This is a genomic window from Chryseobacterium sp. L12, from assembly GCF_056133985.1.
Window position 1 is genome coordinate 1 of sequence record NZ_JBVYOF010000039.1, and the last position, 43,885, is coordinate 43,885.

The 43,885-nt window shown below is 33.9% G+C and carries 43 protein-coding genes; 27 read left to right on the forward strand and 16 right to left on the reverse strand.

Features of this window, described 5'->3' with window-relative positions; genetic code table 11:
- Nucleotides 1-112: 112 nt before the first annotated feature.
- From udk to AC0NBN_RS16995, 23 genes are all read left to right on the forward strand, one after another.
- The gene (gene udk, locus AC0NBN_RS16885) at nt 113-727 is read left to right on the forward strand and encodes a uridine kinase (RefSeq protein WP_130913579.1); all 615 of its coding nucleotides are present in this window, start codon (nt 113-115) and stop codon (nt 725-727) included.
- Nucleotides 728-730: 3 nt separating this feature from the next.
- Nucleotides 731-1,087, forward strand: a complete 357-nt coding sequence (locus AC0NBN_RS16890; protein WP_160814138.1) for a septum formation initiator family protein — start codon at nt 731-733, stop codon at nt 1,085-1,087.
- A 146-nt stretch (nt 1,088-1,233) separates the two neighbouring features.
- Nucleotides 1,234-2,397: a methylmalonyl-CoA mutase family protein gene (locus AC0NBN_RS16895; RefSeq protein WP_160814139.1), complete on the forward strand. Its 1,164-nt coding sequence runs from the start codon at nt 1,234-1,236 to the stop codon at nt 2,395-2,397.
- On the forward strand, nt 2,397-2,837 hold the full coding sequence (locus AC0NBN_RS16900; RefSeq protein WP_160814140.1) for a DinB family protein: 441 nt from the start codon (nt 2,397-2,399) through the stop codon (nt 2,835-2,837). Before AC0NBN_RS16895 ends, AC0NBN_RS16900 begins: the two co-directional genes overlap by 1 nt.
- 2 nt (nt 2,838-2,839) lie before the next feature.
- A complete protein-coding gene (locus AC0NBN_RS16905; protein WP_474468896.1) occupies nt 2,840-3,988 on the forward strand; it encodes a class I SAM-dependent methyltransferase in 1,149 nt (382 codons plus the stop codon).
- Between the two features lie 101 nt (nt 3,989-4,089).
- Nucleotides 4,090-4,374 carry a hypothetical protein gene (locus tag AC0NBN_RS16910; protein WP_130913575.1) on the forward strand — a complete coding sequence of 95 codons (285 nt, stop codon included), beginning with the start codon at nt 4,090-4,092 and terminating at the stop codon, nt 4,372-4,374.
- Between the two features lie 152 nt (nt 4,375-4,526).
- Nucleotides 4,527-5,906: a dipeptidase gene (locus AC0NBN_RS16915; RefSeq protein WP_160814141.1), complete on the forward strand. Its 1,380-nt coding sequence runs from the start codon at nt 4,527-4,529 to the stop codon at nt 5,904-5,906.
- Nucleotides 5,907-6,036: 130 nt separating this feature from the next.
- Nucleotides 6,037-7,083 carry a T9SS type A sorting domain-containing protein gene (locus AC0NBN_RS16920; protein ID WP_160814142.1) on the forward strand — a complete coding sequence of 349 codons (1,047 nt, stop codon included), beginning with the start codon at nt 6,037-6,039 and terminating at the stop codon, nt 7,081-7,083.
- Between the two features lie 78 nt (nt 7,084-7,161).
- Nucleotides 7,162-7,869, forward strand: a complete 708-nt coding sequence (locus AC0NBN_RS16925) for an SDR family oxidoreductase (RefSeq protein ID WP_160814143.1) — start codon at nt 7,162-7,164, stop codon at nt 7,867-7,869.
- A gap of 228 nt (nt 7,870-8,097) precedes the next feature.
- Nucleotides 8,098-8,844, forward strand: a complete 747-nt coding sequence (locus tag AC0NBN_RS16930; protein ID WP_160814144.1) for an electron transfer flavoprotein subunit beta/FixA family protein — start codon at nt 8,098-8,100, stop codon at nt 8,842-8,844.
- A 114-nt stretch (nt 8,845-8,958) separates the two neighbouring features.
- Nucleotides 8,959-9,906, forward strand: coding sequence for an electron transfer flavoprotein subunit alpha/FixB family protein (locus AC0NBN_RS16935; protein ID WP_160814145.1), 948 nt, complete (start codon nt 8,959-8,961; stop codon nt 9,904-9,906).
- Nucleotides 9,907-10,184: 278 nt separating this feature from the next.
- Complete coding sequence (locus AC0NBN_RS16940) at nt 10,185-10,784, forward strand: bifunctional nuclease family protein (RefSeq protein WP_160814146.1); 600 nt, start codon at nt 10,185-10,187, stop codon at nt 10,782-10,784.
- A 16-nt stretch (nt 10,785-10,800) separates the two neighbouring features.
- The gene (locus AC0NBN_RS16945) at nt 10,801-12,060 is read left to right on the forward strand and encodes a nucleoside permease (protein ID WP_160814147.1); all 1,260 of its coding nucleotides are present in this window, start codon (nt 10,801-10,803) and stop codon (nt 12,058-12,060) included.
- 179 nt (nt 12,061-12,239) lie between these two features.
- Nucleotides 12,240-13,214: a zinc metalloprotease gene (locus AC0NBN_RS16950; protein ID WP_160814148.1), complete on the forward strand. Its 975-nt coding sequence runs from the start codon at nt 12,240-12,242 to the stop codon at nt 13,212-13,214.
- Between the two features lie 110 nt (nt 13,215-13,324).
- Nucleotides 13,325-13,879 (forward strand): RNA polymerase sigma factor, encoded by a 555-nt coding sequence (locus AC0NBN_RS16955; RefSeq protein ID WP_143884330.1) that lies wholly within the window; start codon nt 13,325-13,327, stop codon nt 13,877-13,879.
- The gene (locus AC0NBN_RS16960; protein WP_143884329.1) at nt 13,845-14,519 is read left to right on the forward strand and encodes a hypothetical protein; all 675 of its coding nucleotides are present in this window, start codon (nt 13,845-13,847) and stop codon (nt 14,517-14,519) included. Before AC0NBN_RS16955 ends, AC0NBN_RS16960 begins: the two co-directional genes overlap by 35 nt.
- A 96-nt stretch (nt 14,520-14,615) precedes the next feature.
- The gene (locus tag AC0NBN_RS16965) at nt 14,616-15,698 is read left to right on the forward strand and encodes a hypothetical protein (protein ID WP_143884328.1); all 1,083 of its coding nucleotides are present in this window, start codon (nt 14,616-14,618) and stop codon (nt 15,696-15,698) included.
- Between the two features lie 148 nt (nt 15,699-15,846).
- The gene (locus AC0NBN_RS16970) at nt 15,847-16,236 is read left to right on the forward strand and encodes a hypothetical protein (RefSeq protein ID WP_160814149.1); all 390 of its coding nucleotides are present in this window, start codon (nt 15,847-15,849) and stop codon (nt 16,234-16,236) included.
- A gap of 23 nt (nt 16,237-16,259) precedes the next feature.
- The gene (locus tag AC0NBN_RS16975; protein ID WP_160814150.1) at nt 16,260-17,438 is read left to right on the forward strand and encodes an acetyl-CoA C-acyltransferase; all 1,179 of its coding nucleotides are present in this window, start codon (nt 16,260-16,262) and stop codon (nt 17,436-17,438) included.
- Between the two features lie 378 nt (nt 17,439-17,816).
- On the forward strand, nt 17,817-19,358 hold the full coding sequence (locus AC0NBN_RS16980; RefSeq protein ID WP_160814151.1) for an MFS transporter: 1,542 nt from the start codon (nt 17,817-17,819) through the stop codon (nt 19,356-19,358).
- 65 nt (nt 19,359-19,423) lie between these two features.
- Nucleotides 19,424-20,356, forward strand: coding sequence for a mevalonate kinase family protein (locus AC0NBN_RS16985; protein WP_143884325.1), 933 nt, complete (start codon nt 19,424-19,426; stop codon nt 20,354-20,356).
- Between the two features lie 10 nt (nt 20,357-20,366).
- Nucleotides 20,367-21,296 carry a UbiA family prenyltransferase gene (locus AC0NBN_RS16990; RefSeq protein ID WP_474468906.1) on the forward strand — a complete coding sequence of 310 codons (930 nt, stop codon included), beginning with the start codon at nt 20,367-20,369 and terminating at the stop codon, nt 21,294-21,296.
- Between the two features lie 64 nt (nt 21,297-21,360).
- Nucleotides 21,361-22,527: a proline dehydrogenase family protein gene (locus tag AC0NBN_RS16995; RefSeq protein ID WP_160814050.1), complete on the forward strand. Its 1,167-nt coding sequence runs from the start codon at nt 21,361-21,363 to the stop codon at nt 22,525-22,527.
- Between the two features lie 57 nt (nt 22,528-22,584).
- Here AC0NBN_RS16995 and AC0NBN_RS17000 read toward each other — a convergent pair whose 3' ends face one another.
- Nucleotides 22,585-23,133, reverse strand: coding sequence for a helix-turn-helix domain-containing protein (locus AC0NBN_RS17000; protein WP_474468908.1), 549 nt, complete (start codon nt 23,131-23,133; stop codon nt 22,585-22,587).
- Nucleotides 23,134-23,913: 780 nt separating this feature from the next.
- On the opposite strand from AC0NBN_RS17000, the gene AC0NBN_RS17005 reads away from it, so the two are divergent.
- Nucleotides 23,914-25,023, forward strand: a complete 1,110-nt coding sequence (locus tag AC0NBN_RS17005) for a M14 family zinc carboxypeptidase (protein WP_160814049.1) — start codon at nt 23,914-23,916, stop codon at nt 25,021-25,023.
- A gap of 38 nt (nt 25,024-25,061) precedes the next feature.
- Here AC0NBN_RS17005 and AC0NBN_RS17010 read toward each other — a convergent pair whose 3' ends face one another.
- A complete protein-coding gene (locus AC0NBN_RS17010; protein ID WP_143884320.1) occupies nt 25,062-25,571 on the reverse strand; it encodes a DUF4920 domain-containing protein in 510 nt (169 codons plus the stop codon).
- 143 nt (nt 25,572-25,714) lie between these two features.
- On the opposite strand from AC0NBN_RS17010, the gene AC0NBN_RS17015 reads away from it, so the two are divergent.
- Nucleotides 25,715-27,136, forward strand: coding sequence for an APC family permease (locus tag AC0NBN_RS17015; protein WP_160814048.1), 1,422 nt, complete (start codon nt 25,715-25,717; stop codon nt 27,134-27,136).
- An 18-nt stretch (nt 27,137-27,154) separates the two neighbouring features.
- Here the strand turns inward: AC0NBN_RS17015 and AC0NBN_RS17020 are convergent, their stop codons facing one another.
- The 4 genes from AC0NBN_RS17020 to uvrA all read right to left on the reverse strand — a co-directional run bounded on the left by AC0NBN_RS17020 (nt 27,155) and on the right by uvrA (nt 31,334).
- Nucleotides 27,155-27,352: an HpaII family restriction endonuclease gene (locus AC0NBN_RS17020; RefSeq protein ID WP_474468917.1), complete on the reverse strand. Its 198-nt coding sequence runs from the start codon at nt 27,350-27,352 to the stop codon at nt 27,155-27,157.
- A gap of 62 nt (nt 27,353-27,414) precedes the next feature.
- Nucleotides 27,415-28,182 carry an HNH endonuclease gene (locus AC0NBN_RS17025; protein ID WP_160814047.1) on the reverse strand — a complete coding sequence of 256 codons (768 nt, stop codon included), beginning with the start codon at nt 28,180-28,182 and terminating at the stop codon, nt 27,415-27,417.
- Nucleotides 28,183-28,257: 75 nt separating this feature from the next.
- Complete coding sequence (locus AC0NBN_RS17030) at nt 28,258-28,527, reverse strand: hypothetical protein (protein ID WP_160814046.1); 270 nt, start codon at nt 28,525-28,527, stop codon at nt 28,258-28,260.
- A gap of 17 nt (nt 28,528-28,544) precedes the next feature.
- Nucleotides 28,545-31,334, reverse strand: coding sequence for an excinuclease ABC subunit UvrA (gene uvrA, locus AC0NBN_RS17035; RefSeq protein ID WP_160814045.1), 2,790 nt, complete (start codon nt 31,332-31,334; stop codon nt 28,545-28,547).
- A gap of 371 nt (nt 31,335-31,705) precedes the next feature.
- On the opposite strand from uvrA, the gene AC0NBN_RS17040 reads away from it, so the two are divergent.
- The gene (locus AC0NBN_RS17040; protein ID WP_160814044.1) at nt 31,706-33,517 is read left to right on the forward strand and encodes a TonB-dependent receptor domain-containing protein; all 1,812 of its coding nucleotides are present in this window, start codon (nt 31,706-31,708) and stop codon (nt 33,515-33,517) included.
- A 51-nt stretch (nt 33,518-33,568) separates the two neighbouring features.
- Nucleotides 33,569-34,285 carry a DUF2490 domain-containing protein gene (locus AC0NBN_RS17045; RefSeq protein WP_160814043.1) on the forward strand — a complete coding sequence of 239 codons (717 nt, stop codon included), beginning with the start codon at nt 33,569-33,571 and terminating at the stop codon, nt 34,283-34,285.
- Between the two features lie 84 nt (nt 34,286-34,369).
- On the opposite strand, the gene AC0NBN_RS17050 is transcribed toward AC0NBN_RS17045, so the two are convergent.
- The 10 genes from AC0NBN_RS17050 to AC0NBN_RS17095 form a co-directional block, all read right to left on the reverse strand.
- Entirely contained in the window at nt 34,370-35,062 is a 693-nt protein-coding gene (locus AC0NBN_RS17050) for a DUF2490 domain-containing protein (protein WP_160814042.1), read from the reverse strand.
- Nucleotides 35,052-35,627 (reverse strand): hypothetical protein, encoded by a 576-nt coding sequence (locus tag AC0NBN_RS17055; protein ID WP_160814041.1) that lies wholly within the window; start codon nt 35,625-35,627, stop codon nt 35,052-35,054. The genes AC0NBN_RS17050 and AC0NBN_RS17055 overlap by 11 nt, the downstream gene beginning before the upstream one ends.
- Nucleotides 35,628-35,664: 37 nt before the next feature.
- A complete protein-coding gene (locus AC0NBN_RS17060) occupies nt 35,665-36,111 on the reverse strand; it encodes a phosphohydrolase (RefSeq protein WP_160814040.1) in 447 nt (148 codons plus the stop codon).
- A gap of 100 nt (nt 36,112-36,211) precedes the next feature.
- Nucleotides 36,212-36,511 carry a hypothetical protein gene (locus AC0NBN_RS17065; protein WP_160814039.1) on the reverse strand — a complete coding sequence of 100 codons (300 nt, stop codon included), beginning with the start codon at nt 36,509-36,511 and terminating at the stop codon, nt 36,212-36,214.
- Nucleotides 36,512-36,792: 281 nt separating this feature from the next.
- Nucleotides 36,793-38,157, reverse strand: a complete 1,365-nt coding sequence (locus tag AC0NBN_RS17070; protein WP_143884314.1) for an MATE family efflux transporter — start codon at nt 38,155-38,157, stop codon at nt 36,793-36,795.
- Nucleotides 38,158-38,228: 71 nt separating this feature from the next.
- Nucleotides 38,229-39,413, reverse strand: a complete 1,185-nt coding sequence (locus AC0NBN_RS17075; RefSeq protein WP_089744428.1) for a sigma-54-dependent transcriptional regulator — start codon at nt 39,411-39,413, stop codon at nt 38,229-38,231.
- 56 nt (nt 39,414-39,469) lie between these two features.
- Nucleotides 39,470-40,129: a YggS family pyridoxal phosphate-dependent enzyme gene (locus AC0NBN_RS17080; protein WP_160814038.1), complete on the reverse strand. Its 660-nt coding sequence runs from the start codon at nt 40,127-40,129 to the stop codon at nt 39,470-39,472.
- 215 nt (nt 40,130-40,344) lie between these two features.
- A complete protein-coding gene (locus AC0NBN_RS17085) occupies nt 40,345-41,211 on the reverse strand; it encodes a polysaccharide deacetylase family protein (protein WP_160814037.1) in 867 nt (288 codons plus the stop codon).
- A gap of 115 nt (nt 41,212-41,326) precedes the next feature.
- Complete coding sequence (locus AC0NBN_RS17090; RefSeq protein ID WP_160814036.1) at nt 41,327-42,058, reverse strand: DUF72 domain-containing protein; 732 nt, start codon at nt 42,056-42,058, stop codon at nt 41,327-41,329.
- Nucleotides 42,059-42,081: 23 nt separating this feature from the next.
- Nucleotides 42,082-43,885, reverse strand: a 1,804-nt coding sequence (locus tag AC0NBN_RS17095) for a copper-translocating P-type ATPase (RefSeq protein ID WP_160814035.1), incomplete at its 5' end; no start/stop codon positions are given.

A 43,885-nucleotide genomic window follows, 5' to 3' on the forward strand; every position in this document is an offset into this window, starting at 1 on the left:
ATCCCGAACTCACGTTAAATTAAATCTTTACTGCTTAAAAAACATAGCTTAATTCCCATTTTCAGCTTTTAAATAAAATACTATATTTGTAAATTAAAAACAGACTAGAAAAATGCTTGTAATAGGAATTGCTGGTGGAACTGGATCCGGCAAAACTACCGTTGTTGATAAAATTATACAACAGCTTGATATTGAAGGAATGAACATCCTTTCTCAGGATAATTATTATCATGATAATCATAATCTGACTTTGGCAGAAAGAGAAGCTCTTAATTATGATCATCCTAAATCAATAGATTTTGACTTGCTGATCAAGCATGTAAAAGCCTTAAAGAACAATCAGCCTATTGAGCAGCCTATTTACAGTTTTGTAACTCATTCAAGAACAGGAGATCATGTAACTGTAGAACCTAAAAATGTCTTGGTAGTTGAAGGAATCTTAGTTTTAACCAACAAAGAACTTCTTAAAGAATTTGATCTGAAGGTATTTGTACATGCAGATTCAGATGAAAGATTAATCCGGAGAATAAGAAGAGATACACAGGAAAGAGGAAGAGATCTGAACGAGGTTCTGCATCGTTATCAGACAACCTTAAAGCCTATGCATCAGGAGTTTATTGAGCCTTCAAAAAATGAAGCGGATTTGATTATTCCTAATATGAGACAAAATTCTGTAGCCATTGATTTTTTGACTACTGTTATTAAAAATTCACTCAGAAAACACTAAAAAATGCCAGAAAAAGAGCTCATTAAAGACATAAAGCCAAAATCTGATACTTTAAAGTTTATCCAGAATTATATTCTGAATAAATATGTTATTACCATTGTTCTGTTTTTGGTTTGGATGATTTTCTTTGATAAAACTTCTTTTCTGGTAATTCATGAACTGAATGGCGAAATCAATAAATATGAAGAGCAGCTGGAATATTACAAATCAGAATATGAAAAGAATGATAAATTCTATAAAAAACTGATGAATAATAAGTCTGAAAAAGAAAAATATGCCAGAGAAAATTACTTTATGAAAAAGCCGAATGAAGAGATTTTCATTCTCGTGGCAGATAGTGCAAACGTTGCTAAAAAATGATATTAAGGTAAATTAATTGTCAATAGTCAATTAGCTTCGCTGTGAAATTTTAATTTAAATGTAAATATAGTTGTCAAATTTTCGTCGATTCAAGATTCACTTGTGAAAAAAATTTACGATTGACAATTCACAAATATCCATATTCCATGTCTAATACTGAAACCTTCTCAAACTGGGAAAATCTTGTTAAGAAACAACTTAAAGCAGAAGATATCTACACTATTCTAAAAAAAGAAAATCTTGAAGGAATTGAAGTTAAGCCTTTTTATCATTCGGTTGAAAAGCAGCTTCCCAATCTCCCGAAGATAGAAGAAAGTACACATTTAGTTGCTCTCTATCAGGAAAATCTGGAAGATGATGTTTTTGCTTTTTTGCTGAACGAAAATGTTGAAAGTTTGGTTGGGAAAACCATTTTTATCAATAACAAAGATTTAGCGGAACATATCAGTCCACAGGATGAAGATCAGTATTTTTCACTTATCGACGTTTTTGATGAAACAAATGCTGAAATCAACGATCAGCTGGTTAAAGAGCTTCTGGCAAAAGATTTTAAAAGAAACATCTGTGTTGATATATCTCTTCATCAGAATGCAGGTGCAGCCATTTTTCAGCAGTTAGGAATTGCTTTAGCCAAAACAAAAGAGCTAGTTGAAGTATACGGAGCCGAAATTTTAAGCAAAATAATATTCAGATTGGCTGTAGGAGGAAATTATTTCTTTGAAATGGCAAAAATCCGTGCCTTTAAGCTGGTTTTTAATCAGTTTTCAAAAGAATATGATTTAGATGATATTCCGTACATCTTTGCAGAAACTTCTTTGAGAAATAAAGCGGTTTCAGATAATGAAAATAATCTTATTCGGTCAACTTTAGAGCTTGCCTCTGCGATGATCGGTGGTGCAGATGCAGTGTACAGCAACAATTATCTTATCAATCAGTCAACAGAAAATTCGCAGGAAATTTCTTTTAAACAGCAGATTGTTTTGGCTTATGAAAGTATCATCAATGTCTTTGAAGATGCTTCCAATGGCAGCTACTATATTGAAGACCTTACTCAGCAGATTGCTGAAAAATCGTGGAAATATTTTGTTGAAATTGAAGAAAAAGGAGGTTATCTTGCTCTTTTGAAGCAGAGTTATATTCAAAAAGAAATTTATAATCATGCCATTGAAGAGCAGAAATGGGTAGAAGAAGGAAAAATCAAGCTGATTGGTGTTAATTTATACCCTAAACTGGATGTTAAAAAATCGGTTGATGATTTATACAACGAGAAAGAAATAAAAGCAGTTCGTTGGGCAGAAATGTATGAGTAATGAAAGAAAAGATGATTGATTTATTTGATTATACTTATCATTTTAACAAAGAAATGATACGTGTGATTTCAGAAAATATTTCTAAGGTAGGTGAAAAAACCATCAGTTTAATCAACCATACTCTCAATGCACAACAAATTTGGAATTCAAGAATATTGGGAGAGGAATCATGTGAAGTTTGGCAAATAAATCCTTTTGAAAATCTTAGTGAGATTAATCTGCAAAATTATCTGAAAAGTGTTGATATTATCCGAAATTCTGATCTGGATGAAACAATCGAATACCAAAATTCAAAAGGAATAAAATTTCAGAACAGCATTTTTGAAATACTTTTTCAGGCAATTAATCACTCAACATATCATAGAGGGCAAATAAACTTTTTGTTCACACAAAGCGGTATTGAACCAATACTGACAGATTATATTTTTTATAAAAGATAATTTTGAAAAAAGAAATATTAAGTTCTGAGATTCAAAAATTTATCAATACAAATCTGAAAACAGATTTGCATTCTTTGTTATTAAAAAAATCTCCATTTCCCGAAGTTTCCATGCAGGAAATCGTGCAGCAGATCAAAGGAAAACTGGTGGCACAGAAGAAGTTTCCGTTTTTACTCAAAGAAGGGATTATTTTTCCGCCTCAGCTTAATATTGAGCAGTCTTCCTCTGAAATTACCGCAAAATATAAATCTGATAATCTTAAAGGAGACCGTTTTATTGATCTGACAAGCGGATTTGGAATTGATGCCTACTATTTATCAGAAAATTTTAAAGAAATAACTCTTATAGAGCAAAATGCTGAACTTTTGGCAATTGTACGGAATAATTGGGGAATTCTAAAGAAAAAAGCAAAGTTTATCAGCAAAAAGCTTGAGGATTTTTTAGAAGAAAATAATGAAAATTTTGATGTGATATATCTTGATCCTGCAAGAAGAGATCAAAATAAAAATAAAGTTTTTCTGCTTGAGGATTTATCCCCCAATGTTTTAAAAATTCAGGATAAACTTCTTTCAATATCACGAAAAGTCCTAATAAAACTATCTCCGCTTATTGATTTGAAATATCTTGTTTCTGTATTAAAAAATGTTTCCCAAATTGATATTATCGCCGTCAAAAATGATGTGAAAGAAATTGTGATGACCCAGACTAAAGATTTTTCAGGTAAAATAATCTGTTATTGTGTAAATCTGGAGTCACAAGAAGCGTCTTTCAGCTTTTATTTTGACGATGAAAAAAATGCTGCAGCAGAATACGGTGAACCTCAGAAATTTATTTACATACCTAATAATGCTGTGCTGAAAGCAGGAATTTTCAATTTGATTTTAAATAAATTTGAACTAAGGAAACTGCATCCAAACACTCACATTTATACATCGGATGCTAAAACTGAAAATTTTCCGGGACGAATTTTGGAAATGGAAACTATTGATTCAAAACAAATTAAGAAAAAAGAACAGTATAATATTATTTCCAAAAATTATCCTTTAAAACCTGAAGAAATAAAGAAAAAATATCAACTGAAAGACGGAGGTAATAGCTATCTTATTTTTACACAGTCAAAAAAAGGTAAAATAATATTAAAATCAGTATAAAAATGTTGCCGAAAAATGCAATATTTCTTACTTTTGGGCAATTAAAAATTAAGGAATCTTATAATTCCTGCTGATCTTAAAAAAAAAATAAATATCTGCATATGAAAAAATTAGTTCTATGTTTAGCTCTTGCAACAGTAGCGGTAAGCTGCAAAAAAATTCAGGCTGGAGGAAATAAAAGTATCATTAAGCTTGAAGAAGGTGTAGAAAGATATTCTGATGCCGAGCAAACAAGTGGTCATCAAGAAGATCTTGCGGTAGAACACAAAGATGCAGGTCATGGTAATCATGAAACTGCAGCTCCTAAAAGAGATAGTGCTTCTACAGAGAAATCTTCTGATAAACACAACAAAGGTCTGCAAAAACCTTCGGTTGAACAGCATTAATATAAAACTATATTACATAAAATAATCCTGCACATTAGTGTGGGATTTGCTTTTATTATCAAGTTTATAACGAATTTATTCTAATAAATAACTGTCTTTTTTGTTTGTGATGACGGTACAATTTTTTAATTTTAACAAAATTTAAAATTATAATGCAAGAAACATTAAAGTATATCAGCGAAAACAAAAACCGTTTTGTTGATGAATTGTTTGAATTACTCAGAATACCTTCTATTTCAGCCGATCCGGCTTACAAAAATGATGTTTTGAAATGTGCAGAAGTTTGCGCAGAACATCTAAAGAATGCAGGAGCAGACAATGTTGAAATCTGCGAAACCAAAGGTTATCCTATTGTTTTTGGTGAAAAGCTGATTGATGAAAAACTCCCTACTGTTTTGGTTTACGGTCATTACGATGTACAGCCTGCAGATCCTTTAGAATTATGGAAAAAACCGCCTTTCGAACCCTATATTGAAAAAACCGATCTTCATCCTGAAGGAGCTATTTTTGCAAGAGGTTCAGCAGATGATAAAGGTCAGTTTTTTATGCAGGTAAAAGCTTTTGAAGCAATGATGAAAACCGATTCTCTTCCGTGTAATGTGAAATTTATACTGGAAGGTGAAGAAGAGGTAGGATCAGTAAGTTTAGGAAGTTGGGTAGAAGAAAATAAAGAAAAACTATCTTGCGACTGTATTTTGATTTCAGACACCCATATCTACAGCAACGAACAACCTACGGTAACCACCGGTTTGAGAGGTTTAAGCTACGTGGAAGTTGAAGTTGAAGGTCCCAACAGAGATTTGCACTCCGGATTATATGGCGGAGCAGTTCCCAACCCGATTCACGTCCTTTCAAGAATGATTGCCAAAATGATTGATGATGACGGGCATATTCTTATTGATGGCTTTTATGATAATGTGGAAACTGTTTCTGATGCCGAAAGAGCAGAAATGAATAAGCTGAAAGACAATCCTGAAGAATTTAAAAAATCAATCGGCTTAAATGGTGTAGAAGGAGAGAAGGGATATACAACTTTAGAAAGAACTTCAATTCGACCTACTTTAGACTGTAACGGGATTTGGGGCGGATATACAGGAGAAGGAGCAAAAACAGTGATTCCATCCAAAGCTTTTGCTAAAATTTCCATGCGTTTGGTTCCTTACCAGACTCCTGAAGAAATTACCGAAAAGTTTACTAAATATTTTGAAAAAATAGCTCCTGAAAATGTAAAAGTAAAAGTAACACCGCATCATGGCGGAATGCCTTATGTTTTACCGACAGACACAAAAGAATTTTTAGCGGCTAAAAATGCGATGCAGACTGCTTTTGGAAAAGAAGTTTTACCATACAGAGGCGGAGGAAGCATTCCTATTACAGCTATGTTTGAGCAGGTTTTGGGAGCAAAATCAGTATTGATGGGATTTGGTCTTGATTCTGATGCCATTCATTCACCAAACGAACATTACGGCTTATTTAATTTCTATAAAGGCATTGAAAGCATCCCTTTATTTTTTGAGAATTATTCTAAGTAATTTGCTTATAATATTACAATAAAATAATCCTCAGGATTTTTTTCTTGAGGATTATTTTAATTTTAACAAAAAATATTATCATTGATACGTGATGTTTTTTTATATTTACGCTATTAAAATTAAAATAATTATGAAAAAAGTTTTATCTTCTTTATTGTTGACTACTGCAACAGTGATGATGTTTGGACAAACAATTGTAAGTGAAAATTTTGAGTCTCTAGTATTAGGGAATCTAGGTACAAGTACAGCAGGAAATGTTGCTGGACAAAACAATTGGTACACTCTTAATGGAGCAAATACAGACTACCAAGTTGCAAATATTGATGTCGCTCATGGAAAGTCTTTAACAATTGATAGCTATGATAGTTTTGATACTACACCAAATTCTACTCTTAATGGTAGAATTGCTGCAAGACTTACATCTGTTGTTGCATCACCTGCTAATAATATTTTGCAGGTTAAGTTTGATTTTTATACAGGTTCTTCTTTAGGAGCTGGATCTGTGCAGATGAGAGTATGGGGAGTAGACGGTACTACAAGTAGAACCTTAGGAGGCTTTCAGTATAACGTTGCAACGAAAGTGCTTTCTGGGTTAGGGACAGTTAATAATTTAGTAGCAGGTACTACACCTGTTGGTCCTGCCACTTATAGTTGGGCATTTTCAGCGGCTCCGGGGTTGGTTTTAACGCCTAACACTTGGTACAGTTTAACATATGAATATAATAAAACAACAGGAAATCATACCTGGAGATATCCTGGTGGAATGGGTTCATTATCAAGCACTAGTACCAGTTACTCTTTGATTTCTGGCATGGCTGCAGAAGATATATATTTATACAATAATGCTTCTGCGGGTAATTTCATTACTAATCAAGTGGGATTTGATAACATTTTAGCACAATTTGGTAATGCTGCAACACTTGGAACTAATGATGTGAAGAATATTGCTGAAGTTTCAAGTTATATTTCAATTTCTCCAAACCCTACCTCAGATATCCTAAACATCAAAACAGATTCAACAATTAATGCAGTATCTGTAGTTGATATGACAGGAAGAAAAGTTCATGTAAAATTAAATGGTACTCAGGTAGATGTAAGAAGTCTTCCGGCTGGGACATACTTAATTAATATTGAAACTAAAGATGGTATTTCTACAGAGAAATTCATCAAAAAATAATAACTGATAAATGTTATCTTATAAAAACGCTCCAATTGGAGCGTTTTTGCTATTTTAGAAGTATTAAATTTATTAATTATGATAGAAAATAAAGTTGCATATATAACAGGAGGAACTAAAGGCATAGGTTTAGGAATCTCAGAAATTTTGTTACAAAACGGAATCAAAGTTGCTTTTTCAGGAAGAAATAAAAAAGATGTTGAGAAGATCGAAGCTAAACTAAAGGAAAATTATGGTGATGTTTTAGGATTGGTATCGGATGTAAGAAATTTGGATGATGAAGCTAATGCTGTTTCAGAAATAATCAAAAAGTTTGGCAGGCTTGATTTTGTTATTGCCAATGCAGGGCTTGGTGTTTTCAAACCAGTTGATGAACTTACTTCCGAAGAATGGAATTCTATGATTGATACCAATCTCACAGGAGTATTTCATACACTGAAAGCTTCAGTTGTTGAACTGAAAAAAACAGAAGGTTATTATATAACGATTTCAAGTCTTGCCGGAGCCAATTTTTTTGAAAACGGCACAGGTTATAATGCTTCAAAATTTGGTGTAGTTGGTTTTACCCAGGCAGCAATGATTGATCTGAGAAAATACAATATCAAATCAACCGTCATCATGCCTGGTTCAGTTGCCACTCATTTCAACGGAAATATTCCTTCAGAAAAAGATGCATGGAAGATCCAGCCACAAGATATGGGGAATCTGGTTTTGGATATTTTGAAAATGAATCCGGGAGTTTTGCCAAGCAAAATTGAGTTTAGAGCTGCAAATCCAAAGTCTTAATAACTTATAATGCACTGAATAATAATTAAATAACTGTTATGCATGCATAATATTTTTTTTAATTATATTTACAGAATTGAACTAAATAAAAAAAATACTTCATCAATCATCAGATTTAAGAAGTAAATGAAGAAATAACCAATATAAGATCGCATCAATTGGTAAAATAAAAAGACCATTAGTAGAATGTGTTTCTATATAATTTAAAAAAACAATAAATATCTACATATGAAAATATTAGTTTGTATCAGTAGTGTTCCCGATACTACTTCAAAAATTAATTTCACAGCAGATAAATCTGCGTTCGACAAAAACGGTATTCAGTGGGTAATCAACCCTCTAGACGAATTTGCTTTGACAAAAGCCATCAAATTGCAGGAATCTCAGGGCGCAACTGTTACAGTTGTAAATGTAGGAGACGCCGCTACAGAGCCTGTGGTAAGAAAGGCTTTGGCAATTGGAGCTAACGATGCGGTAAGAGTAAATCTAGATCCTAAAGACAGTTTTTCTACAGCAAAAGAAATTGCTTCAGTTGCTCAGAACGGAGGTTATGACTTAATTCTTTGTGGTAAAGAATCTATTGATTACAATGGTGGTTCTGTTCCGGGAATGGTAGCTCAGTTGTTAAATCAGCCTTTCGTAAACGCTTCAGTAGGTTTGGACGTAAACGGTAGTGAAGCTACTGCAGTAAGAGAAATTGAAGGCGGTAAAGAGACAATTTCTGTGAAATTGCCGGCTGTAATTGCTGGTCAGAAAGGTTTGGTAGACGAAAAAGATTTGATTATTCCAAACATGAGAGGAATTATGTCTGCAAGAACAAAACCTTTGCAAGTGGTAGAGCCTACTTCTTCCGAAGTAAAAGTTCAGGGAGTTTCTTATGATTCAGTTCCGCCAAGAGCTGCGGTTAAAATGGTTTCTCCTGATAATTTAGATGAATTGGTAAGACTTCTTCATGAAGAAGCTAAAGTTATTTAAGAACCAAGTAAAAGTAAAACGATTCAGGAGTTGAAATTAGCAGAATAAATTTGAACATCAAATCTCAAATTTCAAATCTTGAACATCAAACCTTAACTTTAAACAATAATTAAAATGGCAGTATTCGTATACGCAGAAAATATAAACGGAGTTTACAAAAAAGCGGCTTTTGAAGCAGTTTCGTATGCTAAAGCAGTAGCTGATCAGGCAGGAGACACCGTTACCGCAATCTCTGTAAACCCAACAGATTCTTCAGATTTATTGTATAAATATGGAGCGACTAATGTGATCAATATTAAAGACGAAGGTCTTAAAAATTTCTCGGCAAAAGCTTATGCACAGGCAGTAAGTGAAGTGGCAGAAGGAAATATTATCATTTTCCCTCATACAACAGATGCTTCTTCGGTAGCACCAATGTTGGCAGTGATGAAGAATTATTCTTTAATCACCAATGTATTGGAAGCTCCGGAAAGCATTTCACCATTTCAGGTAAAGAGAAGAGCTTTTTCAGGAAAAGGTTTCATGCATGCAAAAGCAGAAGGAACGGGAGTTATCATTACAGTTTCTCAAAACGCCTTTGGTGTGAAAGAAAATGCAGTTGCAGGTTCAGAAGAAGTAAAAGAATTGGCTGTTGCCAATGAAGATACTAAAGTGATTTCTCATGAGCAAAGTTCAGGAAAATTAGATCTTAAAGAAGCAGAAGTAGTTGTTTCTGCAGGAAGAGGGCTTAAAGGTCCGGAAAACTGGGGAATGGTAGAAGATTTAGCAAGTGTTTTAGGTGCAGCAACAGCTTGCTCCAAACCAGTTTCAGACATCGGTTGGAGAGGTCATAACGAACACGTTGGACAGACAGGAAAGGCAATTGCTCCTAACTTATATATTGCCATCGGTATTTCTGGTGCTATTCAGCATTTAGCTGGTGTAAACTCATCCAAAACAATTGTAGTGATCAACAGTGATGCAGAAGCACCGTTCTTCAAATCAGCCGATTATGGTGTTGTAGGAGACGCTTTTCAGATTGTTCCTGCATTGACAGAAAAAATAAAGGCGATAAAAGGCTAGAAAACTTTTTATCAATAATTAAGCTTCCGGGATAATTATTATTCCGGAAGTTTTTTTTAAGAATTTTTTTTATTTTATTAAAAACAGTTTTTTTATTATGGCAGCTTTTTCCGTCTTCCGCTCCCGCTTTTTTGCCGCTCCCTCCGGTCGCGACAAAAAGAGCTCCGCTCAAGCCGGGCTGCGTGACCATTACATCAAAGTAAGCCGGCAAATTAAAAGACCCATAAAATTTTAAAAATAAAAAGTATAGATAAAAAAATACATTTATCTTTGTAGTCATGGATTATAAACAGCTCATCATACGCGGAATATCGTACAGCCAGACTCAATCTGGAGCTTATGCATTGCTCTTGGAACACGAAGAAACACACATAAAACTGCCTGTTGTCATCGGCAACTTCGAGGCACAATCCATTTCTTTAGGTCTCGAAAAAGACATTCACCCACCGCGTCCTCTTACCCACGATTTATTTTCAAAATTTATAGTTTCGGCAAATTACCAGTTGGTTTCCGTTATTATTTATCAGATTGTAGACGGAGTTTTCTTCTCCAATATCAATTTCAGAAATTCCCAAACACAGGAAGAGCTTATTTTAGATGCAAGAACTTCAGATGCAGTTGCAATGGCAGTGCGTTTTGATGCGCCAATCTTTACTACACAGCAGGTTCTGAACGAAGCGGGAATTCTTCTCGAACTGGAAGAAGTTGCCAAAGAAGATGAGTCGTTCTCAGAAACGGTATCATCCGAAGAAGGCTTACAATCAATTTCTATGGAAGAGCTGCAGAAATTACTGGAAGAAGCAGTAAAGGAGGAAGATTTTGATACAGCTCTTGAGATTCAGGAAGAAATCAAGAGAAGAAAAAAGAAAATAGACTAAAAGAGATATTTATAAGATGAATTTAAAATTACGATTAACCATTCTTAGCTTCCTTCAGTTTTTTGTTTGGGGAGCATGGTTGATAACCATAGGTGTATATTGGTTTGGTACCAAGCAGTGGGGTGGTTCCGAGTTTGGAGCTGTGTTTTCTACTTTAGGTATATCTTCAATCATTATGCCTGCTTTAACGGGAATCATTGCAGACCGATGGATGAATGCGGAAAAACTTTACGGAATCCTCCATATTCTATATGGCATTACCTTATTTTTTCTTCCTCAGGTTGCAGATCCCAATCAGTTTTTCTGGATTATGTTAATAGCTATGTTTTTTTACATGCCTACTATTTCCTTATCCAATTCTATTGCCTATTATATTCTTAAAAACAACAACTATGATGTGGTAAAGGTTTTTCCTCCGATCAGAGTTTGGGGAACAGTAGGATTTATTATTGCCATGTGGATTACCAATCTTACAGGCAACAAAGAATCAGGAAATCAGTTCTATATTGCTGCTCTTTTTGCCATAATTTTAGGAATTTATGCTTTCACCTTACCCAAGTGTCCGCCTCAAAATACAATACCTAAAAATGCTACGGTTTTAGAAAAATTAGGACTAAATGCACTATCTCTTTTTGGCAATGGAAAAATGGCTATGTTTTTCATCTTTTCAATGTTTTTAGGAGCGGCTTTGCAGCTTACCAATATGTATGGTGATGCTTTTCTTTCAGACTTTGGAAGAATGCCGGAATATGCAGACAGCTTGGTTGTAAAACGGTCAACATTAATTATGTCTATATCGCAAGTATCAGAGACATTATTTATTTTGGCGATTCCGTTTTTTCTTAAAAGATTTGGAATTAAAAATGTGATGTTGATCTCAATGTTTGCATGGGTTTTAAGATTCGGCTTTTTTGCTTATGGAGTTCCTGACGGATTTGGTTTGGTGCTTATAATATTATCCTGTATTGTTTACGGGATGGCTTTTGATTTTTTCAATATTTCGGGATCTTTATTTGTGGAAACTACTACTGACTTTAAAATCAGGTCTTCAGCGCAAGGATTGTTTATGATGATGACCAATGGCTTTGGTGCAATGGGAGGAAGTCTGGTAAGCGGCTGGGTTATTCAGAATTATTTTACACTTCCCAACGGTGATAAAATGTGGCATGAAATATGGCTTTACTTCGCAGGTTATGCTTTAATAATTACAATACTATTTGGACTGTTTTTCAAACACAAACATGATCCAAAGCAAATAAAAGAAATTACACATTAATTTTTGTTAATATAAAATCAAAAAAAATGCATTCTTCGTAGAATGCATTTTTTTATTTACACAAATTCTAAATTTAATTCACACTTGTTTTTAATAATTTTTAATTATTACATTTGTAACAGAATTGCAATTTATTTAACAAATATATTTTTTTTTAACCTAATTTATAAGATATTATTATGAAAAAGAAAGTTTTTATGCTATGTATAGCAAGTGTGTTTTTGATTGGATGTGAATCTGATGAAAAGATTGAATCTGAATCTGCGGGAGTAGAAACGGCGAGTGTTTCAGCTAAAAGAAAGTGTGCTTCAGATGATGTTTTGAAAGATCAGATGGCAACAGACCCCGGATTATCTAAAAGAATTTCTGATATAGAAAACTTTACCCAGCAGAAAATCCAGCAAAATTTTCAGTCAAGATTGGTAAATGGTGTCATCGAAATACCGGTTGTGGTAAATGTTTTGTACAGAACAGCGGCCGAAAACATTTCACAGGCACAAATTCAATCGCAGATTGATGTTCTCAATAAAGATTTTAATGCTACAAATACGGATTTTAATGATGTTCCAACTTTGTTTGCAGGAGTAAAAGCTAACGTAGGTATCCGTTTTGTTTTAGATCAGGTAGTAAGAAAGTCTACTAAGAAAACATCATGGGGAACCAGAGATGCAATGAAAAAAACAAGTCAGGGAGGATTAAATCCTTTGTCTCCAACAACAAAACTTAATTTGTGGGTTTGTACTATTGGTAATGGTATATTGGGATATGCTCAGTTTCCAGGTGGTTCTTCTGCTACAGATGGAGTTGTGATAGATTCAAAATATTTCGGAACTACAGGGACGGCAACTTATCCCTACAATTTAGGAAGGACAGGTACGCATGAAGTGGGACACTGGATGAATCTTCGTCATATTTGGGGAGATGCTACTTGCGGCAATGATTTCTGTGGTGATACTCCTTCTCATAATACCGCTAATTATGGTGCTCCGGCTTATCCGCATTATAGTTCTTGCTCAGGAAATCCTGTAGAAATGACGATGAATTATATGGATTATGTGGACGATCGCGCTATGTTTATGTTTTCTACTGATCAGAAAAGCAGAATGTTGGCAATATTTCAGCCGGGAGGTCCGAGATATTCTTTTGCCCAGTAAATATTACACAAATTAAACATAATTTGCACTTTAGAAATAAGGTGCAATTTTTTTTTATTTTTAGGCAACTATTTCAAAAATGTTTCGTCTTATAATCAGAAACTAGATTCATGAAGGGACTGGAAGAGAATTTTAAGCTGGCAAAAAAACAGGATCGTAAAGCTCAAAAAGAACTTTATGAGATGTTTTCGGCTAAAATGCTTTTGGTAGCTAATTCTTATACCAATAATATTCATGATGCGGAAGATATCCTGCTTAATGCATTTTTAAAGTGTTTTTCCAAAATTAGTGAATGCAGAGAATGGAAAAGTTTTCCGTTTTGGCTGAGGAAAATTGTTGTGAATGATTCCATTACTTTCGTCAGGAAAAATAAGAATGTTATGTATGTAGATGTTGAAATTGCAGACGACTTTCCGGAAGATGAAGATGAAAATGTGTCCACTGAAATCAATATCGAAGAAATTTTCTCACATATGCCCGCAGGTTATCGGTTGATATTCAATCTTTATGTTTTCGAAGAAAAAAAACATCAGGAAATTGCAGAAATACTTAATATTTCTGAAGGAACGAGCAAAAGCCAGTTCAGTAAAGCAAAAAAATGGATTTCAGATTATTTAAAAGAAAAACGAAATGAAAAAAAATATACTGACACAATTAAAATCTGAATACGAAGAGCTTGAAATAAAGCCTTCTGCAAGCTTGTGGGATAAAATTGAATCCGGACTTGAGGAAAAGGATTTGTCACATTCAAAACAGTCTTTTCATTGGTTGAAATACGCAGCAGCTGTTATTATAATGATTTCAACAGGTTGTTGGGTTTATTTTTTTAATGATCATTCATTACCTCAAACTAAAATTTCCATTGCTGAAGAAACATCGCAGAATTCTGTGCAAAATAATAATTGGATTCCTCCTAAAATAATTCAGAAAAAAGATATTGATGACAATATTAAGCCTGAAATTGCTCAAAAAAATATTAAAATAGCATCGGATCTAAAAAAAGCAGAATATGAAAAATATCCCGATCTTATTATTGCTGCTGAACCCGACAAGATTTCTGAAATCAAAATTATTGATGATGAGAAAATTCAAATGACTCCGAAAATTACTGTTAAAGAGAATAAAAAGATCGTTTACATCACTTCAGATGATTTGCTTTTAGGAAATGAGCTTGATAAAACCAGAGAAGAGAATTACAGCGATCAAAGAAAATTTGGGGTAATTGATAAGAGCAAGATAAAAGGTCCCAATTCTCTTAAGATATTAGGTTTTACGATTTATAGCGATTCTTTAAATCACAAGTAAATTATTATCACATCATTATTTACTGTTCATTTAACCTGAACGGAAGAATTATATTTTTCAAAATCAACCACGTAAAAACAATAAAAATCTCTACATATGAAAACGAAAATTACTTTAATTGCGGCATTATTCGCCTTTAGTTACAGTTTTTCTCAGGAAAAGCCTTTTACAGACTCAGAAATGATTAAATATTCTAAAAAAATTGATAGTATCATTGTTTCGGAAAAAGGCAAAATGAATGCTGAACTGGATTCGCTTGAAAAAACTTTTAAGGAGAAAAAACTTTCTGCGGAAGAGAAACAACAACAAAAAACTGAAATAGCTCAGAAGTATGAACAAATTATTAATGAAAAAGTAGATTTGCAAAAATCTCATTTGGAAGATGCAACCAAAGAATTGGTGAAGAATTCTGTAATGGGAAAAGCGAATGGATTAAATGAGGTAATTTTTGCAGAGAACAATGCTCTTTTTAGTTTTAGAGATCCTAAAAAAAGCAAAAAAGAATTGTTGAGCGGCACAGATGTTAATTTTTCTCTGGGCTTTACAAATCTTACAAAATCTGCAGCTTCATTGGATCTGTTTACTAAATCTTCAGATGTAATTTTCGGAAAATCAGTGTCTTTATCTTTTGAGGTGCGGTATACAGGTCAGCTGGGCAAACTTACTTCTCCTGTTTTTTACAGGATTGGTCTGGGTGCAAGAAGTGATTCTTACAGGCTCGCTGATTCTAAAGTGATCGTGCAGAACGAACGCCAGATTTTCCTGGAAGATTTTTCAGCAGGTAATTTAAGAATTTCAAGAGTAGCAAACAATTACATTGTTGTTCCTGTAGATTTTGTTTTTGTTCTTAATCCTAAATATACAACAGAGAACGAAGAAAAAATGCTTGATAACTCAAAAGGGAATCTAAGGCTTACGGCAGGGATATACGGTGGTGTGAGATACCTTAGCCAAAGCCAGATTCTATACAATAATTTCAATGATCATAGAGTTAATTATCGTGAGAATATTACCGGATCTGTTAATGATTTTCTTTTTGGAGGCAAATTGTCTGTTGGTTATGGCGCATTCAACTTATTTATAAAGAAAGATTTTACACCTGCTTTTAATAATAATGCGGGCTTCACAAACAAATATGGCATTCAGATAGGCTTAGAATTACTTTATATAAATTTTTAATTTTATAACATAATCATCTTAATGTTAAATATTTATTAAATTATAATAGAATAAATTGTATATTCTGATAATTCATATTTAATTAATTGATTTTAAAACATACTGGTAATAAGTATGTTTTTTTTTGTATTTTGGCATTTCAGTACTTATGAAAAATATTCAGCTTATAGGATTGGTTTTAGTTGTCATGGGAAGTTTTCTTCCGTTGGTTCATGTTCCTATTATCGGGAACTGGAATTACTGGCAAGTAGATCATTATCTTGCTATCATCTGCTGGATTTTAAGTGCATTAGCCTTATTTGGAATGATGAATGGCTATCAGAAACTGGTCAGGATAAATGCTGTTTTGCTGATAATTCTTTTTGCATTCACCATTTTTGCAACCAAATATCAGGCATTCAGTTATTTCAGTTTTCTTCCATTCAAATCCTGGACAGAAACCCTTGCTTCAACCGTAAAGCTGAAATGGGGTTGGATTGTTGAGTTTGCAGGAGCTTTTATATTGATGTTTGGATCCAAAAGAGTTAAAGTAATTTAAATAAATAAAATAATATCATACACATGAAAGAAGTATTCATTGTTTCCGCAGTAAGAACTCCAATGGGAAGTTTTATGGGAAGTTTATCTACTGTACCTGCAACCAAATTGGGAGCTACAGCGGTAAAGGGAGCATTAGACAAAATAAATTTAGATCCTAAAAACGTTCAGGAAATCTATATGGGAAATGTTTTGCAGGCAGGTGAAGGGCAGGCTCCGGCTCGTCAGGTAGCTTTAGGAGCAGGACTTTCAAGCGAAACACCTTCTACTACAATCAATAAAGTTTGTGCTTCCGGTATGAAGGCAGTAATGATGGCAGCGCAGGCAATAAAAGCAGGTGATGCAGAAGTAATTGTTGCAGGTGGAATGGAAAATATGTCGATGGTTCCTCATTACTATAATGCAAGAAATGCTGCTAAATTAGGTGATGTAAAAATGCAGGACGGGATGGTTTTAGACGGTCTTACAGACGTTTATAACAAGGTTCACATGGGAGTTTGCGCAGAGAAGTGCGCAACAGATTACAGTTTCTCAAGAGAAGATCAGGATAATTTTGCAATAGAGTCTTATAAAAGATCTGCAAAAGCATGGAGCGAAGGTAAATTTGCAGAAGAAGTTGTTCCTGTTAGTATTCCTCAAAGAAAAGGAGAACCTGTAATATTTGCTGAAGATGAAGAATATAAATCTGTGAATTTTGACAGGCTGCCTACACTTCCTACGGTTTTCAAAAAAGAAGAAGGAACAGTTACTGCAGCAAATGCATCTACGTTGAATGACGGTGCATCTGCATTGATTTTGGTTTCTAAAGAAAAAATGGACGAACTAGGACTGAAACCTTTGGCTAAGATTATTTCTTATGCTGATGCAGCTCAGGAACCTGAAAACTTTACAACAGCTCCGGCAAAAGCATTGCCAATTGCTCTTAAAAAAGCAGGTCTGGAAATTTCAGATATTGATTTTTTTGAGTTTAACGAAGCTTTCTCTGTAGTTGGTTTGGCAAACAATAAGATTTTGGGATTAGATGCTGCTAAAGTAAATGTAAACGGAGGAGCGGTAGCTTTAGGTCATCCGCTGGGAAGTTCTGGTTCAAGAATTATAGTTACCTTAATCAATATTTTAAAGCAAAATAACGGTAAATATGGAGCTGCAGCAATTTGCAACGGCGGCGGTGGTGCTTCTGCAATTGTTATTGAGAATATGTAATACTTTATGAAATTTAAATTAGCTATCACTGTTTTTTTTGTTGGATTTTTAATAACTCTGCTAGGTGCGTGGCTGAAAATTACTCACATCTCAGTTGGTCCTCTCAATGGAAATGTAAGTCTAACCATTGGTACAATTATTCAGGTTGTAAGTGTTGTATTATTAATAATCCAAATAGTGATAAGCAAAAAAAGTTAAAGGCTTTTTAAATAAGTAAATTTTATTAAGATTTAGAGACCAAGAGCATTTATGTTTTTGGTTTTTATTTTTCAAGAACTAACTTAATTTTAATAAATCAATAAAATTTAAGCTAATAAAAATAAAAACTGCTGAATGTTCAGCGGTTTTTCTATTTTTGTGAAACTAATTGTTTTGAAAATGTCTCAAACTGAAATTCAACCGACTCAGAATATCAAGAATAATCCGAAAATAATGAAAGCCTGGGCGGTCTATGACTGGGCAAATTCAGTTTATTCTCTGGTTATTACCTCAACTATATTCCCAATTTACTATTCGATCATTACCACAGCTTACGAAAAAAAAGAGTTTGTGCAGGAAACCGGAAGGTGGATTGATGTTCCCGTCAGACACATGATTACTATTTTGGGGAAAGAATATCAACCGGATGCGGTTTACGGATATTCTTTAACTATTTCGTTCCTTATTGTGGTCTTACTGTCTCCATTTTTATCGTCATTAGCCGACACCATTGGAAACAAAAAGTCTTTCTTACAGTTTTTCTGCTATCTTGGAGCCACTTCATGTATGGGATTGGCGATGTTTACAGGAATGCATAATGTCTTTCTAGGATTATTGTTCAGTATTACTGCGAGTGTGGGTTTTTGGGGAAGTCTGGTGTTTTACAATTCGTTTCTTCCGGATATTGCCACAAGAGACAAGCAGGATGCACTTTCTGCAAAAGGCTATGTATACGGATATATTGGTTCGGTAGTTTTGGTTGTTCTTTGTCTGGTTTTAATCATGGTTTTGGCTAAAGGAGAAGAGCAGAAGCTTATATTCACAAGAATTACGTTTCTTTTGACGGGAGCATGGTGGTTCGGATTTTCACAGTATACTTTCAAACACTTGCCTCAGTTTGGTGATGTTAAAGAAAAGCTGCCTAAAGATTTAGTACTCTTAAATTATAAAAACATCTTCAAAAGACATGAAGAGCAGGGCGGTTTTTTTGAGGTTTTAAAAGACAATTTCAGCTTCTATAAAGATATAGCAAAAGAAAGCTTCAAAGAACTTTTCAAAGTAGGAAAAGGACTTTTTAAAGATAGAAATCTAAAGTTTTTCTTATCAAGTTTTTTCTTTTACAGTGTAGGAATGCAGACTATTTTCCTTATGGCAACGCTATTTGGTAAAAGTGAAATCAACCTGGCTCAGGATAAGCTGATCGGAACTTTATTAATCATTCAGATAGAAGCGATTATTGGCGCAGTTATTTTTTCCAGACTTTCAAGAAAAATCGGGAACAAAAACGTGATTTCTATTGCCGTAATCTTATGGATTGTTGCCTGTATCTGGGCATTTTTCCTCAATAAAGAGAATCCTACCGTAGAATATCAGTTTTACGGTGTTGCTGCGGTTGTCGGCTTGGTAATGGGCGGGTTACAGGCTATGTCCAGATCTACATATTCCAAGCTGCTGCCTGAAAATTCAATGGAAAATACTACATTTTTCAGTTTTTACGATGTTCTTGAGAAAATGGCAATTATTGTAGGAACATTTGTGTTTGCTTTATTCATAGACAAATACGATACGCTTATCAGAATTTTTGCTAAAATTGATGTTGCTTTACCTTCTGCATCAGGAATGCGATTTGCTGCCTTTTCGATGGCTATATTTTTCTTTATGGGACTTATCTTAATTCGTTTTTTGGATGTGCCTAAAGTAAAGGATAGGGATACTTTATAGTTGGCTTAAAATTTGTTAAATATTCAGCAGAATATCTTAACTTTGCAAAAACATATTAACACACAATGACGAACCCTTTATTTTATGCTAAAATAATCCTTTTCGGAGAATATGGAATGATAGAAGACTCACAAGGTCTTGTAGTTCCGTATAGTTTTTATAAGGGAACCTTAAAGTTTTCAAAGCAAAATTCCGATTCAGAATTCGAAAAAAAATCTAATCATCATTTGCAGAAGTACGCAGATTTTTTAGAAAACCTTATACTTCCTGAAAGTTTTAAGCTAGACGTCAGCCGTTTTAAAAATGATATTTCGAAAGGTCTTTTCTTCGATTCCAATATTCCTCAGGGATATGGAGTTGGAAGTTCAGGAGCTTTGGTCGCAGCAATTTTTGAAAAATATTCTTTCACAAAACATAATCCTGAAACCATTTCTAAAGAAAACCTGAAAAATATAAAAGCTGTTTTTGGTGAAATGGAAAGTTACTTTCACGGGAAAAGCTCAGGAATGGATCCTTTGATTTGCTACATGAATCTGCCTATTCTTATTGAAAATAAAGAAAATCTGGATAAAGTAGCAATTCCAGAAGGCGAGGAAGGTAAAGGAGCCATATTTCTGATTGATTCCGGTATTACAGGAGAAACGGGACCAATGATTCAGATTTTCTTTGAAAAGATGAAGACAGAAGGCTTCCGAAAAACACTGAAAGAAGAGTTTATCAGGTACAATAATGCATGTATTGATTCTTTCCTTAAAAAGGATATGAATCCGTTTTTTAGAAATCTTAAGAAGCTTTCCCACTGGGCTTATGAGCATTTCCGTCCAATGATTCCAGAAAGTATTTTCAACATCTGGAAAAAAGGTCTGGATTCCAATGCCTATTATCTTAAACTTTGCGGAAGCGGCGGTGGCGGCTATATTCTTGGGTTTACTAAAGACTACGAAAAAGCAGAAAAAATGCTTGATGGCTTCCAGAAGGAAGTGATTTACAGATTCTAAAAACTTGGAAATGATTTCTGAAAAAGAGAGTTTCCAACAGAAAAATTATATCCAGAAATCTTTACTATACAGATTATCACAATTCGTGGGCTTTCTTTTAGGCGCACGTTTTTTTGTGGCTGCCTTGCTTACTTTTGCGCTTTATGTTTCCACTTTTTTTCTGTTTAACCAAGAAGAATCTTTCAGAAAATTTGTGTTTGATTTTAAAGTTCATGGGATTATTTTTTGCACAGTTCTTTCTATTCTGGCAGGAGGAATCATTAATCAATTCTATGATTTGGAAAAAGATCATCTTGTTAAACCATTCAGAACCAGAATACAGCGTTTTATCAAGCAAAAGTATTTTCTGTATTTTTATTTGATATTGACGGTTATTTCGCTCGGAGTTGCAAGCTTCATTTCTCACCGTGTTCTTATATTTTTTATTGTTTACCAGTTTTTTATGTGGTTTTACAGCCATAAGCTGAGCCGTATTTTAGTGATTAATAATCTCACTTTCGTCAGTCTCACTTTATATCCGTTTTTTGGAATGATGGTGTATTACGAAACATTTTCCATTAAAATATTTTTGATGGCAATTTTTCTGTTCTTGGTTCTATTATGCGTTGATATAGTGAAAGATATGTTGACAAAAAGTGTTGATAAGACATTTGGTTACATTACAATTCCCAACTTTTTTAATGTAAAAAAGACCAATACAATTGTCATATCATTATTTATTATTACGATGGCAGTTTCTATGAAAATTGTTACCAGAACAGATATATCGGGTTCTATGTACAATTATTTTGTGGCGGGAATATTTGTTATGATTTTATGTGTTTATTTGATAATTAATTCTTCAAAACAATCTAAAGTTTTAACTCTCAATATTTTACGACTTTGGATTTTTATAGGAATTATGGCAATGCTTATTTCAGGAATTCAGGGTAATTTATAAAGAAAAAACTTTAATAAAGTGGTGGTTATTCTTACATTTGTACTAATAAATTTAACATAAAAGAATGCCCATTTTTAACGATACTAAAGTTGCTTTTGCAGATAAAACAGATGCACAGCTTAAAAAAGCGTACTGGATGTTTAAAATGATTGAACAGCCTGCATTAACCAATCTTGGCACCTCTGTCCTGAATTTTACTGTCCACAATGATTTTCCTTTTGTGAAAGGAATTGTTAAAAATACACTTTTCGAACAGTTTGTAGGCGGAGAAACCCGTGAAGAAAGCATGAAAGTGGTTAAACAGCTTTTCAAAAGAGGGGTAGGAAGTATTTTTGATTACTCCATTGAAGGAAAAGAGGACGAAGAAACTTTTGATGCAGTCTGTAATGAAATTAAAGATATTGTTAAATTTTCTGTAGGAAATCCTGCTATTCCTTTTATTGTTTTCAAACCCACTGCTTTTGGAAGAATTGATCTTTACGAAGCTGTAGGAAAAGGATCTGAGCTTACTTCAAGCCAGAAAGAAGAGTGGCAGAGAGTAGTAAAAAGATTTGATGAGGTATGCAGACTTTGCCATGAGAACAACAAAAAAGTTATGGTAGATGCAGAAGAAACATGGATGCAGGATGCTGCAGATCAACTGTGTGAAGAAATGATGGAAAAATACAATCAGGAAAAGCCAATTGTATGGAACACCATTCAGATGTACAGAACGGGCAGACTGGAATATATGGAGCAGCATCTTCAGCGGGCAAAAGATAAAAACTATTTTATTGGTTATAAGATTGTTCGTGGTGCCTACATGGAAAAAGAGAGAGAAAGAGCAGTACAAAAAGGGTATCCGGATCCTATACAGCCAACCAAAGATGCTTCTGATAAAAATTATAATTCAGGAATTGATTTTGTGATGAATCATTTGGACAGAGTTTCTGCATTTTTCGGAACGCATAACGAAATATCTTCTGAGCTTGTGATGGACAAAATGAAAGCAAAAGGTCTTAACAATGATCATGAAAACATTTATTTTGGACAGCTTTACGGGATGAGTGACAATATCACTTTCTATCTTGCGGATAAAGGCTATAATGCAACGAAATATCTTCCTTACGGACCTGTAAAAGATGTTGTTCCTTATCTTACCAGAAGAGCCAGAGAAAATACTTCTGTTGCTGGTCAAACTGGAAGAGAATTGGGCTTGATAAAAAAAGAACTGGAAAGGAGGAGAAAATAAATTTCTTTCAATAAAAATTAGTCAAAAAACTTCATCATCTGATGGAGTTTTTTTAATTTACGGTTCAAAACTTTCAAATTTTCCGTTTTCATAAAACAAAACAATTCTTTTGACCTTACTATTCTGATTTTCAGCAGATTTAATAATTTGTTCCGAACTATTCTGTTCTAAACGCTGAGAATCGGATATTTTTCTTTCTTCCGGAACTTTGTGCATTATATCAGATTCTGAAGTTGTTTTAAAAGTTGGCATTACTTCCTCTTTACTATCTTCCAAATTTGTTTCTTCATTAATCAACGTAAAAAGATCGGGTAGAGAAGTAGGCTTGTTTTTTTCCGGTTCAATAATTTCTTCGTTCTCTTCTGCAGGTAAATCAGATTTCAGCATTTCACCATCGCCATTCACCAACCAATCCCACAAAATTTCAGGAAAGCGAGATTTTATTTTTATAATAAATTCAAGAGAAGGTTTATTCCGTCCGGAAGTTACATGGGAAACAGATGATCGCTGCACATCAATTTCATCTGCAAATTCTGAAGAAGTATATCCGGAATATTCTATAATTTTTGAAATTCTCTCATTTAAACTCATAATTTTTTGTCTCATAAACCTAATTACAAATGTAAAAAATTAATTTACAATACTAAAATACATTTGTATACAAATTTAAATCTTTTAGTAAACAAATGTAACAGCGTTATTTAATTGATAATCAATGTTTTATTCGTTAAATGTTTTTAGTGTATTTAGATTGTATAATTATTATCAATTTAAAGCAACGCATTAGATAAGCTGCTTTAATAAAACTTAACAACTTTTGTCTTTCTAAAATTCATGGCTGTTATCTACAGAAAAAATGATTTGAGAAGTAAATGATTCTGTAGAGTAGGATAGTGGATGTATAGGCTACAACCCATTATATAGACCTTAGCAAAGGCATTGATTCATTCTAAATTTGAATAATTACGGTATCAAGAACTTTTTTAATTAATCCAAGCATTAAAATTAATTCATATAAATTTTCAAGTCATAAGATTCTAATAGATCAGGTAATTATGGTTAAAATAAACAAATAAGCATGATAATTTACAAATGTATAATATGTTTTTTCAAAGCTTTTTCCACACTATTCATGTTTAATCTATTTACAACCAAATGTTGAAAAGTCGGCATACTTATACCTAAAGTAAATTTCATTTTAAACTTTATATAAACAATTTAAATAATTGAATATAAATATTTTAAATATATATTATTAAATTTTTGTTAATCCACAATTTTATCAACAGACAAAACGACAATTGTAAATGTTTAGTTATTTCACAAATGTTAATTGGTTTTTTTGTTCCCAAATACCTAAATTTGAACAATGTAAACTAACATTAAATGAATTTTGAACATTTCTATATACCCAATCCTAACTTTCCTGCTCGGTATATTTCTCCTAAAAAATTATTTAATTATCTACAGGAGAATTTCAGCAATTACATTCAGGAGATTGGAAGATCTTTTTTAGATCAGCCTGTTTATCAATTCTCAATAGGAAGTGGAGAGATTACTGTATTGGCATGGTCGCAAATGCATGGGAACGAATCAAATGCTACGCACGCTATGCTAGATCTTTTGGAAACTTTAAAAAAAGAGCCTGCGATTCAAAAAGAATTATTTGAAAAAATAAAGCTTGATTTTGTTTTTATGCTTAATCCTGACGGTTCAGAAAAATGGACTCGTCTGAATGCTTCAGATATTGATCTTAACCGTGATTTTCATAATGAAGCAAGTGTGGAAATAAAAATTCTGAAAAAAATAGCTGCTTCTAAAAAATATGATTATGCATTGAATCTTCATGAGCAGCGAACTATTTTTACAACTGACGGGCTAAATCCTGCTACGCTCTCCTTTTTAGCTCCTGCCGAAAATGAAGAACGAACGGTAACTGAAAACCGTAAACAATGTATGGCTGTAATCGCTGAAGTTTATCTAAAGCTTAAAAAATTAATTCCAAACAGTATCGGAAGATATTCTGATGAATTTTATCCTGCATCTACAGGCGATAATTTTATAAAATCCGGAATGCCGACAATTTTGTTTGAAGGCGGGCATTTTATTGATGATTATACGAGAAAAGAAACAAGAAAATATTACACAATTGCGCTTTATTATGCTCTGGATGCAATGTGTAAACTTCGTTCAGGAACAGAAGGCTGGGAAATTTATAATGATATTCCCGAAAATAAAGAAACTCATTATGATGTAATTTACAGGAATGTAAAGCTGAACACAGATCATGAATGTATCTTGGATATTGCCGTTCAGTACCGTGAGATTTTTGAGAATGGTAAAGAAGAGATTTCGTTTATTCCTTTTGTGATGGAAGCGGGTGATGTAAAAGGTAGAAAAGGATGGGTCGAGATTGACTGTACCGGGAAAAAGTTCGTTTCTGAAAGCAAATACCCAAAACTGGATGCAGAAGTAAATTTTACAATAGAAGATTAATAAAAAAAGCGGAAATTGATTCCGCTTTTTTCTTTTATTTAGTTAACCACTTTAATTCCGTTGGCTACAAATCTTATTTCTTCTTTAGGTTTTGTAATCGCATCAATTTCAGCTTGTGGTTTTTTGGCATCCTGAGCATAATGCTTTTGCTCATCCACAGAAGTTACTTTTTTCTCTGCACTGCCTTCCAAAACTACATTTTTTCCCTTTAAAGCAGTAGGAACGAAAAATCCGTAATCTTTCATCTTTACAAACAATTTGGAATTGTCTTCAGTTTCAATTGTCAGCCAGCATCCTTTTTTGTCACAAACATCAGTTACTTTTCCTTTGATCGCTACGTTTTCAACTTTTTTATTGGCTTTTTTAAGCTTTTTTCCAAGTTTCTCCGTGCTTATTGCCTTAGATTCTGTTTTAGTATCTATTCCTGCTCCATAGATATCACCTACCAATGCGCTTCCTTCCGGTGGTCCCATTTTTTGTGTTTCCTGAGAAAAAGCCAAAGTAGATAAACTTAATGATGCTAAAAGTAATATTGCTTTAAATTTCATTATTAATAATTTTTTCAAAAGTAATAATAAATTTTTAATTGCAGACAAAGAAATTAAATGATAAATCACATTCGATTGTCAAAATAGTAAACAAATTCAAAAAGGAAACTGTTATTTTTCTATATTTGATGCAATACTATATTATGCAGAAAAAACTAAAACTCTGGGATGCCATCATGCTCGTGATGGGCTCCATGATCGGCAGCGGAATTTTTATTGTAAGTGCCGATATGATGAGAAATCTGGGATCGGCTTACTGGCTTATTGTAGTCTGGATTATCACAGGAATCATGACGGTGGCTGCTGCAATAAGCTACGGAGAATTATCGGCGCTTTTCCCTAAAGCTGGGGGACAATACACCTATCTCACAGAAATTTTCGGAAAGAAAATGGGTTTCCTTTATGGATGGGGACTGTTCACCGTCATTCAGACCGGAACTATCGCAGCCGTAGCAATGGCATTCGGAAAATTTACCGCTTACCTTGTTCCGTGGCTCAATGATGCGGCACCTATATTTCAGAGTGGAGAATTTCAGATTACATGGATCCAGATTCTGGCAATTTTAGTGATTATTCTGCTTACTTATATCAATACGAGGGGTGTAGAAAGCGGTAAACTGTTACAGAATATTTTTACAGGTTCAAAAATTCTTGCATTATTAGGTCTTATTGCTTTAGGATTTATACTGGTAGATTTTTCTCATTTGGCAGAAAATTTCAGCTTTGGGACCGATGCATTTAATAATCTGGATAAAGATATAAAAGGAAATTTTCTTCAGACAGGTTGGGAATCTATTTCCGGAATGGCGTTATTAGGCGGTATTGCTGCCGCAATGGTGGGTTCGGTATTCAGTTCTGTAGCTTGGGAAAGCGTAACTTTTGTTTCGGGCGAAATTGAAAATCCGAAAAAAAATGTTGTCAAAGCCATGATTTTAGGAACTTCTGCGGTGATGTTGCTTTATATTGCGGTTAATTTTGTGTATCTCAATGCTTTAGACCGGGATTCTATTGCTTTTGCGGCTAACGAAAGAGTTGCGGTTTCGGCTTCACAGAATATTTTCGGAAATGCGGGAACAGTTATTATTGCTGTTTTGGTGATGATTTCCACTTTTGGGTGTAACAACGGACTGATTCTGGCAGGCTCAAGAGTTTTCCAGACGATGGCAAATGATGGGTTGTTTTTCAAATCTGCTGTTAAGAATAATAAAAATCAGGTTCCTGAAAATGCGCTTTGGATGCAGGGAATCTGGGCATCGGTTTTATGTTTGAGCGGACAGTATGGTAATCTTTTAGATATGATTTCGTTTGTGATTGTACTTTTTTATATGATTACCGTATTCGGCGTTATTTATCTTAGAATAAAAAAACCAGAACTTGAAAGACCGTATAAAACATGGCTTTACCCGATTACTCCGATTATTTATCTGCTGATCGGAACCGGTTTCTGCGTATTGCTTCTTATTTATAAACAGCAATATACATGGCCCGGATTTTTGATGGTAATGATCGGACTTCCGGTGTATTACTTTATTAATAGAAGAAAATATAATGAAAAATTAAAGTAAAAAATCAAAATTTCAATTTTACCTGAATCGGATTTGAAGATTTAATTTAAAGAATAATTCTCCATTTTCTTCATAGACTTCTCCAAATCCGTGTCTGGAAGTACTTGCGGTTTCAAGTTTTGTGTTGGCAAGCAGATAATTTTCAAACTCGTTTTTGTTGTAAATATGATAGCACAAAATTTCTCCGTCGGTTTTTACAATTAAATAACCACATATTGAAAAATATTAACAACTCTTGATTAAGAATTTTTAACTATAAAAATCACAGAAATTGCAACCTATTTTTTGAAAAGGTTTGTATAATGCCAATCCAAAAATTCTTTAGAAGGCAAGAACCTGTCGGGTAAAATGATAGATTGATTTTCGTGTTTTAGAAAAAAATCAGAAACAGTTTTGTCATTTTTGAAATCTTCAAAATACATTGAAATTTTTATTTTGTAATCTGGTGTAACCGCAATGAAGCCTTTATCAAAAGCTTTATCATGAATTGAATTTAAACATAAACCATTATGAGGGTTTAAACGATTATTTTCATCTTTTTTCCAAGGAATTATATGACTTGCTACCAAAAAGTCTGAAATTGATAATCCTGTAATACAACATTTTAAATTATATGAAGAAAGAATTGTAGAACGGAAAAAGTTTTGATTTACTCTTTGTTTGATTATGGTTTCTCTTTCTGTGCCAAGCGGAAATTCAAAAACTTCATCATCAATAATTTCTTCAACTTTTTTGTTTTGAAATTCAGCGATTAATAACTCACTTTCGTAAGCTAATTTTTCCCAATTTCCATTAAATTCATTCCAAACAATTTCATCAAGTTTGCTTCCATTGCCTAATCCAACAATTCCTTGTTTTCTCAGTTCTGGATCCAGTCTTCCAAAATTTCCAACTTTCATATTCAAAGCTGAAGGACTTCTGCCTATTATTTTAGCATATTTTATAATTGTAGGATTGCTTTTACTACTGGTTTTGAAAGGGATTTTGCAGTACACATTAAATGCAATGATAGTTTCTTCTCTACTCCAATTATTAATCTTCGCCATTGTAAATTATTTCAATTTGTTTAGATTGAACAAGGCTATAAAAATTTTCATATGCTTCTTTTTTTAGTTGAGCTTCTATTTTTGAATTTCATTATGAATTTCTTGTTCGGTTTTATTGCTAACTATTTTCATGAAATTGTTTTTATCTTCTTCATGGTAAAAGTCATTATCAAGAAACTTATGCAGATCATCAATGTGAGCTATTCTTTCATCAGATTGATAAGATTTTAGAAATTGAACTAAAAAGTCCTGTAAATCATCTTGAGGGTTTGGAAGTTCTACAATATTGGTATTTCTGAAAAAATCCCCTGGGTGTTCTTTATATTTAAAATATGTTTTATTCATTTTTCATCCAAATTCATTTAACCCAGCTTTTCTGCTATATATTTTGCGGTATGCGATTTTTTGTTTTTCGCTAAATCTTCTGGAGTTCCGGCAAAAACAACTTCTCCGCCGTGTTTTCCTGCTTCAGGACCGATGTCTATGATATGATCGGCACATTTCATAATATCGGGTTGATGTTCGATAACAATTACAGAGTGTCCCAAATCAATCAAAGCCTGAAGAGATTTCAGCAATTTCTGAATATCGTGAAAGTGAAGTCCGGTTGAAGGTTCGTCAAACACAAACAAAGTTTTGTCTGTGGTTACTCCTTTCACCAAAAAAGAAGCCAGTTTTACACGTTGCGCTTCACCACCCGAAAGAGTGGAAGAGCTTTGCCCGAGCTGCAGATAGCCTAAACCTACATCCTGAAGAGGTGTCAGTTTGGTTACGATTTTATCTTCTTTATTTTCTCTGAAAAATTCCAGTGCTTCATCTACGGTCATGTGAAGAATATCCGAGATATTCTTTTCGTCAAACTTCACCTCAAGAATTTCGTTTTTAAAACGGGTTCCTTTGCAAACCTCGCATTCCAGCTCAATATCTGCCATAAACTGCATCGAAACATTGATTACGCCTTCTCCTTTGCATTCGTCACATCTTCCGCCATCCACATTAAAAGAAAAATGTTTGGGTTTGTAGCCCATCAGTTTGGCACTTTTCTGTTTAGAAAAAAGATCACGGATGTCGTCGTATGCTTTTAGATACGTTACAGGATTGGAACGTGAAGATTTTCCGATTGGATTCTGGTCAATCAGCTCAATATGCTTGATCAATTTCTTTGGAAATTCCACTGAATCATAATCACCCTTTTTTCCGCCCATTCCCAACTGAATCTGAATATCATTCGTCAGAATTTCTTTCATTAAAGTAGATTTTCCACTTCCGGAAACTCCCGAAATAACGACTAGACTTTCCAACGGAACATCTACATCAATATTTTTCAGGTTGTTGGATCTTGCTCCTTTAATATGAATAAATTCTTTTGCTTTCCTACGCTTTTCAGGAACTTTTATTTCTAATTTTCCGGTTAAATATTTTGAAGTAAGCGTATCTGCATTTTTCAGTTCTTTAAAGTCACCTGCAAAAACCAGTTCACCGCCCAAATATCCAGCTTCAGGACCAATATCTATAATATAATCGGCTGCTCTCATCACATCTTCATCATGTTCTACTACAATAACGGTATTTCCGATGTCGCGGAGATTTTTTAGAACTTCAATTAAATTTTCTGTATCTCTTGAGTGTAAACCGATGGACGGCTCATCCAAAATATAAATGGAACCTACTAAGGAGCTTCCCAAGCTTGTTGCTAAATTAATTCTCTGGCTTTCGCCACCGGAAAGTGTGTTGGAAGTACGGTTTAAGGTAAGATAACCTAAACCTACTTTCAATAAAAACTCAAGTCTTGTAGTGATTTCGTACAGCAGTCTTTTGGCAACTTCTTGATCGTGTTCAGAAAGCTTTAAATTTTGAATTAAAGGTAAAAGCTCATCCAGCGGGAGCTCTATCATTGATTGAATATTGTGTGAATCAATTTTTACCCAAGCGGTTTCTTCACGCAGACGCAAACCTTCACAGGTAGGGCAAAGCGTTTTTCCGCGATAACGTGAAAGCATTACACGGTACTGAATTTTATATAAATTTTCTTCCAGCATTTTGAAGAAATTATTCAGAGATGGGAAACTGCTTTTTCCGTCACCTTTCCAGAGATAGTTTTTCTGATCTTTACTAAGCTGATGATAAGGTTTGTGAATTGGGAAGTCATTTGCTTTTTTAATGAAATCTTTCTTCCATTCGCTCATGCTTTCACCTTTCCATGCAGCAACAGCATCTTCAAAAACCGACAAAGCTTTGTTCGGAATAACCAGATCTTCATCTATTCCGATCACTTTTCCATATCCTTCACAGGTAGGACAGGCTCCGTATGGATTATTAAAACTAAAAAAATGAACATTCGGTTCAAGAAATTCTATTCCGTCGAGTTCAAATTTATTAGAAAACTCTTTTATTTTTCCGGTTTCGGTATTTTTAAGTGCGCAGTATCCTCTTCCTTCATAAAAAGCCATCTGTATAGAATCTGCAAGTCTCTGAAGAAAACTTTCGTCATCTTCGTAGGTAAAACGGTCGATAACGAGATTGATGATCATTTCCTTTTCGGGAACAAAACCAAAACTCTCCAGATCTTCAATTCCTGCAACATTTCCGTTGACTTCAAGTCTTGTGAAACCTGCAAGCTTAAGAATATTAAGCGTTTCAGTAAAATTGTCAATATCAAAACTGAGTGGAGCCGTTAGTAAAAACGGTGTTTCTTTTTTTGAATTTTTAATAAAATCTACAACATCCGTCACCGAATCTTTTTTTACTTCCTCGCCCGAAACGGGTGAATAGGTTTTTCCGATTCTTGCGAAAAGCAGCTTCATATAATCATAAATCTCCGTCGAAGTGCCAACTGTAGATCTTGGATTGGATGAGATCACTTTCTGCTGAATAGCAATGGAAGGAGCCAATCCTTTAATATCATCAACTTTCGGTTTTTCCAGTTTACCTAAAAACTGACGAGCATACGAGCTTAAACTTTCTACATATCTTCTTTGTCCTTCCGCATAAATGGTATCAAATGCCAAAGAAGATTTTCCGCTTCCGGAAACTCCTGTTATGACAATCAGTTTATTTTTGGGGATAAGAACATCTATGTGTTTCAGGTTGTTAAGATGTGCGTTTTTAACGAAAACCTGTTTTTTTATATCTATTTCTGTTGTTGCAGCCATATTAATATTAAGACCAACAAAATTACGAATTTTTGATGGTTTTTCTTATTATTCAAATCCTAAAATACAAAAGCTATTTTATAAATATTATATAATTGAATTATGATGTAATATTTTTTTTTTAAAAAATTATTTATTACTGATTTATTAAAAATTATGTTGTGTAATAATTGATTTTGTTTTAAAATTACACTTATAAAATTGTAATTAAATGAGAAAACTATTCAGAGATTTAATACACATTTAATGAGAAAAAGGTAGATCGAAAATGTTTTTTAAAGATGCAAAACTGCATCTTTTTTTATGATAAGTATCACGTTTTAGTTTAAGGAAAGTCTGCTAATTTTGAAAGCTTCAAAATAATGACTGTTATGAAAAGAAAATTAGGAACAATAATTTTTTTGTTAGGTGCACTTTATACAGAAGCTCAGATAAAAATATCTGATATAGATTCGGTGCAGATTCAGGGAAAATTTATTGCAACGACTTATAAAAACGCCAACCAGAATATTTCAATTATCACAAGAGACGAAATTCTCAATTCTCCGGCAGTAAGTATTGATGAAATTCTGCAGCAGGTTCCGGGAATGGATATCAGAAGGAGAGGAGCCAACGGAGTACAGAGTGATGTGGGTTTTAGGGGAAGTTCTTTTGAGCAGGTTTTGATTCTCATCAACGGTATCAGAATGAATGATTCTCAAACCGGACATAATTCTCTTAATATTCCTGTAGATCTGGATGATGTTGAGAGAATAGAAATAGTTAAAGGTCCTGCAGCAAGAAGGTTCGGACAAAATGCGTATGCAGGTGCCATCAATATTATTACTAAAACTCATGTTGGGAAGAATGTAAAAATAAGTGCCAATGCCGGAGATTATGAAACGTACGGTTTTGGATTTAATGCAAATGTGGGAAACGAGAAGTTCTCAAATTCTTTACAGGCAAATTCCAATTCTTCCCAAGGTTACCGATATAATACCGATTTTGATATCAGAAATGTATTTTACCAAAATCAGCTCAATATCAAAAACGGAAGTCTGAAAATGCAGGCAGGGTTTTCAGAGAAAAAGTTTGGAGCCAACGGTTTTTATGCTTCACCACTTGCGACAGAACAGTATGAGGAGTTACAGGCTTCTATCATCAGTGTTGCCCATCAGCAGAGTTTTGGGAAATTTAAGCTCAATTCTAATGTTTACTGGAGAAGAGGTCAGGATATGTATCTTTTCAACAGACAAAAACCTGAAATCTACAGGAATATGCATATCGGAAATAATGTAGGAGGAGAAGTAAATTCCAGCTATACTTCAGGTTTGGGTACAACAGGATTAGGTGTTGAGTTGAGAAAAGAATTTTTATCCAGTAATAATTTAGGTGACCGAGAACGTTTTGTAACACAGGTATTTTTTGAACACCATTTTTCATTTTTTGATAATAAATTGAACATTTCTCCGGGAGCATCGTGGGCAAACTATTCTACCAATGGAAACTTCTTCTATCCGGGACTTGATTTGGGATATACATTTTTTGAAAATAACAAAATCTATGGTAATATCTCAAAAGTTCACCGAGTACCAACTTTTACCGATTTATACTATACAAGTAAAACTGAGCAGGGGAATCCTGACTTATTGCCCGAAAGTGCTGTTTATGCAGAGCTTGGCTATCAATACCAGAATGCAAATATCTTAGCCAAACTAAGTGGTTTTTACAGAGGTTCCAACAATGCAATTGACTGGACTAAAATTTCACTGCAGGATCCGGTCTGGTATTCAAGAAATATCGGAGATACTGAAATTAAGGGATTGGAAGCAGAAATCAGCCATCAGGTTTTAGGCTGGATGAAATATACTTTAGGTTATACTTATCTGGATAATAAACTTAAAGATATCAACGGGCTTAATTCGCGTTATGCTCTTGATAATCTTAAACATCAGTTGGTGGCAAAACTTCAGACTAGATTTCTGAAGTATTTCACCAATGAATTGGTATACCGATATAATGACAGAATAAATCTGGGAAGCTATCATCTTTTAGACGAAAAAATCAGTTTTAATAAAAATAATTTTTCCGTTTATGCTTTGATTAACAACGTAACCAATACAGAATATACAGAAACATTTGGTGTCCCAATGCCTCAAAGATGGTTTCATTTAGGAGTTTCTTACAATATTAACATTAAGTAAACTTAACATTACAGTTCTGTTAATTATTTTATTTTTGCAAAAATTTTTTGGATGAAACTTATTTTAAGTTTGGCTTTACTGATAAGCTTTAGTTTTATGAAATCACAGGAACATGTTTCAAGCTTTAGTGCTGTAACACTTACTTATAAGTTTCATCCGAAATTCTTTTTATTTGGCGAAACTCAGCTACGGGGAATTGAAGAATATTCATATCCTGATTATTATGAGATAAAAGGAGGTATAGGTTATAATCTTACTAAAAATCACAAGCCTTTTATTGGAATCGGAAGATATGCAACTTATAAAGATCACAGTATCAATAAAGAAGAACTGAGGGTTTGGCTGCAAGATGTGATTGATATCAAAAAGGGAATTGTAAAGTTTGAAAACAGATTTCGTATTGAAAAATCTTTTTTCTATGATTCTAAAAAAGATGAACGATCTCAAAGAATGCGATACCGATACCGACTCAATGTAACTGTTCCGCTCAATTCTAAAAAAGTAGAACCTGGAACTATATTTGTAAATGCTTTTGACGAAATGTTTGTCGTAAGTCCCAATAAACCAACTTTCGCAAGAAACAGAGTATATGGCGGAACGGGTTATCAGATTGACAAATATTTCGGAATTCTTTGCGGCTATCTTTGGCAGAGAGAATTTGAAGCAAAAGGAAACCGAAACCTACATTTCGTTTATCTGGCACTCAATATCAATATTGATGACAGCGGAAGTGAGAAAAAAGTCTATCACTTTCCGGGAGTTGATTGATCTTGTTTTTGAAGAATCATCCACAAATACACTACAAATTAAAAAAATGATTTAAGTTATAAGTGGCAAATTTTGCTAAACTTTTTATAGTTCGAAGAAAAAGTTTAAAGACATCCAATAGCTGTGTCGTGTATTGTTGGTAAAAAACGAATTGACTCTATAGTCTAATCCTGTTTCTATTTTTATTGCATCGTTTACTTCATAACCCAGAAAAGGAATTACTCTTATTTCAAGATCGTATGAACCCGATTGCAAACTATTAACATATTCATTGTTAATTTTAAGATAAAATTCTCCGGAGTCAACAGATTCTCCGTTCAAAGGCACTTCGGATGTAATTCTATATCGGAGACGGAATTCAGGATCTTCAATTGCTGAGAAAGTCTGATCACTTAAAAAACGATGTGCAAGGCGAAATTTAGTAAGCTTTTGAATAATAACAAATTGCTGTATAAAACGATGATATATATTATCTTCCTGCACTCGAATAAGATATCCTCCTCCAATTCTCGAGTTGAGTCCTACTTTTTTTGCCGCAATTATAGAAAAGTCAGTAAGAACATAGGTGTAATTTTTGTCGGGTTCTCCACCTATTTCGCCACGTTGAAAAAGCATTCGGGATTCAATCTTAGAATTTAAAGACCAGTCTTTTTTTAGTTTTTTATTAAAATTTAAAGTAGGTAAAGCTCCCCACTGAAAACTGCTTTGGGCATGAGAAAAATTATTCAGTTGCAAAAGCAAAAAAAACGAAAATATTGTAATTGATTTAGTACTCAAGATGGGTGCTGTTTTTAAAAACTATCTTTGCCTTTGAAACTGTGTTGCCTTTATCGTCAAATAAATATTCATAAAGATCAACTGAATTTTGTGTTCTGCATCTTACAACAATCTCATATCCTGCTTTTTGTATATTGCTGAAAATACTTCCGTTTTTCAAAAGAGCAAATAAGTCATGTTCACTTCTGCTAAACTGTTTTTGTACTTTTCTGATTTTGTAATCTGAACAGCTTTGTTGAAGTTTTGAGGAAATAGATTTTCTCAATTCAGATTCAATTTCTGCAAAACTGATTTCAATTTCCACATCTTCGATTACTCCCAATGAATCAAACTCAACGCTGTGTTTTACATTGTTATTTCTAAATTTAGCCTCAAAACTTTTTTTGTTGAGTCCTTCTTCGAGATACCATTTTATTTTTGTTTTCAAATTTAGAGAATCCATAAAGGACAGCATTTTTTCGGGAATATCTTTTGATTTTATTCTGCTTTCTTTTTCAAATTTTTCTTGTGCATACAGATTTCCTGAAACTGAAAATACAATCAAAAACACCAAAAGTTTATACATAGTTTCCTGTTTTGTTTGATATATAAAAAGATAAGGACTAATACTTTTCTGAAAGATACCGATATGCTTTCAGATATTTGTTAAATCTTTGAATATCTTTTTGAGTCAGCTCACGATTTACCCTTCTCAAATCCATGTTATCGCGAAGATCATTTAGTTTTACAGCTACGGCAAGCGGAGATCTTTCGGTACGTTTTATAAAATCATCATACACTTCATCAGGATCAAATTTGGTGAGACAGCTCACTGCAAAGAGAATATATTCAGGAAAACCTTCCGATCTTAAATATTCAAAGCTGAATTCTTCAGGATGATCTTCAACAACATCGTGCAAAACACCTACAATTTTTTCGTCAAGTGTTTTTCCGTATTCCATTACACGCATAACATGAGCGATGTATGGAGCGTGATATTTATCTTTTTGACCTTTGTGTGCCTTGTCTGCTATTTTTATAGCCTTGTTCAGAAGTTCCTCTTTTGTCATTTTTTGTAAAACTAAATACAAAAATAAAAAACATACAAGACAAACTCATTGATTCAGGATATAAATCTCATAATTTTATCCACAGACGATAGTAGGTATGTTATTTCGAGGAGATTTTAGATCTCAAAACAGGTTCCAGTGCATTTGGCATTTTATGTTTCGTGCTGTCTGCTGGCTTGAGTTTTAGTGCAGAGTGTGAATTGATATTTTCAGGCTTATGAACAGGCATTTTGTATAGTTTTGCAATCGAACTGTCTAACGGATTTTTAGAAACTGAATCTAAGATTTTCGTATTCTCCTTATTAAAAAGCTGTGAACGGTCTATCGGAAGCGGTTTAATTTCTGTCTGTGCCGAAACCAAAGCAGAAAAAGTAAATAAACCAAAAATTAAAATTTTCATCTTTAAATGTTATTTATCAATAAACTGTTGTTATTTTATTCGTAATTTCAGACTAATATACATACTATTTCCATATTTCTGGAATTACTAAATTATTTTAACGAAAATTTAACCAGATTATTATTATTTAAAGACTGTCATTGTTTATTTTTAAAACAACCCCTTCATGACCATCAAAATTAAAATCTTTGTCGTATTTCATTCCGATTTTTTCCAAAACTTTTACTGATGCTGTTTTAAATATTCAAAATAAAAAAAGCGATCAAAAGACCGCTTCTAATTTATATGGGATTCGATTTAATTCTTTTTGCGGATAAATTAAGAAAACGTTTTACAAGCATCATCGCAGAGATCGTAAGTCCCAATCCAAGCGCAATCCACATTCCGAATGCGCCCATTTCCATCGTTACGCAAAGAAAATATCCTAAAGGAATAGTAATCAGCCAATACGCAATGAAAGTATAAATAGACGGAATTTTCACGTCCTGTAAACCTCGCAGCATTCCTAAAGCCGTTACCTGAATTCCGTCAGAAAGCTGGAATAAAGCTGCAATAATCATCAGTTTTGCCGCCAGCATGATAACTTCCACTTCTTCAGGCTTTGTGAAAAATGTAGGCAGAATGTTTCGTCCTAAAATGAAAAGCAATCCGCAAAGACACATAAAGAGAAAAGAAATTTTGAGATTGTTGATTCCTATCTTTCTGAGTTCTATAAAGTTTTGTTCGCCCAATTTTCTTCCTATCATCACGGTTGATGCAACGCTGAAACCAATACACAAATTGAAAGTGAAAGAAGCCATACTCAACGCAATCTGATGCGAAGCTATATCATGAGCAGAAATCAATCCGCAGATAAATGCAGCTCCTGCAAATGCGGTTACTTCAAAAAACATCTGTAAAGCAGTAGGGAAGCCCAGTCTTACCATTTTTTCAAACATTTTTTTTGAAAAAACCTGCAATTTCAGAGAAAACTCTTTGATGTATATTCTGGTTTTAGGCTCTTTTAATAAAACATAATAAAGAAAAATAACCATAAAAATTCTTGCGATCAAACTTGCCAAAGCAGATCCTTTAACCCCCATTTCAGGGAAAATCCAAAGTCCTTTGATGAAAACATAGTTCAGTACAATATTGATGACATTGGCAATAATGGTCGCTTTCGTTACTCCAATTGTATATGATAATCCTTCTGAAACTTCTCTTAAAGTCTGAAAAGCCATGAAAGGAATAATACTGATTGCCATGATCGTGAGAAAATCTACAGTATCTGGAATGATTTTTTCAGGCTGACCAGAATGATAGAGCAGTGGCATTCCTGCCAATAATATTGCCATAAGAATGATTCCGACAGACATATTGATAACAAAGCCATGGCTGAAAACAGAATTAATGGTTTTATGATCATTCTGAGAATGCGCTTCTGAAACCAAAGGCGGAATAGCAAAAGAAAATCCCAAAGCCAAAACAAACATTGAGAAAAATACCCCGTTGCCTAAAGATACAGACGCCAATGCATCTGCTCCCAGAAGTTTGCCTACAATAATATTATCAAAAAGGTTTACAGAAACCTGTCCTACCTGCGTAAGCATCACCGGAAGAGCTAGTGTAAGTGCTTCTTTGGTGTAGTTTTTATTTAAAAAAGCCATTTTAATTTACAAAAAAAATTTGCAGTATAGTTACTGCAAATTTTTAGAATTTATTTTAATTTATGATTAAATTATTTCCTTACAAAACTTGCAACATCCTCTTTAGAAACAGTGTTTCCACCAAGAATGATCAATCTTTCTACCACATTTCTCAGCTCTCTGATATTTCCTGTCCAGGAAAGCTCTTTCAATGCGTCAATAGCTGTATCATCAAAACTTTTCAAAGCAGTTCCGTGCTCTTCAGAAATAAGTTTGGCAAAATGCTCAACCAGAAGTTTGATGTCGTCTTTTCTTTCATCCAAAGGTGGTACATAGATTTCAATTACAGAAAGTCTGTGATATAAATCTTCTCTGAATCTCCCGGCTTCAATTTCTGTCTGCATATTTTTGTTGGTTGCAGCCAAAACTCTTACGTCTACTTTTATTTCCTTATCACTTCCTACCGGTGAAACTTTGCTTTCCTGCAATGCTCTTAGAACCTTTGCTTGAGCAATAAGGCTCATATCACCAATTTCGTCCAAGAAAATGGTACCTCCGTTTGCCTGCTCAAATTTCCCCTGCTTGTCTTTGATAGCTCCTGTAAACGAACCTTTTACGTGCCCAAAAAGTTCAGATTCTATCAATTCGGAAGGAATAGCTGCACAGTTTACTTCTACCATTGGTCCTCTTGTTCTTTCGCTCAGGTTATGGATGGCATGAGCAACCAGTTCTTTTCCGGCTCCGTTGGGACCTGTAATCAAAACTCTTGCATCGGAAGCAGCTACTTTTTCGATCATATCCTGAATTTTCTTCAAAGGAGCAGATTCACCAATCATCTGGTATTTTTTGCTGACTTTCTTTTTCAGAGTTTTATTTTCAGACTGCAGATTTTTATTTTCTTTCTTTAATGTCTCTTTTGCTAAAGCATTTTTAACGCTGGTAATTAATCTGTTGATGTCAATAGGCTTAGAGATAAAATCGTAAGCTCCATCTTTCAGGCAAGAAACCGCAGAATCTATATCAGCATGACCGGAAATCATAATAAAGGTAGACTCAGGTTTCAGATTCAAGCTTTGCTTTAAAAGTTCTGTACCTGAAAGTTTTGGCATCTTGATGTCTGAAATCACCAATGCAAAATCTTCTTTTTCAACTTGTTTGTAGCCTTCCAGACCATCATCGGCAATTACAAATTCATAATCAGTAAGTTCGTCGGAAAGGATACTGTGAAGTACTCCGGAAATTGCTTTTTCGTCTTCTACTATAAGGATTTTTTGCATAGTTGCAAATTTAGTTAATTTTTGCTTGATTATTAGCAAATATCATTCCTAAATCTCTATTTTGAATAATCTCGTTTTCCGAAAATTGCAGAGCCCACACGTACCGAATTGGCACCACATTCAATGGCAATAGGAAAGTCGTCACTCATTCCCATTGATAAAGTATTGAGTTTGTGAGTATAATTCAGGTCATCAAAAAAATTTTTCAATACTGAAAATTCTTTTCTGATTTGATGTTCGTCATCGGTAAATGTTGCCATTCCCATCAAACCCGTGATGTCAATATTTGGGAATTCACCTATAGTAAATTTTTCAAACAAAATCTTCGCTTCAGAAATTTCCAGACCAAATTTGCTTTCTTCTTCAGCTATTTTCACCTGAAGCAAAACCTTTATTTTGCGGTTGTGTTTCGCGGCTTCTTTATTGATTTCATTCAGAAGTTTTTCGGAATCCACACTCTGAATAGTATCAATAAATTCTGCAATATATTTTACCTTATTGGTCTGAAGATGCCCGATCAGATGCCATTTGATATCTTTCGGAAGCAGCGGCTGTTTTTCCGACAGCTCCTGTACTTTGTTTTCGCCAAAAACTTTTTGTCCGAGATCATAAACTTCCTGAATTGCTGAAACCGGATGTGTTTTAGAAACCGCTACCAATTCAACATTTTCCGGAAGTCTGCTTTTTATTTCATTGTAATTTTCCTGAATGCTCATAACTGCAAATTTCTGAATTTTAAAATAAAAAATTAAATAAATCTCAGAGATTTACAGAAGTTTAGAATCGCTGAGTAAGAAGTTAAGAGTATTAAGTTAAGCTTATTTTTGATTGTCTTATTTAAAATCTATTGATTTTCTTAATTAATATTGCTTAACTTCTTATTTCCTTTAATGGTTTAGTTTTTAAACTGCTTCATTAAATATGTGTGAAATCAATTCAGAACCTCGTTGATTTTCGGATATGACGAAATTTTTCTAAAAACAAACCTGTTGGATTTCTGAAGTTTGGCAATAAACTGATCCAGCTCTTCCACAGAATCTGCATCCGTAAGATATTGATCGTGTGTAAGAAATACCAGATGTCTTGATGTTTTCTCAAGATCATTAAAGAAAATACTGTCCACTTTTTTCAGTATAGCTTCGTGATTTCCTTTAAGTGTCATTTTATGGGTAGGTTTCCATTCAAGATCCCAGCCGATGACTTTATATCCGGCTTTCTGTAACTGATTAGCAGCCTCTGAAGAGCTTTTAATATCTGTTACGTTGATATTGTTGAGTCTCCAGATATTTCTTCCGGGTGTTCTTGCAATTTTCCCGGTAAGTTTGAGGCTGTCTTTTGCACGGTTAAAATCCTGTACTACTGCTTCGGGATTTTTGTAATATTCAGAATATTTATGATGGGCATGGGCATAGCTGTGATTGGCAAGCTCTATCAGATTATTGCTTCTCATATTTTCAAGGTCAGCTTTCTGTTTTTTGCTGTCTGATGCATGTTTTCCTATTAAAAATGCTGTAGCACACACATTCCTTTTTTGTAAAATTTTCAGAAGGTTTTCGGTTCCGCGGTTTGGACCGTCATCAAAAGTAAGATAGATGACTCTTTTATCTGCAGGAACTTCTTCATCTTCCACGGTGACGGGGACTTTTGCGAGGGGAGGCTGTTCTGTGAAAATCTTTTCAGATTCTCTTGTTTCATACTTCTGGTTACAACCAGTTAAAAAGGCTGATGCTGCACTCATCACTGCAAGCATCCCAAGAAAAGTCTGTTTTAAAGACTTTTCCGCAAAAGTTTTGTTCATAAAAATTAGTGGAAATTAAATTGTTAAAAATTGTTAAATTTTACACGGTAAATTTAGCAAAATTTGTACCACATTTTTATATTATTTTCACTTTTTAATGAAATTTCATTAAAAATTATTTTTGAATCATTGTCCTTAGTGCAACAGCATTTTTTACTGCTGCTGTTCCCCAAGTATTATTGAAGAAAATAAAGCCTTTCTTTCCTGAATTTAAAATATTTTGGGCTAAATTTTCCAATTCATTTTGAGGATATTCCGATTTATAAAGAACAGGTTTCCCGTGAAGACGATAATAAAATAGTTGCGGATGATTAATGATCAATTCATCAGAAAGATTTCCCGGGAAACTAACACCCGAAAAAATAATATTTTTTGAGAATAAAGCTGAATAAACGTCATCATTCCACCACGAATTATGACGAAATTCAATCACATTTAAATAGTCAAAATCAAGATTATTGGTGATTAAATCCAGATTTTCATCCGTATTTTTGAATGATGGAGGAAACTGATACAAAAAACCTGCAAGTTTATCCTGTAAATGAGTCCGAATATGATTACAAAATTCTTTAATTTCCTCTTTACATTCCTTCAGGCGCTTTTCGTGCGAAATGGTCTTAGGGATTTTAATAAAAAATCTGAAATCATCAGGTGTTTCATCAAACCATTTCAATAATGTTTTTGCCGTAGGTTTTCTGTAAAAGGTTGAATTGATCTCAACAGTATTAAATTCTTTAGAATATAAAGTCAGGAAATCTTTGCTTTGGGCATTTTCGGGATACAACGAGCCTTTCCAGTCGTTATTATAGAAACCTGAACAGCCGATATAGATATTACCTTCTTTCATATTGTTGTTTCGGAATTAATAATTTATTTAATATCCAGATCTACAGAATTCAGTCTCAATGAATTTAAAATCACCGATAAAGAACTGAAGCTCATCGCTGCCGCCGCAATCATTGGTGACAAAAGGATTCCAAAAAAAGGATACAACAATCCTGCCGCAACCGGAATTCCCAAAACATTATAAATAAATGCAAAGAATAAATTTTCTTTGATGTTTCTCAATAGTTTTTCGCTTAAAATTTTTGCTTTTGCAATTCCCGTAATATCACCTTTTAATAAGGTAATTTCTGCCGTTTCTATTGCCACATCGGTTCCGGTTCCCATTGCAATCCCAATATTTGCCTGTGCCAAAGCAGGAGAATCGTTGATTCCGTCACCGGTCATTGCAACAATTTTTCCTTTTTGCTGAAGTTTTTTTACTTCGTTCAGTTTATCTTCAGGAAGACAATTGGCTTTAAAGTGTTTTATTCCGAGCTCATCAGCAACTGCTTTTGCGGTATTTTCGTTGTCTCCTGTCATCATGATTACTTCAATCCCGTCCTTCATCAAATGTCGAATGGCTTTTTTGGAGGTTTCTTTAATTTTGTCCGTGAAACTTATAAATCCTAATACCTCATTTTTCTGAGCAATGTATGAAATGGTATGCGCTTTTGACTGAATTTCGGTAGCTTTTAATTTTAAATCTCCGGAAATTTGAATATTATGTGAAACCAAAAGATTCTCATTTCCCAAATAAACCATTTTCCCATTAATAATTCCTTTAACGCCTTTTCCCGAAATATTTTCAAATTTTTCTACTTTTTCAGCAGTAATATTTTCGTCTTTTGCTTTTTTTATCACAGCATTTGAAAGTGGATGTTCTGAATTTTGATTTAATGAATAGGCTAATTTTACAATTAAACATTGATCATAATTGTTTGTAATTTCTATATGTTCCAACGATGGCTTTCCTTCCGTTAAAGTTCCTGTTTTGTCGGTAATCAGAACATTTACTTTATTCATTTGTTCTAAAGCCTCTGCATTTTTAATTAAAATTCCGTTTTTAGCACCTTTTCCGATTCCTACCATCAAAGACATTGGTGTTGCCAAGCCTAAAGCACAGGGACAGGCTACAATTAAAACCGCCACAGCATTGATAAAAGCGTACAGCGTCTTTTGGTTTTCCGGTCCGAAAATCTGCCAAAGCACGAAAGTGATAACAGCAGCAACTATTACGGCAGGAACAAAAACTTTTGCAACTTTATCGGTAAGTTTCTGAATAGGAGCGCGGCTTCTGCTTGCATCATTCACCATTTTAATAATTTTGGAAAGCAAAGTTTCATCGCCTACTTTCTCTGCTTTCATGATGAAAACCTGATTTCCGTTGATGGTTCCTGATGTTACCAGATCATTTTTATTTTTTTCAACAGGAATGGGTTCTCCAGTGATCATGCTTTCGTCAACAGTAGAGTTTCCGTCGATAATTTTTCCGTCAACAGGAATTTTTTCACCTGGTTTTACTTTTATAATATCCCCGATTTTCACTTCGCAAAGCGGAACTCTTTTCTCTTCGTTGTTAATCATCAGATTCGCTTCATCGGGAGAAAGATTCATCAGTTCTTTAATGGCATTTCCTGTTTTTTTATGGGCTAAAGCTTCCATCAGCTGACCAAGAATTACCAAAGTTATAATCACGCAGACGGCTTCAAAATATAAAGGAATTTTATGGTTGTGTCCTCGAATTTCGTGCGGAAGCAAATCAGGAAACGTTAGCGCGATAACGCTAAAAATGAATGCTGCAGTTACTCCCAAAGCAATTAAGCTGAACATATTTAACGTGAGTTCGATT

Bases quoted from the DNA above. Each gene is read 5' to 3' on its own strand.
- AC0NBN_RS17025 (WP_160814047.1), bottom strand. From the start codon at position 28,182: ATGGCGAAGATTAATAATTGGAGTAGAGAAGAAACTATCATTGCATTT.
- AC0NBN_RS16920 (WP_160814142.1), top strand. From the start codon at position 6,037: ATGAAAAAAGTTTTATCTTCTTTATTGTTGACTACTGCAACAGTGATG.
- AC0NBN_RS16955 (WP_143884330.1), top strand. From the start codon at position 13,325: ATGAAGGGACTGGAAGAGAATTTTAAGCTGGCAAAAAAACAGGATCGT.
- AC0NBN_RS16965 (WP_143884328.1), top strand. From the start codon at position 14,616: ATGAAAACGAAAATTACTTTAATTGCGGCATTATTCGCCTTTAGTTAC.
- AC0NBN_RS17000 (WP_474468908.1), bottom strand. From the start codon at position 23,133: ATGAGACAAAAAATTATGAGTTTAAATGAGAGAATTTCAAAAATTATA.
- AC0NBN_RS16930 (WP_160814144.1), top strand. From the start codon at position 8,098: ATGAAAATATTAGTTTGTATCAGTAGTGTTCCCGATACTACTTCAAAA.
- AC0NBN_RS16890 (WP_160814138.1), top strand. From the start codon at position 731: ATGCCAGAAAAAGAGCTCATTAAAGACATAAAGCCAAAATCTGATACT.
- AC0NBN_RS17075 (WP_089744428.1), bottom strand. From the start codon at position 39,413: ATGCAAAAAATCCTTATAGTAGAAGACGAAAAAGCAATTTCCGGAGTA.
- AC0NBN_RS17010 (WP_143884320.1), bottom strand. From the start codon at position 25,571: ATGAAATTTAAAGCAATATTACTTTTAGCATCATTAAGTTTATCTACT.
- AC0NBN_RS16975 (WP_160814150.1), top strand. From the start codon at position 16,260: ATGAAAGAAGTATTCATTGTTTCCGCAGTAAGAACTCCAATGGGAAGT.
- AC0NBN_RS16910 (WP_130913575.1), top strand. From the start codon at position 4,090: ATGAAAAAATTAGTTCTATGTTTAGCTCTTGCAACAGTAGCGGTAAGC.
- AC0NBN_RS16895 (WP_160814139.1), top strand. From the start codon at position 1,234: ATGTCTAATACTGAAACCTTCTCAAACTGGGAAAATCTTGTTAAGAAA.
- AC0NBN_RS16900 (WP_160814140.1), top strand. From the start codon at position 2,397: ATGAAAGAAAAGATGATTGATTTATTTGATTATACTTATCATTTTAAC.
- AC0NBN_RS16925 (WP_160814143.1), top strand. From the start codon at position 7,162: ATGATAGAAAATAAAGTTGCATATATAACAGGAGGAACTAAAGGCATA.
- AC0NBN_RS16960 (WP_143884329.1), top strand. From the start codon at position 13,845: ATGAAAAAAAATATACTGACACAATTAAAATCTGAATACGAAGAGCTT.
- AC0NBN_RS16990 (WP_474468906.1), top strand. From the start codon at position 20,367: ATGATTTCTGAAAAAGAGAGTTTCCAACAGAAAAATTATATCCAGAAA.
- AC0NBN_RS17090 (WP_160814036.1), bottom strand. From the start codon at position 42,058: ATGAAAGAAGGTAATATCTATATCGGCTGTTCAGGTTTCTATAATAAC.
- AC0NBN_RS16970 (WP_160814149.1), top strand. From the start codon at position 15,847: ATGAAAAATATTCAGCTTATAGGATTGGTTTTAGTTGTCATGGGAAGT.
- AC0NBN_RS16945 (WP_160814147.1), top strand. From the start codon at position 10,801: ATGAATTTAAAATTACGATTAACCATTCTTAGCTTCCTTCAGTTTTTT.
- AC0NBN_RS17060 (WP_160814040.1), bottom strand. From the start codon at position 36,111: ATGACAAAAGAGGAACTTCTGAACAAGGCTATAAAAATAGCAGACAAG.
- AC0NBN_RS17015 (WP_160814048.1), top strand. From the start codon at position 25,715: ATGCAGAAAAAACTAAAACTCTGGGATGCCATCATGCTCGTGATGGGC.
- AC0NBN_RS17040 (WP_160814044.1), top strand. From the start codon at position 31,706: ATGAAAAGAAAATTAGGAACAATAATTTTTTTGTTAGGTGCACTTTAT.
- AC0NBN_RS17080 (WP_160814038.1), bottom strand. From the start codon at position 40,129: ATGAGCATTCAGGAAAATTACAATGAAATAAAAAGCAGACTTCCGGAA.
- AC0NBN_RS16985 (WP_143884325.1), top strand. From the start codon at position 19,424: ATGACGAACCCTTTATTTTATGCTAAAATAATCCTTTTCGGAGAATAT.
- AC0NBN_RS17030 (WP_160814046.1), bottom strand. From the start codon at position 28,527: ATGAATAAAACATATTTTAAATATAAAGAACACCCAGGGGATTTTTTC.
- AC0NBN_RS16980 (WP_160814151.1), top strand. From the start codon at position 17,817: ATGTCTCAAACTGAAATTCAACCGACTCAGAATATCAAGAATAATCCG.
- AC0NBN_RS17055 (WP_160814041.1), bottom strand. From the start codon at position 35,627: ATGTATAAACTTTTGGTGTTTTTGATTGTATTTTCAGTTTCAGGAAAT.
- AC0NBN_RS17070 (WP_143884314.1), bottom strand. From the start codon at position 38,157: ATGGCTTTTTTAAATAAAAACTACACCAAAGAAGCACTTACACTAGCT.
- AC0NBN_RS17045 (WP_160814043.1), top strand. From the start codon at position 33,569: ATGAAACTTATTTTAAGTTTGGCTTTACTGATAAGCTTTAGTTTTATG.
- AC0NBN_RS16950 (WP_160814148.1), top strand. From the start codon at position 12,240: ATGAAAAAGAAAGTTTTTATGCTATGTATAGCAAGTGTGTTTTTGATT.
- AC0NBN_RS17005 (WP_160814049.1), top strand. From the start codon at position 23,914: ATGAATTTTGAACATTTCTATATACCCAATCCTAACTTTCCTGCTCGG.
- AC0NBN_RS16915 (WP_160814141.1), top strand. From the start codon at position 4,527: ATGCAAGAAACATTAAAGTATATCAGCGAAAACAAAAACCGTTTTGTT.
- udk (WP_130913579.1), top strand. From the start codon at position 113: ATGCTTGTAATAGGAATTGCTGGTGGAACTGGATCCGGCAAAACTACC.
- AC0NBN_RS16935 (WP_160814145.1), top strand. From the start codon at position 8,959: ATGGCAGTATTCGTATACGCAGAAAATATAAACGGAGTTTACAAAAAA.
- uvrA (WP_160814045.1), bottom strand. From the start codon at position 31,334: ATGGCTGCAACAACAGAAATAGATATAAAAAAACAGGTTTTCGTTAAA.
- AC0NBN_RS17085 (WP_160814037.1), bottom strand. From the start codon at position 41,211: ATGAACAAAACTTTTGCGGAAAAGTCTTTAAAACAGACTTTTCTTGGG.
- AC0NBN_RS17065 (WP_160814039.1), bottom strand. From the start codon at position 36,511: ATGAAAATTTTAATTTTTGGTTTATTTACTTTTTCTGCTTTGGTTTCG.
- AC0NBN_RS16995 (WP_160814050.1), top strand. From the start codon at position 21,361: ATGCCCATTTTTAACGATACTAAAGTTGCTTTTGCAGATAAAACAGAT.
- AC0NBN_RS16940 (WP_160814146.1), top strand. From the start codon at position 10,185: ATGGATTATAAACAGCTCATCATACGCGGAATATCGTACAGCCAGACT.